The sequence below is a fragment of the Nocardioides caldifontis genome (assembly GCF_008087345.1).
In the GTDB taxonomy this organism is placed as follows: Bacteria; Actinomycetota; Actinomycetes; order Propionibacteriales; family Nocardioidaceae; genus Marmoricola_A; species Marmoricola_A caldifontis.
The window spans coordinates 478,988-536,291 of record NZ_ML701736.1; the positions used below are offsets into that span (position 1 = coordinate 478,988).

The window sequence follows — 57,304 nt, forward strand, 5'->3', positions numbered from 1 at the left end:
TATCTCACATATGAGATAGAGCCACCAACGACACGCGGTGGCCTTGCTCACCATACGTCTAGGGTGTGCGGATGCGTGTCACGACGATCCACGGGCCGCGGGACATCCGCCTCGAGGAGCACCCGGCCCCGACCGTCCGCCGTCCCACCGGAGCCGTCGTGCGCGTCGTCGCCGGCTGCATCTGCGGCTCCGACCTGTGGCCGTACCGCGGCGAGGACCCGGTCCGAGAGCCCCGCCGGATCGGTCACGAGGCGGTCGGCGTCGTGGAGGAGGTCGGCAGCGAGGTCACGCGGGTGCGCCCCGGCGACTTCGTCGTCGTCCCGTTCTGCCACTGCGACGGCACCTGCGACCTCTGCCGCAAGGGGATGCCGGCTGCCTGCCGCAACCTCGGGATCACCGAGGGCGGCCAGGGGGAGTACGTCGCGGTGGACCAGGCCGACGGCAGCCTGGTGACCGTGCCAGGTGAGCCCACGCGGGACGACCTCCCCTCGCTGCTCGCCCTCTCCGACGTGCTGCCGACGGGGTGGCACGCGGCGGTCAGCGCGCGCGTGGCCGAGGGCGACACCGTCGTCGTCGTGGGCGACGGGGCCGTCGGGCTCTGCGGTGTCCTCGCGGCCCGCGAGCTCGGCGCCGAGCGCATCGTCGCGATGTCCCGTCACGAGCCCCGCCAGGCGCTCGCGCGGAAGTTCGGCGCCACCGAGGTGGTCGCAGCGCGCGGCGACGAGGCGCAGGAGGCGGTCCTCGAGCTCACCGACGGGGTGGGCGCTGACGCGGTGCTCGAGTGCGTCGGGACCGACCAGTCCGTGCGCACCGCGCTCCGGGCCGTCCGGCCGGGCGGCAACGTCGGCGTCGTCGGCGTCCCGCACGGCGTCGAGCTGCCGGCCCGCGCGCTGTTCGGCCGCAACATCGGCGTCGCCGGCGGGATGGCGCCGGTCCGGACGTACCTCGACCACCTCCTCGGGCTCACGCTCGCCGGTCGCCTCGACGCCGGGCCGGTCTTCGACCTGACGCTGCCCCTGGAGCAGGTGGTCGAGGGCTACCGGGCGATGGACGAGCGGCGGGCCGTCAAGGTCCTCCTCGAGCCGTGAGCCGGCGATGACAGGGCTGCGGCTGGGGCCGCTCGTGCGCCACGTCGACACGACGACGGCGTCGGTGTGGGTGGAGACCGAGACCACGGCGACCGTCACGGTGACCGTGGGGGAGCGGAGCTGGTCCGCGAGGACCTTCGCGGTGCACGGCCACCACTTCGCGCTGGTCGAGTGCACCGGGCTCGAGCCGGGCACCACCACGCCGTACACCGTGGACGTGGACGGGGAGCGCGCCTGGCCGCAGCCGGTCGAGGGGCTCGACCTGCCCGACCCGGTGATCGCGACCCTCAAGCCCGGCAAGCCGCTGCGCCTCGCCTTCGGCTCCTGCCGCACCAGCGTCGGCCACGACGAGGCGGGCAACAAGGAGCACGGCGTCGACGCCCTCCGCGCCTACGCGCTCGCGATGGCCGGGGTGACCGCCGACGCCGACACGCTGCCCTGGCCGGACATGGTGCTGTTCCTCGGCGACCAGGTCTACGCCGACGAGACCACCGACGCGATGCAGGAGTTCATCGCCTCGCGGCGCAGCCTCGACGAGCCGCCCGGCACCGAGCTGAAGGACTTCGAGGAGTACGCCCACCTCTACCTGCTCGCGTGGAGCGACCCGGCCAACCGTTGGCTGCTCTCCACGCTGCCGAGCGCGATGATCTTCGACGACCACGACGTCCGCGACGACTGGAACACCTCCGCACGGTGGCGCGCGCAGATGAACGCCACCGACTGGTGGCACGGCCGCATCGTCGCGGGGCTGGCGTCGTACTGGGTCTACCAGCACCTCGGCAACCTCTCGCCCGACGAGCGGGCCGAGGACGAGCTCTGGCAGCAGGTCGTCGCCCACGAGGGCCCCGACGAGCTCGACCTCACCGAGGTGCTCGACGCCTTCGCCGACCGGGTCGACCGTGAGCCCGCGTCGTACCGGTGGAGCTTCTCCCGCGAGCTCGGCGGTTGCCGGCTCGTCGTGGTCGACTCGCGCGCCGCCCGCGTCCTGGACGAGGACCACCGCTCGATGCTCGACGACCACGAGCTCGCCTGGCTCGACGACCACATGCGCGGCGACTGCGAGCACCTCCTCGTCGGCACCTCGCTGCCGTTCCTCCTGCCCGAGGGGCTGCACCACCTCGAGTCGTTCAGCGAGGCGCTCGCCGGAGGGGCCTGGGGCAGGCGCGGGGCGCGTGTGGGCGAGTGGCTGCGGCAGACCGGGGACCTCGAGCACTGGGGCGCCTTCCAGCACGGCTTCCGCGAGGTGGCACAGATGGCCCTCGAGGTGGCCCGGGGAGAGCGGGGGAGGGCGCCACGGACCGTCACGTTCCTCTCCGGCGACGTCCACCACAGCTACGTGAGCCGCGTCCGCGACGTGGCACCCGGGTCCGCGATCGTGCAGGCGGTCTGCTCGCCGATCCGCAACCCGCTGCCACGCAAGGTGCGGTTCGCGACGGCGGTGCTCTCCTACGGGATCGCGGGGCCGATGGGCGCCATCGCCGCGCGCTCCGCGAAGCTGCCGCCGGCGCCGTTCCGCTGGTCCCGGGTCAGGGGACCGTGGTTCGACAACAACCTCGCGACCCTCGAGGTGGTCCCCGAGGGGCTCGAGATGTGGTGGAAGCGCGGCGTCGTGGCGGGGGACCGCCACGACCGGCCACAGCTCGAGGAGGTCGCCCGCCTCGTCGTCGGCCCGGCCTCCGGTGCCGACCGGGAGGGCACCGAGGGCACCGAGGACGCCGGCCTCACAGCCCGCTGAAGCCGGCCCCCACCGGGCGCGCCGACTCCGCGCGCTCGGTCAGCGCGTCGGTCAGCATCGACACCAGCGCCTCGAGCTGGACGTCGGCCGACGAGCCGACCTCGGCGTCGGAGCCGTCCAGCGCCCGCGCGGCGAGCCCGGCCTTGGAGTCGATGAGCTCGGCGATCTTGGTGTCCATCGTCTGCGCCGCGATGATCCGCCAGGCCGTGACCGGCTGGTCCTGGCCGATGCGGTGGATCCGGTCGATGGCCTGGGTCTGCTCGGCGTCGGTCCAGGAGAGCTCGGCGAGCACGACGTTGGAGGCGACCTGCAGGTTGATGCCGACGCCGGCGGCGGTCAGCGAGCAGACCGCGACGGCGACGTCGGGGTCGCTCACGAACGCGTCGATGTTGGCCTGCCGCACCTTCGTGGTCTGGTCGCCGCGGATGGAGGAGAACCGCATCCCACGCCGGGCGAAGGTCTCCTCGGCCTCGTCCATGACGTCGATGTGCTTGGCGAAGAAGACGACCTTGCCGACGCTGCGGGCCAGCTGGGCGGTGTAGTCCGCGGCGAGCCCGGCCTTGGCCTGGCCGATCCGCCGGATCATCGTGAAGACGTTCTCCTCGCCCTTCTGGGTCGTGGTGTCCTCGAGCTCCCAGCGGACCACCCGGCGCACGAGCTCGTGGTCGATGCCCTCGACGGCCGGGCCGGAGGTGCTGGCCTCGGCGCGCGCCTGGAGGGCGCTGTCGTAGCGCTTGAGCAGCCGGCGGGTGAGCGCCCGCTCGGACTCGCGGATCGAGCGGCCGAGCTCGCCGTCGAGCTCGACGGGGATGTCCGCGATGCGGCGGGCGGGGATGTCCGCGGCCACGTCGATCTTGCGGCGGCGCACGATGCCGAGGTCGATGACGGCCTGGCGGGCCGCCGGGTAGAACCCGGGGTCGGCGGGGGTGAGCCCGGTCTCCTCGAGCGCCTCCATCAGCGCGCCCAGCGGCTTCTTGTCGTCGATCCAGCCGAGGAACTGCCAGATCGCCTTGAAGTCCTCGATGTCGTTGATCAGCGGGGTGCCGGTGAGCGCCATCATCAGCGGCCGCACGGCGCGGGCCCGGATCTTGTCGGCGAGCTGGAGCACCAGCTGGGAGCGCTGGGAGCTCTTGTTCTTGATGTAGTGGGCCTCGTCGACGACCATGCCGCGGAACCCGAAGCGGCCGAGCCATCCGACGTGCCGGTCGAGGATCTCGTAGTTGACCACCACGATGTCGGCGAAGCCGTCGACGTCGTAGCCGTCACCGTGGATCACCGTCGCCGGCCGGCGAGGGGTCCACAGCCCGGCCTCGCGGGCCCAGTTGGTCTTGACGACGTTCGGCACCACGACGAGCAGCGGGTAGGCCTCGGCGCTCTCCGCGGCGAGGAGGGCCTGCGCGGTCTTGCCCAGGCCGGGCTCGTCGGCGAGCAGGAAGGTCCGGTGACCCGCGTGGGTGGCCGCGACCACCTGGGCCTGGTGGCGCATCAGGTCGCGTCCGGTGCGCGTGCGCAGCGACGAGGGGTCGGGGAGCTGCATCGACGCGGCCGCGCCGTCGGCGGCCTGCTCGAAGGAGCGCAGCAGCGGGCCGATGAGCTCCCAGGTGGCCAGCCGGCGCGGTCTCGGCTCACGGGCCTCGGCGAGCCGCGCGGCGTCGAAGTCCGGTGCCTGGAACGGGTTGGCGAGCTGGCGGGCGACGACCGAGCGCGGGACGACCTGGCGCTCGCTGAGGTCGGGGCCCTCGCCCTCGGTCGGGCTCTTCCGCTCGGGGCCGACCTCGACCCCGGCGGTCAGCAGCATGTCGCGCCGCAGCATCCGCGCGGCGTCGCTCACCGGCGTCTCCTCGGCGAGGAGCTGGAACAGCGAGGGGTCCATGGCGGCGGTCTTCGCGAGGATCGTCGCGACGCCGTCGAGCCGCTTCAGCTGCTCGGTGCGGTAGGCCTCGGTGGCCTCCTCGTCGGCCTTGACGCGGGCGCGCTCCTCGCGCACCAGCAACGCGACGACCTGGAACTTCGTGCGGGCAGAGGGGCGAAGGTGGCCGCGCTGGGCCTCGCCCTCCACCTCACGCACCGCTCGCGCGAGCACCGGGATGATGCCCTCGTTGTCGAGCACCCTCGCCTGGCGTCGCGAACGGGACGCGGTGCGTGTGGCGCCGGGTCGGCGCTGGGCTCGTCGAGCCACGGAGATCCTCCTCTGGGCGCCGTGCCCGAGCACGGCGTTACGGCGGCACCTCGTCCCGGCCCTTCCGCACCGCTGCACCGGTGACGGACGGGAACCGCCCCTGCGGACTGCCGGCCGGCGCCTCGGCGCCGGTCGACCGAGCGGGCCTCGCCCGTGTGCTCCCGCGTAGCTGGCGGGAGCGGCCGACCACCGCTCGACGGGGGTGCCGCCCGAGCGGGCAGCACCACGAGATGGATGCTGCCGCCATGCTACCCCCGTCACGACGCGGTGCGTGCCACGACCTCGGGGTGTCGGGGGAGTCATGGCCTTTCGTCCCCGGGTGCGCGCTTGACCTCCGGGGCCGCCGGGCAAGGTGGGGTCATGTCCATCCCCCGCATCCCCCTGCACGACGGCACCTCCGTGCCCCAACTCGGCTTCGGCGTGTTCCAGGTGCCGCCGGAGCACACCGAGGAGACCGTGAGCACGGCCTTCGAGGTCGGCTACCGCCACATCGACACCGCGCAGATGTACCAGAACGAGGCCGGCGTCGGTGCCGCGATCAAGCGCTCCGGCATCGCGCGCGACGAGCTGTACGTCACCACCAAGCTCAACAACAACAACCACCGGCCCGACGACGTCCGGCGCTCGTTCGCCGAGTCGCTGCAGCGGCTGCAGCTCGACCGGGTCGACCTCTTCCTGATCCACTGGCCGCTCCCGACCAGGTACGACGGCGACTTCGTCTCGACCTGGAAGGCGATGGCCGGGCTCGTGGAGGAGGGCGCGCTGACCTCGGTGGGCGTGTCCAACTTCGAGCCGGACCACCTGCAGCGGCTGGTCGACGAGACCGGCGTCGTGCCGGTCGTCAACCAGATCGAGGTGCACCCGTTCTTCGGCAACGAGGCCGCCCGCGCGGCGTCCCTCGAGCACGGCGCGAAGGTCGAGGCCTGGGCGCCCATCGCGAAGGGCAAGGTCGTCGACGACCCGGTCGTGAACGAGGTCGCGCAGGAGGTCGGGCGCACGCCGTCGCAGGTCACCCTGCGCTGGCACGTGCAGCGCGGCGACATCGTGTTCCCCAAGTCGATGCGCCGCGAGCGCATGGAGGAGAACTTCGCGATCTTCGACTTCGAGCTGACCGACGACCAGCTCCACCGGATCTCCTCGCTCGACCGTGGCGCGGAGGGGCGCACCGGACCCGACCCGAAGACGTTCGACTACGTCCCCGACTGACGCGATGGACGTCCGGCCGGCCAGGGCGACGGCGGTGACCGTCGCCCTGGCCGTTCTCGTGCTCCCGGGCTGCACGTCGTCATCGCCGCCGCCCTCATCCTCGCCGTCCTCATCCTCGCCGGCGCAGGAGGACCGTCCGTCAACCACCCCCGGCCCTGCGGAGACCCCGAGCGGTGACGCGGGGGACAGCGGGGCGTCCGGCGTACGGGAGAGGGCGGGGGTGCTGCCCGAGGCGCCGCCGCTGCGGCGCCCGGAGGCGCTCGCCCGCCACCTGCGCACGGCCGTCTCCGTCGTGCGCGACCCGTCGGCCGGCGCCGAGGAGCTGCGGCTAGCCGGCCGGTTCGAGCAGCGCGCCGCCCGCGGTCTCGCGCGTGGCCCCGAGGAGGTCCGCGACGAGGTGCTGGCTCGTCTCGGCGGGGCAGTGCGGTCACGGACGAGGGCACACGTCGAGGCCGCCGGGCTGCTCGACGCGCTGACCGAGCCGCAGCTGCGGCTGCCGCGGTGGCGGATCGTCGAGCCCCCACCGCCCGCCGAGCTGCTGCGCCACTACCGGTACGCCGCCCGCGAGGTCGGGGTGCCGTGGCAGCACCTCGCCGCGATCCACCTGGTCGAGACCCGCATGGGACGGATCCGCGGCGTGAGCAGCGCCGGCGCGCTGGGGCCGATGCAGTTCCTCCCCACCACCTGGGAGCTGTACGGCGAGGGCGGCGACATCCGGGACGTCCGCGACTCGATCCTGGCCGCGGCACGGCTGCTCCGGGCCAACGGGGCTCCCGGCGACATGGCCGGTGCGGTGTGGCACTACAACCCGTCCGACAACTACGTCGGGGCGGTGCTGCGGTACGCCGAGCAGCTCCGCCGGGCGCCGGAGAGCTATCGCGGCTACTGGCACTGGCAGGTGCTCTACGAGCACCGGCGGGGGACGTTCCTCCTCGACCACGGCTACCCACGGACCCGCGCCCGCCTGCTCGGCTGACTGCCGCTACTGCTACGTGCACCGGATGATCACCGACCACGGCTGCGCCACCAGCCTCGGCTGGGCCATCCGCTACCGCGACCTGCGGGCGCCGCGCGCGAAGGCCCTCGAGCAACGGCTCGGCCGGATGGGCGGCTTCTGCACCTGCGGGCTGTTCCTCAACGGGGTCACGCTCGACCGCCGCCTGCGCGTCCCCGGCACGGTGAGCGAGGGCGTGCGGACCGGCTCCACCCAGCGGTGCACCCACTGGGTGCGGCAGCGCCGTTGAGGGGCGCCACCCATCTCGACGCCACGGCATCGGCATCGACCGTTGACCGCGGACGCACGGCGGCAACTGACGACCTCCCGCTCGTTGTGGCACGATCCGACGCGTGAGCAGCAGAGGGGCGACCGAGCAGCGGCTCCGGGACCTCACCTTGCTGCGCCGGGTCCGCGACCGGATCGACCGGGAGTACGCCCAGCCGCTCGACGTCGAGGCGCTCGCCCGAGGGGTCGGGATGTCGGCGGGCCACCTGAGCCGGGAGTTCCGCAAGGCCTACGGCGAGTCGCCGTACTCCTACCTGATGACCCGCCGCATCGAGCGGGCCATGACGCTCCTGCGCCGCGGCGACCTCAGCGTCACCGAGGTGTGCTTCGCCGTCGGCTGCTCCTCGCTCGGCACCTTCAGCACCCGCTTCACCGAGCTGGTCGGAGTGCCGCCGAGCACCTACCGCCGCGACCACGCCGACGCGACCGAGGGGATGGCGCCCTGCGTCGCCAAGAGGGTCACGCGACCGGTCAGGAATCGAGAAGCACGGTCCGCCGGGCCCCACTAGCGTGCTCGTCATGGACACCATCACCATCCACTCGAGCTTCCTGCCCCACACCGACCCCGACGCGTCGCTCGCGTTCTACCGCGACGCGCTCGGCTTCGAGGTCCGCAAGGACGTCGGCTACGGCGGCATGCGGTGGTTGACGATCGGCCCGCCGGACCAGCCCGACACCAACATCGTGCTCTACCCGCCCACCGCCGATCCGGGCATCACCGAGGAGGAGGGCAGGACGATCGCCGAGATGATGGCCAAGGGCACCTTCGCCAGCATCATGCTGGCCGCGAAGGACGTCGACGCCGTCTTCGAGCGCGTCCAGGCCGCCGGCAGCGGCGAGGTCATGCAGGAGCCGACCGACCAGGACTGGGGCACCCGCGACTGCGCCTTCCGCGACCCGGCCGGCAACACCGTCCGCATCCAGCAGCTCCCCTGACCGGCGTGGTGGAGGGACCCCGCGAGAAGGAGAGCCGCAAGGCCGACTCCCTGGCACAGCTGTCCTCCCCGGCGGTCGACGTGTGGGTGGCCACCGCGTCGACCGCCGGGGAGCCCTACCTCGTCCCGTTGTCACTCTGCTGGGCCGACGGGCGGGCGGTGATCGCGATCGACCGCGGCTCGCGCACCGCACGCCACCTGGCCGCCACCGGCCGGGCCAGGCTCGGTGTCGGACCCACGCGCGACGTCGTGATGCTCGACGCCGTCGTCGAGCGCACCGTGGGCGTGGACGAGGACACCGAGCTCGGTGCGGCGTACGCAGCGCAGGCGGACTGGGACCCGCGGGGGAGCGAGGGCTACGTCTTCGTGGTGCTCCGCCCCGAGCGGGTGCAGGCATGGCGCGAGGTCGACGAGATCCCGGGGCGCACCCTGATGCGCGAGGGGCGCTGGCTGGTGTGACCGCCGATCTGCCATGGCGCCGACGTGCCGCGCGCTGTCGGCGCGGGATGGTTGGATCGACCGCACGAGGACAGACGGGGGAGGGCGCGCACCGACGGCGCCGCTCGGTCCCCAGGACCCACAGGGAGGCAGGATGACCACCGCCACTCGCGACCGCGCGGCCGGCATGCCGGCGCACGCCGCTGACACCCACGACCTGATCAGGGTGGTGGGGGCGAGGGTCAACAACCTCAGGGACGTCAGCGTCGAGATCCCCAAGAGACGGCTCACCGTCTTCACCGGAGTGTCGGGGTCGGGGAAGAGCTCGCTGGTCTTCGGCACGATCGCCGCGGAGTCCCAGCGGCTGATCAACGAGACCTACAGCGCCTTCGTGCAAGGGTTCATGCCGACGCTGGCCCGTCCCGAGGTCGACGTCCTCGAGGGGCTGACGACGGCGATCATCGTCGACCAGGAGCGGATGGGCGCCAACCCACGGTCGACGGTCGGCACCGCCACCGACGTCAACGCGATGCTCCGGATCCTCTTCAGCAGGCTCGGGAAGCCGCACATCGGGCCGCCCAACGCCTTCTCGTTCAACGTGCCGTCCGTGCGCGCCAGCGGGGCGATCACCGTCGAGCGGGGCGGGAAGACGAAGGCCGAGAAGGCGACGTTCAACCGGCTCGGCGGGATGTGCCCGCGGTGCGAGGGGATGGGCGCGGTCAACGACTTCGACCTGTCCGCGTTGTACGACGACTCGAAGTCGCTCAACGAGGGCGCGCTGACCATCCCGGGCTACAGCATGGAGGGGTGGTACGGCCGCATCTACCGCGGCTGCGGCTGGTTCGACCCCGACAAGCCGATCAAGAAGTACACCAAGAAGGAGCTCCACGACCTCCTCTACAAGGAGGCCACCAAGATCAAGGTCGACGGGATCAACCTGACCTACCTGGGGCTGATCCCGCAGATCCAGAAGTCGTTCCTGTCCAAGGACGTCGAGGCGATGCAGCCGCACATCAGGGCGTTCGTCGAGCGGGCGGTGACGTTCACGACCTGTCCGGACTGCGAGGGCACGCGGCTCGCTCCCGAGGCGCGGTCGTCCAAGATCGACGGGAAGAACATCGCCGACGTGTGCGCGATGCAGATCAGCGACCTCGCGGAGTGGGTGCGCAGCCTCGACGAGCCGACGGTCGCGCCGTTGCTGAAGGCGTTGGGGGAGACGCTCGACTCGTTCGTCGACATCGGGCTGGGGTACCTTTCGCTGGACCGGCCGGCCGGGACGCTCTCCGGGGGTGAGGCGCAGCGGGCGAAGATGATCCGTCACCTCGGCTCGTCGCTCACCGACGTGACCTACGTCTTCGACGAGCCGTCGATCGGGTTGCACCCGCACGACATCGCGCGGATGAACGCCCTGCTGCTGCAGCTGCGCGACAAGGGCAACACCGTGCTCGTCGTGGAGCACAAGCCGGAGACGATCGCGATCGCCGACCACGTCGTCGACCTCGGCCCGGGCGCCGGCACCGACGGCGGACAGGTGGTCTTCGAGGGGACGGTCGACGAGCTCCGCGCCAGTGACACGTTGACCGGCCGGCACCTCGACGACCGGGCGAGGCTGAAGGAGTCGGTGCGGTCGGCGACCGGTGCGCTCGAGGTGCGGGGCGCGTCCACCCACAACCTGCGCGACGTGGACGTCGACGTCCCGCTCGGCGTGCTCTGCGTGGTCACCGGCGTGGCCGGCTCCGGCAAGAGCTCGCTGATCCACGGCTCCGTCGCGGGTCGTGACGGCGTGGTGGCGATCGACCAGAGCGCCATCAAGGGGTCGAGGCGGAGCAACCCGGCGACGTACACCGGACTGCTGGAGCCGATCCGCAAGGCGTTCGCCAAGGCAAACGGCGTGAAGCCGGCGTTGTTCAGCGCCAACTCCGAGGGCGCCTGTCCGACCTGCAACGGCGCCGGCGTCATCTACACCGACCTCGCGACGATGGCCGGCGTCGCGACCACCTGCGAGGACTGCGAGGGCAAGCGGTTCCAGCCGGCAGTGCTGGAGTACGAGCTCGGCGGCCGCGACATCAGCGAGGTGCTCGGGATGTCGGTGGCCGAGGCCGAAGAGTTCTTCTCCGACGGCGAGGCGCGGCTGCCGGCGGCGCACAAGATCCTCGACCGGCTGGCCGACGTCGGGCTGGGCTACCTCACGCTGGGCCAGCCGCTGACGACGCTGTCCGGGGGCGAGCGGCAGCGGCTCAAGCTGGCCACCCAGATGGCGGACAAGGGCGAGGTCTACATCCTCGACGAGCCGACGACCGGGCTGCACCTCGCCGACGTCGAGCAGCTGCTGGGGCTGCTGGACCGGCTCGTCGAGTCGGGCAAGTCGGTGATCGTCATCGAGCACCACCAGGCGGTCATGGCGCACGCCGACTGGATCATCGACCTCGGCCCGGGCGCCGGTCACGACGGCGGCCAGGTGGTCTTCGAGGGCACGCCGGCGGACCTCGTCGCAGCACGCTCGACGCTGACCGGCCAGCACCTCGCGGAGTACGTCGGCGCGTGAGCGGATGATCCGGGCGCGACGCGACGAGGACCTCGAGGTGCTGGTGGCGGTCCTGAGGTCCTCGTCCCATCCGCCGACGGCTCCTGACGGGCTCGAGGGGTGGCTCACCGAGCACGACCCCCTGCAGTCCTGGGTCTACGACATGGCGCCGATGCACGTGACGCCGACACGGAACGTCGTGGGTCACGTGCAGCTATGTCAACCGGACGACGCCTTGGCCACCCTGGTGCACGACCGGACCGGCACGCCGGTCGGGCAGCAGGTGGCCGTCGAGAAGCTGTTCGTGAGGCCGGACCGGCACGAGGCGGGGTTCGCACGCCAGCTGCTCAAGGCGGCCATCGATCAGGTGACGGAGCTCGGCAAGGTGCCGGTCGTCGACCTCGGCGAGAACCCGTCGCTGACGGTGGAGGCGTGCACGCGGCGTGGTCTGAAGGTCGTCAGCGAGGGGACGACGACAGTGCTGACGGGAGCTCGAACGGGGTCGAGAGGGGCTGGTCCCGCTCCTGAGTAGTTCGCCGATAAGGCACATTATGTCAACTGGTAGAGAGGCTGGTGCGGGTCGAGGCCCCGAGGCCCCTCCCCGGCGTCAGAGCCTCTCGAGGTTGGCCCGGACGAACTCCCTCATGTACGGGATCGTGAAGTCGACGTAGCCGCGACGGGTCGGCTCGATGATCCCGGCGACGATCAGCCGGCTGCGGTACCGCGACACGTACCCGTGGTCGCGCCCGAGCCGCTCGGCGACCTGCGCGATCGAGGACTCGCCGACGTCCTCGGCCATCGCCTTCACGAAGTCGCGGTCGACCTCGGAGAGGTCGTTCAGCGCCGGCTCGTGCACCGAGAAGCCGACCTCGCGGCGCGCCGCCCGGATCCCGGCCCGGACGTGCTCGACGGTGATCGACCGCGAACCCGGGTCCTGGCGCCACATCTGGTCACCGACGAGCTGGATCAGGAACGGGTAGCCGTACGTCGCCTCGGCCGCCGTACGCAGCGCTTCCTCGCCGATCCGGCGACCCGCCTGGGTGACCGGCACCCGGAGCGCCTCCTCCGAGGCGACCTCGCTGAGCGGCTCCAGCACGAACCGCCGCGCCCGCCGCAGGAACGTCGAGACGTCGGAGGTCAGCAGGTCCTGGACCGCGGCCGGCAGCCCGGCGGCCGCGAAGGCCAGCGGCCGCTCCTCCCGGAACGCGTGCTGGACCACCGCGCAGAGCTGCGCGACGTCGTCCCTCCCCTGACGGCTGTGCACCTCGTCGAGGGTGAGCAGCAGCCCGGTGCCGTGCGGCTCGAGCTGCTCGGTGATCGCGTTGAGCTGGGAGCGCAGGCCTCCTGGCCCCTCCGCCGGCGGGAGGTCGAACTCGATGCCGCCGAGGTTCGCCGGCAGGCTCACCCCGGAGATCCGTCGCCGCCGCGCGGGCCCCTGGCGCAGCTGCGCGGCGAGCTCCGGGAGCGCCTCCGTGGTCAGCCGGTCCAGCAACCCTCGCGTGGCGGTCTCCGAGACGACGAGCCAGCTGCGCTCCCGGGCCTGCGCCTCGGCCTCGTTGAGCATCACGGTCTTGCCGATGCCCCGGTTGCCGGTGAAGAGCGCAGCCCGCCCGGGGGCGCCGGGCCCGGAGTCCAGCGCGTCCCCGATCTCGGCGACGATGGCGTCCCGGCCGGCGATCAGCGGCGGGTTGGTGCCGAACGACGGACGGAAGGGGCTGCGCTTCACGATGCGACACCCCCTTCATCAAGTTTCATCATGCTAGCACATGTTCATCATCTTTCATCATTCTGTGACGGGAAGCGCCGGCTCGCCGCTCGCGGGGGTGAAGATGCGACGGCTCGGCGGTCAGGCGTTCTCGCGGCGGAAGACGGAGACGCCCCACCAGACCGCGGCGCCGAACAGCAGCACCGTCCAGCCCACTCCCCAGCCGAGCGTCGAGACGTCGTAGTCGCCGAAGAACGCGCCGCGGACGGCGTCGACCACGTGCCGGATCGGCATGAAGTCCGAGAGCCGGTCGAGCCAGTCGGCGCCGAAGCTCATCGGCAGCAGGATCCCGGAGAGCAGCAGCACCGGCATCATCACGAGGTTGATCACCGGGGCCATCACGTCCTCGCTCTTCACCGTCAGGGCGAAGGCGTTCGACGCCGCGGCGCAAGCACCGCCGAGCAGCAGCGTGAGGACCACCCCGAGCAAGATGCCGGCGAGGTTGAAGTCCATTCCCAGGGCCAGCCCGAGCACCACCAGGATCACCGCCTGGACGAAGAGCTGGAGCAGGTCGCGGTAGAGCCGGCCGAACAGCAGCGCCGCCCGGCTGGCCGGCGTGACGCGTTCGGCTTCGATGACCCCTTCGCGCCACTCGCCGATCAGGCTGAAGCCGGCGAAGAACGCACCGAAGATGCCGAGCTGGACGAGCATGCCGGGGACGAACCAGGTGTACTTGTTGCCGCCCAGCTGGCTGATCACCGGCTCGAGCAGCGGCCCGAAGAGCAGCAGGTAGAGCACCGGCTGGAGCATCCCGATGATCACCCATGCGGGGTTGCGCAGGTTCATCCGCAGCTGGCGGTTGAAGACGATGAGACTCTCGCGCACGAAGGTGCTCACGCGGGCACTCCTTCCGGCTCGGGGGCAGCCTCGGCAGCGGCCTCCGCGTCACGCAGCGTCCGGCCGGTGAGCGAGAGGAACACGTCGTCGAGGGTGGGGCGGGCGACCTCGATCGACTCGAGGGTCACGCCGGACGCCTCGAGCTCCCGCAGGAGCCCCGGCACCGCGCGGCCCGCGCGCCCGACGCGGCCGCTGACGCTCCTCCCCTGCACCTCGAGGTCGGCCGAGATGGACCCGAGCTTGTCGCGCGCGGTCGCCACCTGGTCGTCGGTGGCCACCTCTAGCGTCACCAGGTCGCCGGCCACCTGCGCCTTCAAGTTGTCGGCGGTGTCGGAGGCGACGATCCGCCCCTTGTCGATGATCACGATCCGATCCGCCAGCGCGTCGGCCTCGTCGAGGTAGTGCGTGGTCAGGAAGACCGTCGCTCCCTGCTCGCCCCTCAGCCGCTGGATGTGGCCCCACAGGTTCGCACGCGCCTGCGGGTCCAGCCCGGTCGTCGGCTCGTCGAGGAAGATCAGCGACGGCCGGTGGATCAGCCCCATGACGATGTCGAGCCGTCTTTTTTGTCCGCCCGACATGTTCTTGGGCATCCGCCGCCAGAGGCCGTCTAGCTGCAGCTGCTCGAAGAGCCGCTGCCCCTCCCTGGTGGCGTCTTTGCGGGACATCCCGTAGAGCATCCCGTGGTCGACGACCTCGTCGCCGGCGTACGCACCGGAGAAGGTCGAACCGACCTGGGAGCAGTAGCCGATGCTCCGGCGCACCTGCACCGGCTGGGTCGCGACGTCGTACCCCGCGACCGTGGCGGTGCCCGCCGTCGGCTTCAGCAGCGTGGTGAGGATCCGCAGCGTGGTGGTCTTCCCGGCGCCGTTCGGGCCGAGGAACCCGACGATCTCGCCCTCGGCGACGTCGAGGTCGACGCCGTCGACGGCGGTCACGGAGGTCCTGGTCCTCCCCTGCCGGGTCTCGAAGGTCTGCACGAGTCCGCGTGCAGTGATCATGGGCGGCTCCCTGTGTCGCGCGTGCACCACCGGCGAGGATGGCCACGGCGGACCGCGAGGGTCAACCGGGTTTGCCGGCAGCAGGGAGTCTGACGCCGCCCACCGACAGAACTCATCGGCCGGGGCCGATGTGCCTCTCAGCCGGTGAAGATCATGCAGCTGCTGGTCGCGTGCGCCACGAGCTTCCCGGCCTCGTCCTTGACCTCCGCCTGCGCCAGCGCCGTGCGCCGGCCGCGCTGGATGACCGTGCCCTCGCAGGTGAGGAGACCGGAATCGAGGGTGACCGGGCGGAGGAACTTCACGTTGAGGTCCAGCGAGGTGTAGCCCTCCCCCGGCGCCAGCGTCGAGTGCACCGCGCAGGCCGCGGCCGTGTCGAGCAGCGACGACAGCACGCCTCCGTGCACCGACCCGAGCGGGTTGTAGTGGAACTCCTGCGCGCGCATCGTCACCACCACGCGCCCGGCCTCGGGGCGGAAGTCCTCGAAGTCGAGGGTGTCCATGATCGGCGGCCGCGGCAGCTCGCCCGCCACCGTCGCCTGCAGCTGCGCCAGCCCGTCGAGCCCGGCGATCTTCGACAGGTCGGTCTGGCCGGGCGAGACCCACTCCACCGTGCGGGAGCGCGTCGCGAACGTGGGGCTGTCGGACAACGGCTGGGTCTGGGTCATGGACGCAGCCTGCCACCGCTTGCTGGGTCTGTCAACGAGACCTAGCCTGGTGTCATGACCGCGACCGCCCCCGAGGCCCTCGACTACGCCGTCGACAACTGCACGATCGGCCGTGCCATGGCGGTCCTCGGCGAGCGGTGGACCCTGGTCGTCCTCCGCGAGGTCTTCAACGGCATCCGCCGGTTCGACGACATGCAGCAGCACGCCGGCATCCCTCGTCAGGTGCTCACCGACCGGCTGGCCCGGCTCGTCGAGCACGACGTGCTCCGGAGGGAGCCCTACCGGCTGCCGGGCGAGCGGACCCGCCACGAGTACCGGCTGACCCCCAAGGGGTTCGACCTCTACCCCGTCATGGTCGCCCTCGCGGCCTGGGGCGACCGCTACCTCGCCGACCCGGACGGCCCGCCGGTCACCTTCCACCACGTCGGGTGCGGCGCCCCCGTCCGGGTCCGGCTGCACTGCGACGACGACCACCACGTCGAGGAGGTGCGCCAGGTCGCCCCTCGACCGGGGCCCGGTGCGCACCGCCGCGGGCCGGCTCAGAGCTGACCGACGAGCTTGTCCGGGGTGACCGGGAGGTCGCGGACCCGCACCCCCGTCGCGTGGAAGACCGCGTTGACCACGGCCGCCGGCGAGCCGACGATGCCGATCTCGCCGATCCCGCGCGAACCCATCGGCGTGGCCACCGTGTCCGCCTCGTCGAGCCACTCGGCCTCGAGCCGCTGCACGTCCGCGTGCGCCGCGACGTGGTAGGTCGCGAGGTCCTGCGTGACGGTGTGGCCGAAGCGGGGGTCACGCCACCCTTCCTCGAAGAGCGCCGCCGAGAGCCCCATCGTGAGGCCACCGAGGAGCTGCGACCGCGCGGTCGTCGGGTTGACCACCCGCCCGACCGAGTAGACGCCGAGGAGCCGGGGCACGCGCACCTCGCCCGTCCAGCGGTGCACCCGCGCCTCGGCGAAGACCGCCCCGAAGGAGTGCATCGCGTAGCGCTCCTTCTCGGGGTTCTCCTCCGCCGCCGCGGTGGTGACCGCGCCCACCTCGGGCGCCTCGCCGTGCTCCTCCCGGAAGGCCTGCGCCGCGGCGACGATCGCCGACCCCCACGAGCTGGTCCCGGACGAACCGCCGGCAACCGAGGCGGACGGCAGGTCCGAGTCACCGATCCGCAGGACCACCGCCTCCGTCGGGCACCCCAGCGCGTCCGCGGCGATCTGGGTGAGCACGGTCCAGGCGCCGGTGCCGATGTCGACCGCCCCGATCGAGACCGCGAGGCGACCGCCGTGCAGGGCCTCGACCCGGCAGGTGTTCCCGGGCATCGCCATCATCGGGTAGCTCGACGCCGCGACCCCGGTGCCGACCCACCACTCCCCCTCCTGCCGGCTGCGTGGCTCCGACGGCCGGTCCGCCCAGCCGAACCGCTCGGCGCCGCGCCGCAGGCACTCGACGAGCCGGCGGTCGTGGAACGGCTTGCCGGTGTCCGGGTCGATCTCCGGCTCGTTCCGCTCGCGCAGCGTGACAGGGTCGAGGCCGCACCGCACGGCCAGGTCGTCGATGGCGACCTCCTGTGCGTAGGCCCCGGGCATCTCGCCCGGCGCACGCATCCAGGACGGCACCGCCACGTCGAGCATCGCGAGCCGGTGGGAGGTCCGCCGGTTCGGGCCGGCGTACATCATCCGGGTCGGCGACGCGGTCTGCTCGGCGTACTCCTTGAGCCTCGACGTCTGCTCGACCACCCGGTGCTCGAGCGCCTGCAGCCGCCCCTCGTCGTCGGCGCCGAGCCGGAAGTGGGAGAAGGTCGCGGTGCGGTAGCCGGTGAGCGAGAACATCTGCTGGCGGGTGACGGCGAGCTTCACCGCGCGGCCAGGAAGCGCGCGGGCGGTCAGCGCGACCGCCATCTCGGGCGCGTGCGGGACCCCCTTGCTGCCGAAGCCGCCGCCGACGTTCGGCGCGAGCACCCGCACCTGCTCCGGCTCCAGGCCGAGCATCGGCGCGAAGGCGGAGCGGACGCCGTGCACGCCCTGGGTGGAGTCGTACATGGTCAGCCGCGAGCCGCCGCCGGGGTCGTCCTCCCACACGGCCATCGCGGCGTGCGGCTCCATCGGGTTGTTGTGCTCGAAGGGGGTCCGGTAGGTCTCCTCGACCAGCACCTCCGCGGCGGCGATCGCCGCGTCGACGTCGCCCTCCTCGGTGTCGGTCGGCATCGACGGGTTCACCGAGTCCGGCTTGTACGTCGGGGTGGAGTCGGTGAGCTCGGCGGAGAACGGCTCCTCGGCGTACGTCACGTCGACGAGCGCGGCTCCCTCGCGGGCGGCCTCCAGGGACTCGGCGGCGACCACCGCGACGATCTCGTTGCGGAACGACACCCGCGGCGTCTGGAGCACCAGCAGCTCGGGCTCGTCGTCTCCCTGGAGCCGCGGCGCGTTGGTGTGGTCGACGACGTGCACGACGCCGGGGTGGGCCAGCGCCCGCGACGCGTCGACCGACTCGATCCGCCCCTTGGCGATCCGCGAGGTCACCAGCCACAGGTGGAGCAGCGGCAGCTCGCGGCCGAGGAGCTCGCCGAGGTCGTGCTCGACGGCGTACGGCGCGGTGCCGGTGACCTTCGCCCGGCCGTCGACGCGGACGTGCTCGCGACCCACGGACCGCACGTCGATCGGCCGGGTGGGCCGCTGCTGCGGCTCGTCGCTCATCGTCCACCTCCCGCGAGCCGGCCGAGCACCAGGGCGGTCGCGCCGCGGACCATCGGCACCTTGAACGCCGTGCCGGGCGACGTCTCGGCCTGCTCGAGCTCCGCGTCCGCGGCGGCGAGGACCGCCTCCTCGCTGAACCGCTCGCCGCGGAGCGCCTCCTCGGCCCGGAGCGCGCGCCACGGCTTGTGCGCGACACCGCCCCACACGATGCGCACGTCGCGCACGACGTCGCCGTCGAGCTCCAGCCCGGCGGCGACCGAGGCGAGCGCGAAGGCGTAGCTCGCGCGGTCCCGCGCCTTGTAGTACGTCGACCGCTGGGCCACCGGCGAGGCCGGGAGCTCGACCGCCGTGATCAGCTCGCCGTGCTCGAGGACGGTGTCCTTCTCGGGGGCGTCGCCGGGCAGCCGGTGGAGCTCGGCGACCGGGAGGCGCCGCTCGCCGGCCGGCCCGTCCGTGACCACCGAGGCGTCGACGGCGGCGAGGGCCACCGCCAGGTCCGAGGGGTGCACGGTGACGCACTCCGGTGAGGCGCCGAGGACCGCGTTGTAGCGGGCGAACCCCTCGACCGCCGAGCAGCCGGAGCCGGGCTCACGCTTGTTGCACGGGGTCGAGACGTCCTGGAAGTAGACGCACCGCGTCCGCTGCAGGAGGTTGCCGCCGGTCGTCGCCTGGTGGCGGATCTGCGCCGAGGCGGCGGAGACCAGCGCCCGGGCCACGGCGGGGAACTCGCGCCGCACGACCGGGTGCGCGGCCAGGTCGCTGTTGCGCACGTTGGCGCCGACCCTCAGGACGGTCCCGCCGCCGACGTCGGCCACCTCCACGTCGTGCAGCGGCAGACCGCGGACGTCGACGAGGAGCCCCGGCCGGGCGACCCCGAGCTTGAGGTGGTCGACGAGGTTGGTGCCGCCGGCGAGGAACCGCGCGTCCGGGTCGTCGGCGACCGCGCGGACGGCGGTGGCGACGTCGTCCGGGCGCAGGTAGTCGAAGGGCCTCACGCCTCGCCCCCGCTCGCGACGCACTCGCGGACCGCGGCGAGGATCCCGACGTAGGCGCCGCACCGGCAGAGGTTCCCGCTCATCCGCTCACGCAGCTCGTCGTCGTCCGGGTCGACCTCGGCGTCAAGGTCCTCGGTGACGTGGCTGGGGTGGCCCTCGCGGAGCTCGTCGAGCATCCCGACGGCCGAGCAGACCTGGCCCGGCGTGCAGTAGCCGCACTGGAAGGCGTCGTTGCGGAGGAACGCGTCGGCCACCGGGTGCAGCCCGTCGGCGTGCCCCTCCCCGAGCCCGGCGGCGGTGACGACCTCTGCCCCGTCGTACGACACGGCGAGGGCGAGGCAGGTCAGGTGGCGCCGACCGTCGAGCAGCACCGTGCAGGAACCGCACTGTCCGTGGTCGCACCCCTTCTTCGGCGCGGTGTTGCCGAGCCGCTCGCGCAGGAGGTCCAGCACGGTCGTGCGGACGTCGACGTCGAGGGTGTGGTCGACGCCGTCGACGCGGAACGACACGGTCGGCACGGGCGGCACCCTCCGTCGGCTGGTGGCTGGGGTTGGTGGCTGGGGTTGCTCCACCTATGACCGCGGTGTCCCGGGGTCAAACCCCGGCTAGGGCTGGCTGAGCCGCTCCGCCTCGGCGTGCGGGTCGTCCACCCCGCGGAAGGTCTTGATGCTCCACACGATCAGCCCGAGCGCGACCAGCCCCGACGCGACGAGGGTGACGCCGGTCGGCCAGCCGCCGATGAGCCACCACGAGTCCCTCACCGGCCACCACCCGGGAGCCTCGGGCCGCAGGATCCAGAGCACCCCCATGGCGACGAGCCCGAGCGCGAAGACCGTGGACATCACGATGCGGGGCACGGTCTGCACACCGTCCGCGGCCGCCTTCTTGGCCCGGATCTCGACGGGGCGCATCCGTCGCTCGGCCCACTCGTACTGCTGGGACAGGATCGCCAGCCCACCGGCGAGCATCAGCAGCCCCGGCCCCGGGAGGACCAGCGCGGCGATGCCCGCGACCACCAGCACCCAACCCGCGACCTCGACGGCGACCCGCTTCGCTGCGTTGCGCACGACCGGCCTCAGCGCTTCCGGTCGCGCCGCACACGGCGACGCAGCTGGAGGATCCGGAGGGTGCCGGCGGCCACGACGATCAGCGCCCCGGCGGCGGTGGCGATCAGCAGCGCGGCGGCCAGCGGCGCTCGGACGTCACCGCCGAAGAAGGAGATCGTCACCTCCTGGGTGTTCTGCAGCACGAAGACCGCGAGCAGCACGAGCAGCAGGGCGAGCGCCGCGACCGCGACCCAGATGCCGCTGGTGCGGGAGCCGCGGAGCGGGTCCTCGGCCGGGCGTCGCTGCTGCGGGGTCGTGGCCGGCTCCGCGGGCTCTGTGCCCTCTCCCGGGACGGCCGGCGTCTCCGGTCCGGGCGTGGTCTCGCTCATCGCTGCTCCTGTCGGTCCGGGGCCGAACCTACAGCGCACGAGGTGCCGGCGGTGGTCCCAGGACCCCGTGCCGTGCCGTTGGTCCGTCCCGTCAGCGGACCACCTCGACGGTGATCGGGGTCCCCACCGCGACCGTGCGGCCGACCGTGCAGATCCGGTCGCGCGAGCGGCGTACGGCCTCGGGGAGCGCCTCGCGGGCCTCGTCGCCGGACTCGCCCTCCGGGAACTCCGCGGTGATCCGCAGCGTGATGTCCACGAGGCGGTTGCCGTGCTCGTCGCGGATCTTCCGTGCGCTGACGTCGACGTCGAGCCGCTCCGCCTCGGCCCGCTTGGCGGTGATGTAGTCGACGTCGATCGCGTTGCACCCCGCGATCGCCGCGAGGAGCAGCTCCACGGGCGAGAACGCCTCGTCGTCCCCCTCGCCGAACTCCAGCTCGCCGCCGCGCGGGTTGCGCGCGACGTAGCGCGCCTTGCGGAGCCGCTCGAGGGAGATGGTGCGCAGGTCGTCGCTCATCCGGCCACTCTGGCACGGTGCCGGGAAGGGCCGGTGGGTGGCCGGTGACGCGCCGGGGTGTCCCCCACCGGCGAACTACGCTGGCACGGTGACCCTGTCCACCCGTCGGGCCCGGCGCCCGGGCCCCAGCGTCCGCGTCCGCGTCAAGGAGTACGCCGAGGGCCGGAGCCGTCGTCGCGAGGACCGGCTGGCCACGGAGGAGCCCCTCGAGGTGCGGCTCGCGTGGCCCGGCCACCCCGCGGAGCGCGTCGCGGTGACCATGCGGACACCCGGCCACGACTTCGAGCTGGCCGTCGGGCTGCTGCACGCGGAGGGGGTCGTCGTGCCCTCGGCGCTCGACACCGTCGCCTACTGCACCGACGTGCAGCTCGCGCCCGAGCAGGAGTTCAACGTCGTGACGGTGACGCTGGACGCGCCGCCGCCCCGGCTGCCGGGCGGCCGCGGCGCGACCGTGACGGCCGCGGCGTCGGCGTGCGGGGTCTGCGGTGCCGACAGCATCGACGAGGTGGTCGCGCTCGGCTCGGTGGTGACACCGGCGGGCGAGGCCGCGCCGCTGCCGCCCGAGCTGCTCACGGCGCTCCCCGCCCGGATGCGCGAGGCGCAGCGGGTCTTCGACTCCACGGGCGGGCTGCACGCCGCCGCGCTCTTCGACGGGTCGGGCGAGCTGCTCCTGCTGCGCGAGGACGTCGGTCGGCACAACGCCGTCGACAAGGTGGTCGGGGCCCGGGTCCTGGCCGGGAAGCCCCCCGCGGTGCCCCTGATGTGCGTCAGTGGGCGCATCGGCTTCGAGATCGTGCAGAAGGCCGTCGCCGCGGGCGTGGGGGTGGTCGCCGCGATCGGCGCCCCCTCGTCGCTCGCCGTGCAGCTCGCCGAGGGAGCCGGGCTCGGCGTGGTCGGCTTCCTGTCCGCGAAGCGCTTCGTCGTCTACGCGGGCGGGGACCGGATCGCCGGCTGAGCGGCTTCCCACACCCGTCCTCCGGCGTGTGCGACGAGAACTGTCGGCGCCCTTTCCTACGGTCCTGGTGTGCGCATCCTCCACACCTCCGACTGGCACCTCGGCCGCTCCTTCCACGGGGTCGGGCTGATCGAGGCGCAGGCGGCGTTCGTCGACCACCTGGTCGACACGGTCGTCGCCGAGCGCGTCGACCTGGTGCTGGTGGCCGGTGACGTCTTCGACCGGGCGCTGCCGCCGGTCGACGCGGTGGAGCTCGCCGGGGAGGCGCTGGCCCGGCTCGCCTCGACCGGTGTGCGCACCGTCGTCACCAGCGGCAACCACGACTCGCCCGTCCGGCTGGGCGCCAACGCCCGGCTGGCGGACGCCGCCGGCGTCCACCTGCGCACCCGCTGGCAGGAGGTGGGCACCCCCGTCCTCGTCGAGGACCGGCACGGCGTGGTCGCCGTCCACGGCCTCCCCTACCTCGAGCCCGACGCCGTGCGCCAGCCGTGGAGGCTGCCGGCGCGGACCCATGAGGCCGCCCTGGCCGCCGCGATGGCGCGGGTGGGTGCCGACGGCGAGCGGCGCGGGGGCCGCACGGTCGTGATGGCGCACGCCTTCGTCGCCGGCTCGCCCGAGGCCGCCTCGACGATGGCCTGCGACAGCGAGCGCGACATCTCCGTCGGCGGGCTCCAGATCGCGCCGACCTCGCTGTTCACCGGCGTCTCCTACGCCGCGCTCGGCCACCTGCACGGCGCCCGGGCGCTCACCGACACGGTTCGCTACAGCGGTTCGCCGCTCGCCTACTCGTTCTCCGAGGAGGGGCACATCAAGGGCTCCTGGCTGGTCGAGCTCGGCGCGGCCAGGGTCGAGGAGTGCACCTTCGTCCCCGCCCCGGTGCCCCGCCGTCCGCTCCGGCTGCGGGGCAGGCTCGACGACCTGCTGCACGACCCGGCCCACGCCGCGCACGAGGGGTGCTGGCTGGCGGTGACGCTGACCGACCCGGTGCGTCCGACGGCCGCGATGGAGCGGCTGCGCGCCCGGTTCCCCCACGTGCTCGCGCTCTACTTCGACCCTGAGGGCGCCCCGGTGAGCCGCGGCCCCGTGGCCCCCCACGTCACGGGCCGCAGCGACCTCGACGTCGCGCTCGGCTTCGTCGAGGAGGTGCGCTCGCTGGAGGCGACCACGGAGGAGGAGCTGCTCCTCCAGCTGGCCTGCGACTCCTGCCGGCTCGGCGAGGACCGCGACGCCGACGGAGGCTTCGACGTCCCGTCCCCCCGCGAGGCGGCCGGCTGATGCGGTTCCACCACCTCGCCGTCACCGCGTTCGGCCCGTTCGCGACCACCCAGACCGTCGACTTCGACGAGCTGGGCGAGGCCGGCATCTTCCTGCTCACCGGCCCCGCCGGCGCCGGCAAGACGAGCATCCTCGACGCCGTCTGCTTCGCCCTCTACGGCATCGTGCCCGGGGTCCGCGAGACCCGGTCGCTGCGCTCGCACCACGCCGCCGAGGGCGTCCGCCCCGAGGTGGTGCTCGAGGTGACGATCGGGGCGCGCCGGCTCCGGGTCCGGCGCTCGCCCGAGTGGCACCGCCCGAAGAAGCGGGGCACCGGGACGACCCGGGAGCACGCCTCGGCGACGCTGGTCGAGCTGGTCGACGGCGAGGAGCGGCTGCTCTCGTCCCGCATCGCCGAGGTCGGCCACGAGCTCGGCCTCGCGCTGGGCATGAGCTCGGAGCAGTTCATGCAGGTCGTGATGTTGCCGCAGGGGCAGTTCCAGACCTTCCTCCACGCCTCGTCCGACGAGCGCCAGGCGGTGCTCCAGCGGCTCTTCCGCACCGAGCGGTTCAGCCGGGTCGAGGAGTGGATGCGCGACCACAGCCGCGAGCTCGGACGGCGCGCGGAGGAGCTCGAGGACCAGGTGCGCCGGCTGCTCGCCGCGCTGCAGCACCGTGCGGGCTCGCCGCTGCCCGACCCCCTCTGCGGCTCCCGGCTGGGAGACTGCGCTCCGGTCGCCCGGCGGTGGGCCTCCTCCGAGGTCGAGCGCGCCACCACCGCGGCGACGCGAGCAGCACGGGTCCGGTCCGACGCCGAGCGCGCGCTGGAGGTCGCCGCGGTCGCCGAGCGGGAGGGCCACCAGGCGGTCGCCGCGCACGAGCGGCGGCTGGCCGCGAGCCGCCGGCTGGCCGAGCTCGAGGAGTCCGCCGCCGACGCCGAGCAGATCCGGCTCCGGCTCGATCGCCACGACCGCGCGGGGCGCGTCGAGCCGCTGCTCGCCCCTCTGGCCGCCGCCCGTCAGGCCGTCGCGTCGGCACGGCGCCACCACGCGGCTGCCGTCGACCGGGCGGCACGCGGCATCCCTCCAGCGCTCCTCCCACCCGGCTCCGACCACGAGTGGGACCGCGCAGCCGCCGCGGGGCTCCGCGACCGGTGGGACGACGACATCGACCGGCTCCGGGCGCTGGCCCCGCAGGAGGAGGCGCTCGTCGTCCTCGACGAGAGCACCACCCGGGCCCGCGCCGCGCTGGCCGAGATGGACGCCGAGCTGTGCCGTCGCACGGAACGCCTCGCCCGGCTCCCCGAGGAGGAGCGGCTCGTCGCCTCCGAGCTGCTGCGTGCCGAGGCCGACGCCGCCGACCACGACGGGGCCCGGTCGCGGCTCGCCGACGCCGAGGAGCAGCTCGCCGCTGCCGAACGGCTGGTGCCGGCACGCAGCTCTCACGAGCGGCTGCTCGAGCGCTGGCAGGCCGCACGAGGGGCCGCGCAGGACGCGCGCGCCCACCACCTCGACCTCGTCGACCGTCGGCTCAGCGGCATCGCTGCCGAGCTGGCGGGCCAGCTCGTCGACGGCTCGCCCTGCGCCGTCTGCGGCTCCGAGGAGCACCCCCGGCCAGCGCCCCCGCGCGAGGACGCGGTCACCCTCGCCGAGCAGCAGGCCGCGGAGGAGGAGCACCGCCGGCTGGCGCAGCGGGCCGACCAGCTCCACGACCAGCTCACGCGCGCCGCCGCCGAGGTGCAGCGGCTGGAGCTCGCCGCGCGCGGGCTCGCCGTCGAAGCGGCACGCGACCGGGTCGCCGAGGCCTGCGCCGCGGTGGAGCGTGCCGACGCCGCTGCGGAGCGGCTCCCCGCACTGCGGCAGCAGGGGGACGCCGTCGCCGCCGAGCGCCAGGAGCTCGAGGAGCGGCTCGCCGCGCTCCGGGCGGCCATCGGCGAGCGCGAGACCCGGCTCGCGGTCGAGGAGGAGCGTCGCGCGGTCGCCGCGGCGGCGGTCGAGGAGGCCCTGTCCGGCCGGGCCGCGACGATCGACGAGCTGGTCACCTCCATGGAGCGCGCGCGCTCGCTGCTGGACGCAGCCGTGGAGTCCGCCGACCGGCTGACGGCCGACGAGGAGCGGCTCGCCGCAGCCGCGGAGCAGGCCGACGCCCTCGCCACCTCGCTCGGGTTCGGCTCGGCACGGGAGGCGGAGGAAGCCCTGCTCCCCGACGACGAGCACCAGCACCTCTCCGCCCTCCTCCAGGAGCGCGAACAGGTCCGGGCCGCTGCGGACGCCGTCCTCGGCGAGGTCGACGACCCCGGCGCCGGCACCGTAGATCGCCACCGCGACCAGGTGGACGCGCTCGCCCGGGCACGGGCGGCCCACGATGCCGCCGCCGCCGAGGCAGCCACGGCGGCCGACCGTGCGGCCGCGGTCGCCCGGCTCGCCGACGCGTTGGAGTCCGCGCTCGCCACCTGGGAGCCGGTCCGCGCCGAGCACGCCACCGCCGACGGACTGGCCAGGCTGGTGCGCGGCACCGGCGGCGACAACCAGCTCCAGATGCGGCTGTCGTCCTACGTGCTCGCCACCCGGCTCGACCAGGTGCTCGACGCCGCCAACGAGCGGCTGGCCACGATGCGCGACCAGCGCTACACGTTGCGCCGCACCGGAAACGCCCGCGGCGGGAGCCGCGCCGGGCTCGGCCTCGAGGTGCTCGACGCGTGGACCGGCGAGCCCCGCGCGCCGCAGACGCTGTCGGGCGGCGAGACCTTCGTGGTCTCGCTCGCCCTCGCGCTCGGGCTCGCCGACGTGGTGGTGCACGAGTCCGGCGGGCTCCGCGTCGACACCCTCTTCATCGACGAAGGGTTCGGCATGCTCGACCCCGACACCCTCGACGAGGTGATGGACCGGATCGACGCGCTGCGCGCGGGCGGCCGGGTCGTCGGCGTCGTCAGCCACGTCCCCGAGCTGCGCAGCCGCATCCCAGCCCAGCTCCACGTCGAGAAGGGGCGCCACGGCTCCACGCTCGCGGTGCGTACGCTCGTCACATGAGCCCTCGCCGTGCCCGGGAGGACGCGGACGGTGCGGACGACGACCAGGTGCGCGCGCTCGCGGTGATCGACATCGACGGGGTCGTCGCCGACGTCCGCCACCGGCTGAAGCACCTCGAGAAGCGGCCCAAGGACTGGAAGGCGTTCTTCGGCGCCGCCCTGCAGGACCCGCCCCTGCGCACCGGGCTCGACACCGTCGCCCAGCTCGCCACCGTCTACGAGATCGTCTACCTCTCCGGCCGGCCCGAGCACTGCCGCCGCGACACGGTGGAGTGGTTCGCCCGCCACGGGCTCCCCGAGGGCGAGCTCCACCTCCGCCCGTCCAACGACTTCCGGCCGGCCCGCCAGTTCAAGGTCCAGGTGCTCCGCCGGCTGAGCCGCCGCGCCCCGGTGGCGGTGCTGGTCGACGACGACGAGGCCGTGCTCGCCTCCGCCCGGGAGGCCGGGTTCGACGTCCTCCCGGCGACGTGGATGGGCGACGCTCCCGTGCTCCAACAGGCGCAGGAGGACGAGGGGCGCACCTGACCGCCAACCTCGTGCCGGGAGGTTAGGGTCGCGACCGTGCACGACATCGACCCTGGCTTCACCGCTCTCCCCTACCGTGCGCTCGCCGACGCCGCCCTCGACCGGGCCCGGGCGTTGGGGGTCCAGCACGCCGACTTCCGGTTCGAACGGGTGCGTTACCAGGACGTGCGGGCGCGGGACGGCCGGTTGCAGGGGGCCGCGGAGAGCGAGGACCTCGGCTTCGCCGTACGCGTGGTGCACCGGGGGGCCTGGGGGTTCGCCGCCGGTGTGCTCCTCGACCCCGCCGAGGCGGTCCGGGTCGCCGAGACCGCCGTGGCCACCGCCGAGGTCGCCGCGGCGATGACCACCTCACCGGTGGAGCTCGCGCCGGAACCGGTGCACGCCGACGCGACCTGGGTCTCCGCCTACGACGTCGACCCGTTCACCGTGCCCCTCGACGACAAGGCCGCGCTGCTCACCGGCTGGACCGGCGACCTGCTCGGCGACGCCCGCGTCGACCACGCCGCGGCGACGGTGCAGGTGATCCTCGAGAACAAGTACTACGCCGACCTCGCCGGCACCTCGACCACCCAGCAGCGCGTGCGGCTCCACCCGGAGGTCGAGGTCTACGGCAGCGACGAGCGGCGCGGCACCATCGACTCGATGCGGACCGTCGCGCCGCCGGTCGGGCGCGGGTGGGAGTACCTCACCGGCTCCGTCCACGACTGGGCGGGCGAGCTCGCCGAGCTCGCCCCGCTGCTCGAGGAGAAGCTGGCGGCACCATCGGTGGAGGCCGGCCGCTACGACCTCGTGATCGACCCCAGCAACCTCTGGCTGACCATCCACGAGTCGATCGGCCACGCCACCGAGCTCGACCGCGCGCTCGGCTACGAGGCGAACTACGCAGGGACCTCCTTCGCGACGATCGACAAGCTCGGCGACCTGAAGTACGGCTCGCGGCTGATGCACGTCACCGGCGACCGCACCGTCGAGCACGGGCTCGCCACCATCGGGTACGACGACGAGGGCGTGGCCGGCCAGAGCTGGGACCTCGTCAAGGACGGCGTCCTCGTGGGCTACCAGCTCGACCGCTCGATGGCCGCGCTCCACCCCGAGCTCAACGGCGGCCGCTCCAACGGGTGCGCCTACGCCGACTCCCCCGGCCACATCCCGATCCAGCGGATGGCGAACGTCTCCCTGCAGCCCCTTGCCGACGGGCCGTCCACCGACGAGCTGATCGGCGGGGTCGACCGGGGCATCTACGTCGTCGGTGACCGGTCGTGGTCGATCGACATGCAGCGCTACAACTTCCAGTTCACCGGCCAGCGGTTCTACCGCATCGAGGGCGGCCGGCTCGCCGGCCAGCTCCGCGACGTCGCCTACCAGGCGACCACGACGGAGTTCTGGGGGTCGATGGTCGGCGTCGGCGGGCCGGACACCTACGTGCTCGGCGGCGCCTTCAACTGCGGCAAGGCCCAGCCCGGGCAGGTGGCCGCCGTCTCCCACGGCTGCCCGTCCGCCCTGTTCACCAATGTCAACGTGCTCAACACCGCGGCCGAGACCGCGCTCTGACCGGGAGCCCTGATGCCCGCACACACCCCCCAGGACCTCGTCGAGCACGCCCTCCGCAGCAGCCGCAGCGACCAGTGCGTCGCGGTGGTCACCGCCGGCCACAGCGCCAACCTGCGGTGGGCGGGCAACACCCTGACCACCAACGGCGTGATGCACCGCGTCGGCGTCACGGTCGTCGCCTTCCACCACCGCCCCGACGGCGTGGCCACCGCGTCGGTGTCCGGCGCCGCGACCACCCCCGAGCAGGTCGAGCAGCTGACCGCGGCCGCCGACGGGGCCGCCGCCCGGGCCCAGGTCGCCCCGGACGCGGCACCGCTGGTCGAGGGTGCGGCGGCCGCCGACTGGGACGAGCCGCCCGGGGAGACCTCCATCGCCGTCTACGCCGACCTTGCCCGGGGGCTCGGCGATGCCTTCCGCCGGGCTGACGCCTCGGGGCGGGTGCTCTACGGCTTCGTCGACCACGACGTGACCACGACCTACCTGGGCTCCACCACCGGCCTGCGGCTGCGCCACACCCAGCCGACCGGTCACTGGGGGTGCACCGGGAAGACCGCCGACCTCTCCGCGAGCGCCTGGGTCGGTGGCGCCACCCGCGACTTCGCCGACGTCGAGGCTGCGCGGATCGACGCCGAGCTCGAGCGACGGCTGGCCTGGTCCGCACGGACCGTCGAGCTCCCCGCCGGCCGTTACGACACCGTGCTGCCACCGGCCGCGGTCGCCGACCTGATGATCTACGCCTACTGGTCGGCGTCGGCCCGGCAGGCCCATGACGGCCAGTCGGTCTTCGGCCGGCCCGGCGGTGGCACCCGGATCGGCGACCAGCTGTCACGCCGCCCGGTGACGCTGTTCAGCGACCCGACCCCCGAGGGCTACCCGTCGATCGCGGCCGCCCCGTTCACCGTCGTCGGGTCGAGCGGCGACGCGGCCAGCGTCTTCGACAACGGGTACCCGCTGCGGCGTACCGACTGGGTGAGGGACGGCGTCCTCGAGGCGCTGGTGCAGACCCGCGAGACCGCGGGGATGACCGGCCAGCCCCTCACGCCGTACGTCGACAACCTGGTCGTCGAGGTGGACGGCGCCTCGGGCTCGGTCTACGACCTGGTGGCCGGCACCGAGCACGGGCTGCTCGTCACCTGCCTGTACTACATCCGCGAGGTCGACCCGCAGACGCTGCTGCTGACCGGGCTGACCCGGGACGGCGTCTACCTCGTCGAGGGCGGCGAGGTGACCGCGGCGGTCAACAACTTCCGGTTCAACGAGAGCCCGGTCGAGCTGCTCGACCGGTTCACCGAGGCGTCGGCGACCGTACCGTCGTTCTCGCGCGAGTGGGGCGACGAGTGGCCGCGGACCGCGACCCCGGCGCTGCGCGTGCCCGACTTCAACATGTCGACGGTCAGCCAGGCTCTCTGACGCCGCCGAACGGGAAGCGGCGCACGAGCCGCCACGGCCCGCCCTCGTAGCGCCAGACCGCGACCCCGGTCGCCGTCACGGTCGTCGGCGCGAACCGCTCGCGGAGCGTCGCGAGCGTGGTCAGCGCGAGCTCGCGGTCCGCCTTGTTCTGCACGGTGACGTGCGCCCGGAACGGTTGGGAGTCCTGCCGGGTCAGGTGCTCCGCCCACTCCACCGCGAGCTCGCCGCGCATCGCGTCCAGCTCCTCGGAACGCAGCCGGTAGGCGGCACCGCCGCCGAGGTCGAGGATCCCCTCGACCCGCACCGGGAACGGCTCCCGCGCGGCCACCTCCCCCACCCGGCGTACGACGTCGTCGAGCAACGCTCCCGGCAGCGCGTGGAAGAGCGTGACGTGCGCCCCCACCACCGTGCGTCCGGGCGGGAAGAGCTCCTCCCGCTCGCGGTCGAACCGCTGCTGGGCCTGGTCGTCAAGCAGCAGCGTCACCACGAGGGGCGGCTCGACGCGCCACGAGGGGCGGTTCAACACCGACTGACGCGCCACGAGGGGCGGCTCAACGGGGAGGTCCGCCGGGGACGGGGGCGTCGGGGTCATAGGGCACCCGGGTCATCACGAACGTCGAGGCGACCAGGTGGCTCACCGAGCCGTCCGCCCGCCGGACGACCTCGAGCTCCTCGCCGTGGTGGTAGCCGTCCGCCCCGACCAGCCGGCCGTCGACGAGCCGGAACCGTTCGGGCTCCCCGCCGTCGAGCTCCGACACGAGCAGCGCCGCGCCGTCCCAGGTCATCAGCCGCGGGGTGTTGCCCCAGTGCCAGACGCCCACGAGCTCGGCGACCGCCGGGGGCACCTCGTCGACAGGCTCCCAGGGAGCGACCAGCGACGGCTCGCACTCCTCCAGCGTCTCGAGCAGCCGCCGCGCGACGTCCGCCGTCGAGAGCCCGGTCGTGCAGTTCGCCAGCAGGACCGCGCCCGTGCCGCGCCCCGGGTCCACGAAGAGGCCGGCCTGGAACCCCGGCATCGAGCCGGTGTGGCCCACCAGCGTGCCCGAGCCGCCGGCCACCATCCGCACCCCGAGCCCGTAGCCGTCCCCGACGCCGTCGACGTGGGTCCCCGACTGCGGGGTGGCCATCTCCTCGAGCGTGGCCGGGGAGAGCACGTCGCGGTGGCCGGTGAGCAGGAAGTCGGCGAACGTCGCGAGGTCCATCACCGTGCTCCACAGCTGGCCGGCGGGCGCCATCGCGCCGGTGTCGCTGTGCGGCTCGCGCGCGAGCTCCGGGGTGTACGGCGCCACCGAGTAACCCTGCGCGTGCGGGGCGAACGGGTCGAACGTCGTCCGGGTCATCCCGAGCGGCTGGAGCACGCGCTCCGAGACGCACTCCCACCACGAGCGGCCGTGCAGCCGCGCGACGACCTCGCCGAGCAGCGCGAACCCGACGTTGCTGTAGTGGTGGGTGGCCCCGGGCTCGAACGGCGTCGGGTCCCGCGACAGCGAGGCGGCGAGGTCGGCGAACGAGCCCCCGTCCGTGCGCTCCCACCAGGGACCCGGCGGCTCGGCCGGGATCCCGGAGCCGTGGCAGAGCAGCGCCCGGAGGGTCCGGTCGCCGTGCGCCACCTCGGGCAGGTGCGCGGAGAGCGGGTCGGAGAGCGAGAGCCGGCCCTCGTCGCGGAGCTGCATCACCAGCACCGCGGTGAGCGTCTTGGTGATCGACCCGATGCGGTACTGCAGGTCGGTCGGCCGCACCTCGCTGCCGGTCGCGCTGCCGTAGCCGCCCCGCCACACCAGCGAGCCCTCCCGGGTGAGCGCGGCGGCCACGGACGGCACCCGCCCCCGTCGCTGCTCCGAGGCGAGGACCGCGGTGAGCCGGCGCGCGGTCAGGTCAGCGACGAGAGCCATGGGCTCATTGTCCCGCGAACGCCTCCGGGGCCGGGCAGGCACACACCAGGTTGCGGTCGCCGTACGCCTGGTCGATGCGGGCGACCACCGGCCAGTACTTGTCCGGGTCGTAGCCGGCCGGGAACACCCCGGTCCGCCGGTCGTAAGGCCGGTCCCACTCGTCGGCCGCGAGCACCCGCGCGGTGTGCGGGGCGTGGCGCAGCGGCGACTCCTCGGCGGTCCACTCCCCCGACGCCACCCGCTCGATCTCCTCGCGGATCGCGACCATCGCGGCGACGAACCGGTCGAGCTCGGCGAGGTCCTCCGACTCCGTCGGCTCCACCATCAGCGTCCCGGCGACCGGGAAGCTCATCGTCGGGGCGTGGAACCCGAAGTCGACGAGCCGCTTGGCGACGTCGTCGACCGTCACGCCGGTGCGCTTGGTCAGGTCGCGCAGGTCGAGGATGCACTCGTGGGCGACGAGCCCGCCGTGGCCGGTGTACAGGACCGGGAAGTGCTCCGCGAGCCGCTTGGCCACGTAGTTCGCGCTGAGCACCGCGACCGCGGTCGCCTCGGTGAGCCCCTCGGCGCCCATCATCCGCACGTAGGCCCACGAGATCGGCAGGATGCCGGCGGAGCCGAACGGCGCCGCGCTGACCGGCCCGGTGCCCTCGCGCCGCTCGGGGTCCGGGTGCGCCGGGTGCGTCGGGAGGTACGGCGCGAGGTGCGACCGCACCGCCACCGGACCGACCCCGGGACCACCCCCGCCGTGCGGGATGCAGAACGTCTTGTGCAGGTTGAGGTGCGACACGTCGCCGCCGAACTCACCGGGCTTGGCGAAGCCGAGCAGCGCGTTGAGGTTCGCCCCGTCGACGTACACCTGGCCGCCGTGCTCGTGCACGATGCGGCAGAGGTCGGTGATCGTGTCCTCGTAGGCGCCGTGGGTGGACGGGTAGGTCACCATGATCGCGGCGAGCGAGTCGGCGTGCTTCTCGCACTGCGCCTGCAGGTCGGCGAGGTCGACCGAGCCGTCCGCGTCCGCCTTCACCACGACCACCCGCATCCCGGCCATCACCGCGGAGGCGGCGTTGGTGCCGTGCGCGGACGACGGGATCAGGCAGACGTCGCGCTGCTCCTGACCGTTCGCCCGGTGGTAGCCGCGGATCGCCAGCAGCCCGGCGAGCTCCCCCTGCGACCCGGCGTTGGGCTGGATCGAGACCCGGTCGTAGCCGGTGACCTCCGCGAGCCACCCCTCGAGCTGGTCGACCAGCTCGGCGTACCCTTGCGCGTCCTCGGCGGGCGCGAACGGGTGGAGGTTCGCGAAGCCCGGGAGGCTGATCGGCTCCATCTCGGTCGTCGCGTTGAGCTTCATGGTGCAGGAGCCGAGCGGGATCATCCCGCGGTCCAGCGCGTAGTCGCGGCGCGAGAGTCGGGACAGGTAGCGGAGCATCGAGGTCTCCGACCGGTGGGTGGAGAAGACCTCGTGGGTGAGGTACTCCGTGGTCCGCCGGAGCGGGTCGGGGACGGCGAGGGCGTCGTCGCCGAGCGCGTCCAGGGCCTCCCCGCCGAACGCCTGGACGGCGGCGAGCAGGTGGTGCTCCTTCGTGGTTTCCGAGGTGGAGACGCCCACGGTGTCGGCGTCGACCTCGCGCAGGTGCACGCCGGCGTCCCGTGCGCGGCCGACCACCTCCGCGGCGCGCCCCGGCACCCGGACGGTGAGGGTGTCGAAGAACGCGTCGTGCACCACCTCGACCCCTGCGGCGCGGAGCGCGGCAGCGAGCCGGAGCGCCTTGAGGTGGGTGGCCCGGGCGATCTCTCGGATCCCCTCGGGGCCGTGGTACACGGCGTACATCGCGGCGACGACGGCCAGCAGCACCTGTGCGGTGCAGATGTTCGAGGTCGCCTTGTCCCGGCGGATGTGCTGCTCGCGGGTCTGCAGCGCGAGCCGGTACGCCGAGCGCCCCTCCGCGTCGACCGAGACCCCGACGAGCCGGCCGGGCAGGTGGCGCTCGAGCCCGGAGGCGACCGCCATGTACCCGGCGTGCGGCCCGCCGTAGAACAGCGGCACTCCGAACCGCTGGGTGTTTCCCACCGCGACGTCCGCGCCGAGGGTGCCGGGCGACTCCAGGAGCGCGAGGCCGAGCAGGTCGGCGGCGACCACGGCGAGCGCGTTGCGCTCGTGCGCAGCCTCGATCACCGACCGCGGGTCCCAGACCCGGCCGGACGCGCCGGGGTACTGCACCAGCACGCCGGAGAGCTCGCCGTCCGGGAGCCCGTCGGTCGCGAGGTCTGCGACGACCACGTCGATCCCCATCGCGGCCGCGCGGGTGCGGACCACGGCGATGGTCTGCGGAAGCGCGTCGGCGTCGACGACGAACGCGCCGCTGGCCTTGCGGTTGGCGCGACGGACGAGCGTCATCGCCTCGGCCGCGGCAGTGCCCTCGTCGAGCAGGGAGGCGTTCGCGGTCGGCAGCCCGGTCAGGTCACCGACCATCGTCTGGAAGTTCAGCAGCGCCTCGAGCCGCCCCTGCGAGATCTCCGGCTGGTACGGCGTGTAGGCGGTGTACCAGGCCGGGTCCTCCAGCACGTTGCGGCGTACGACGGCGGGCGTGACCGTGCCGGAGTAGCCGAGCCCGATCATCGGTTCGAGCGGGTTGTTGCGGCCGGCCAGCGCACGGAGCTCGGCGGCGGCGGCCTCCTCGTCGACGGGCTCGGGGAGACCGAGCTCGTCGGCGGTGCGGATGCCACCGGGGACCGCGGCGGCCATCAGCTGCTCGAGCGAGTCGAAGCCGAGGGCCTTGAGCATCGCGGTCTGCTCGGCCTGGTCCGGGCCGACGTGGCGGTCGGCGAAGGCGTGGGCCCCGTCGGTGGTGCGGCGGGCGGACGGTTCCGAGATCGGCACTGAGGCTCCCAACGAGGATGACGGTCGGTCGCCTCCCCTTCTGTCGACCGCGGCCCACGCGTGGGCCGGTCTCCAGAGGTGCCTCAGCTGTGCGGTCCTGGTGCCTGAGAGGTTCCGGGGAGGAAGTTGCCCCTTCGGCGCCCGCGAGGTGGGTCCAGCGGACTCTCCCGCACAGGTCGACGGCGCGGCCACATTACCAGCCGCGTCGGACGGGGATCAGCCGGTGAGCTTCGCCCGGCGCCGCGCGGAGAGCTCGTCCTCCGCGGAGGACTCGACCGCCTCGGGCTGGCCGGCCTTCTCGCTGGGGAGCTCGGCGAGCGACCCCTCGATCTCGCGCCAGACCCCGCCGATCGCGATCCCGAAGACGCCCTGCCCGCCCTGGAGCAGGTCGATGACCTCGTCGTTGGAGGTGCACTCGTAGACCGACGCCCCGTCGCTCATCAGCGTCACGCGGGTCAGGTCGTCGGTGCCGCGGTCGCGCAGGTGCTGCACGGCGGTGCGGATCTGCTGGAGGGAGATCCCGGCGTCGAGGAGCCGCTTGATGACCTTGAGCAGCAGGATGTCGCGGAAGGAGTAGAGCCGCTGGGTGCCCGAGCCGGTCGCGCCCCGGACGCTCGGCTCGACGAGCCCGGTGCGGGCCCAGTAGTCGAGCTGCCGGTAGGTGATGCCGGCGGCGTTGCACGCGGTGGGGCCGCGGTAGCCGACGTCCGAGGGGAGCGGCGAGACGTCGTCGTCGAAGAGCAGCCCCTGCTCCCCGGCGACCGCCTCGGCCTGCAACGCCGCGGACGGATCACTCTGCGGCGCCGTCTTGTCGCCCTTACCAGTCACGGTGACCTCCACCAGAGTCTCTTCGTGAGCTGCAGCTCCGGGGAAGCCGGACCGTGACCTGGGAGGAGCACACCGGTGGAACTACAACGAAGACAGTTCACCGTATTCCCCCGGAAGTGGCCGGTCAAAGATCCGGCGACCTCGAGGCCGGCGTGTCGCGACCTTCAACCTCTGCTTGAAGGTGAGCCTTCTCGAGGCCCGGACGGCGACGATCAGGGCGGCTCAGGGCTCCTCGAAGTCCTCCGGCGACACCGAGTCGAGGAACTCGCGGAACTTCTCCACCTCGTCCTCCTCCTCCTCGGGCACCTCGAGGCCGGCCTCGTCGAGGACGTCCTCGGCGCAGACGATCCGGGAGCCGGTGCGCAGGGCCAGCGCGATGCTGTCCGAGGGTCGGGCGCTCACCTCGGCGCCGGAGGAGAGCACGAGCACGGCGTAGAACACCCCGTCGCGCATCTCGGTGATCCGGACCTCGCTCAGCTCGTTGCCGGTGGCCCCGATCAGGTCCTTCATCAGGTCGTGGGTGAGCGGGCGCGGCGGGACGACGCCCTGCTGGGCGAACGCGATCGCGGTGGCCTCGACGGCGCCGATCCAGATCGGGAGGTACCGGTCGCCGGTCACCTCGCGCAGCAGCACGATCGGCTGGTTCGACGGCATCTCCACCCGGACACCCACCACATCGACTTCGCGCACGGCTCCACCCTACTCCCGGCCGGTCACGCCGTCGGGGCGCCGGACCACGACCTCGCGGCAGCGGGGAACCGGTCAGCGGAGGCTGCGCAGCCCGACCTTGACGAGAACGGCGTGCAGCCGCACCGACAGCGCGGCGATCTGGCTCATGACCTCCTGGGCCCGCCCCTCGGCGCCCTCGTCCCGGCTCCGCCGGATCGGGGCGGCGACCTGCTCGACGAGCCCGACCTCGCGGTCGGCGGCGGTCTTGAAGGCCCGGAGGTGGCGCGGCTCGATCCCGAACTCGGCCAGCTGGGCGACGGTGCGGGCGATCACGATCGCCTCGTTGTCGTACGGCGCGGAGCCGGGCCTCGGCACGACCAGCCCGAAGCTCTCGAGCTCGGAGAGGAGCCGCTCGTCGATCTCGGCCGCGGCGAGCAGCTCGCGGCGGGTCAGCCGGAGCCGCGAGCTCTCGGGGTCGAAGCTCTCCTTGGTCGGGTAGCCGTCGGGCGCGAGCGCCAGCCGGGGCACCTGGGGGCCCGGGGTGAGCGGCGGCGGCTCGAGCCCGCGGTCGAGGGCGTCGAGGTGCTCGCGGATCACCTTCAGCGGCAGGTGGTGGTCGCGCTGCAGGGTGAGGGCGTAGCGCAGCCGCGCGACGTCGTCCTCGGAGTACTTCCGGTAGCCCGCGGGGGTCCGCGTCGGCCGCACGAGGTCCATCGACTCGAAGTAGCGGAGCTTGCTCAGCTCGAGCGAGGGGAAGTCCTCACGCAGCCGCGCGTGGACCTCGCCGATGTTCATCCGCCCGACGGCGGTCGACGCCTCGGTCACGTCGCGGCTCACCGGGCGGCGGCACCTGCGTGGCTGGCGAAGAACACCAGGCGGAACTTGCCGATCTGGACCTCGTCACCGCCCTGGAGCACGACCTGGTCGATGCGGTCGCGGTTGACGTAGGTGCCGTTGAGGCTGCCGACGTCGCACACCGTGAACCCCTCCGGCCCGCGGCGGAACTCCGCGTGGCGCCGCGAGACGGTGACGTCGTCGAGGAAGATCTCGCTGTCGGGGTGGCGCCCCACCGTCACCACGTCGGTGTCGAGGAGGAACCGGCTGCCGGCGCTCGGTCCGCGCTGCACGACGAGCAGGGCGCTGCCGGCCGGGAGCGCATCCACGGCAGCGGCGTCTGCGTCGTTGAGCGGCCGGTCCTCGGCCGCCTCGCTCTTCGCGGGCGCGCCGAACGTCATGGTCGCGGTCGTGTCCGTCGGCTCCGCGGCCGCGCCACCGGCGTCGTCGGCGGTGAGCAGACGGGTGCCGCACTGGGCGCAGAACCGGGCGTCGTCAGGGTTCCGGCGACCGCACGCGGTGCAGAACGGCATGTCATCCTCCCTGGTTCCGGGGGGGACCTCGGGCACGGGTCGACGGGCGGTCGCCCGACTCCCCGGAGAGGCCGTGGGAAACCTTCAACCGCAAGTCGAGGTTGATGGTTCCCGCAACCTACCAGGGCGCGACGGCCCCACCAACCGGGTCGGCGGCACCCCGTCCCTCCGGGGGTCAGTCCAGCGTGGCCTGGTACTCCGAGGCGGACATCAACCCGTCGACCGCGGCCGCGTCCGTCGGCTCCAGATCGAAGAGCCACCCCTCGCCGTACGGATCGCTGTTGACCAGCTCCGGTGAGCTGTCGAGCTGCTCGTTGCGCGCGACGACCTTCCCCGACACCGGGACGTAGACGTCGCTGACGGACTTGGTCGACTCGAGCTCGCCGACCGCGCTGCCCGCCTCGACCTCGTCACCGACCTCCGGCAACGAGACGAAGACGATGTCGCCGAGCGCCTCCTGGGCGTAGTGGGTGATCCCGACCCGGACCGAGCCCTCGGCGCCGCCGGGGGTGCGCACCCACTCGTGCTCTGACGTGTACTTCAGCTCCTCGGGGTACAACGGCTCTCCTCAGGGTCGCGCGGCGGGGCGGCGCCACCTTACTGCGCGGGCGCCGGTAAGGCGTGCTCCCTACTCCTCGTCGACCGGCTCGGAGAACTCGGTGGGGACCGGCTCGCGGGTGGTGCCCACCTCGACCTGGTCGAGCTGCTCGACCGAGACCCCGCCCCCGACCTGCTCGACCTCGTCGGTGAAGCCGCTGTCGAAGCCGAGCGCGCTCTCCAGCGTCCCCGGGTCGCCGATCACGTCGAGGACGTACGGCGGTGCGAGCGCCACCCCGTCGACGACGAGCCCGCCCTCGGCGTCGTCGCTCATCCCGGTCTGGGCGACCACCCGCACGGCGTCGTTGATCTCGACCGCCTCCGCGCCGGCGTTGCGGAGCTCCTGCAGCCCGTTGAGGAGCTGGTCGGTGCCCACGGTGCCCGGCCGGGCCTCGACGGTGATCCGGATCCCGGGTCCCACGGCCGGCAACGTGCCGCTCAGGATCCCGAGCTGCTCGGCCTGCTGACGTGCCACGGCCAGCGCGGTGCGGGTCGCCTCGGCGTCGGTGCGGAGCGAGTCACGGGTGGCGCGGAGCTCGGTCAGCTCGGCCTCGGCGCGGTCGGTGGCCAGTGAGAGCGTGTTGATCAGCGCGATGAGGTCGGCCTGGCGGGCGCCCTGGAAGACGTCGTCCTGGTCGGTGGCGTTGACCTGCGCCACGGCGGCGAACCCGAGCACGCCGAGCAGCACCGCGGCCACGGCCTGCCCGCGGCTCCACCGCCAGCGGAAGGCATGGCGGAGCCGCTCACGACCGGTGGGGGCGCCGTCGGCACCCGTCGGCGGGCGCACCGGCGCCACCGCCTCGGGCGGGTGCTCCTCCGGGTGGGGCTGGGGTCGCGACGTCATGCCTGTCGGTCCTCGGCCGGCTCAGGCGTGGAACAGGTGGCGCCGGATGGCGGCCACGTTGGAGAAGATGCGGATCCCGAGCACGACGATCACGCCGGTCGAGAGCTGGCCGCCGACGCCGAGCTGGTCGCCGAGGTAGACGATCACCGCCGCGATCAGCACGTTGCTGACGAACGAGACCACGAAGACCTTGTCGTCGAAGATCCCGTCGAGGTAGGCCCGGAGGGCGCCGAAGACCGCGTCGAGCGCGGCGACGACGGCGATCGGGAGGTAGGGCTCGAGCCAGAACGGGACGTCGGGACGCAGGAAGAGCCCCAGCAGCACGCCGGCGAGCAGCCCGAGGACGCCGATCACGGTGCGGTCCTCATCGGGTGGTCCTCATCGGGCGCTCCTCGGCGTGCGGGCGTGGCGCAGGGTCACGGGCGGTGCGGCCGGCACGGTCAGGGACTCCTCCGTCGTCATGTCGAACCTCAGGCGGTAGACCGACCTCAGATTCAACCACCACGATCCACCCGCGGAGTCCACGAACCGCGCGGCGAGCTGGTCGGGATCGCCGAGCGCGGTCACGACGTACGGGCGGCTCAGCGACCGCAGGTTGACGGTGATCGCGCCGCCCGCGACCCGGATCGAGCTCAGGGCGGTCATCCGCTGCCCGTTGACCGCCACCGCCTCGGCCCCGGAGAGCCAGAGCCCGTTGACGAGCTTCTGCAGGTCGGTGTCGAGCACGGTCCCGCCGGCGGTCTCGCCCGCCGCGGCGCCGTCGGAGCCCGGGCTGTCGTCGACGACGATGCGCAGCCCCGGGCCGGACGCGGCTTCGGTGCCGGCGCCGACCCCGAGCTCGGTGAGCTGGGCGCGGAGGTTGCGCCCCTCCTCGGAGGCGGCGAGCGCGTCGTCCTGGACCCGCTCGACCGCCCGGCGCAGGGTCACGACCTCGCGGCGCGCGGCGTTCAGCTCCTGGCGCCGCTCCTGCGCCTCGGCCCGCAGCGACTCCTGCGACTCCTGGCGGATCGGCTCGGTGCGGGCGGTCTGCACGGCCGCGGTCGTGAGCAGCGCGCCGAACGCGGCGGTGACGGCGATGGTGAGGAGGCGCCGCGAGCTGCGCCCGCCGGTCCTCCCGTCGTCGTCGCCCGTGCTTCGCCGCTTGCGCTCGGAGACCAGCTGGTAGTCCTCGTCGAGCGAGCCGGCGGTGATGCGGTCGAGGAGCCCGGTCGTGTGCAGTGCCGGCACCCGACGGGGACGCGGCTCCTCCTCGTCGGCGGTCACGGCGCTCCCCCTCCTCTCCGTGCCGGGGTTCGCCGCGACCCGCGGGGCCGTCGGGGCAGCGGCGGAGTCGTGGTCAGCAGCCGGCGCACCTGCCAGGCATAGAGGACACCCGCCCACCAGTACATCCCGATACCCCAGACCGCGAACGCCCAGCCGAACACGCGGGCGACCAGCGCGACCGTGCTGTCGCCGTCGCCGAGCAGCAGCAGCGGGAAGGCGTAGATCAGCGCGGCGGTAGCCGCCTTGCCGAGGAAGTGGACCGGGAGCGCGCTGTAGCCGCGGGTGCGGAGGAACGGCACGAGCAGCCACAGGAAGACGTCGCGCGCGGGGAGCCCGACGACGAGCCAGAGCGGGATGATCTCGCGCACGCCGAGGGCCACGACCGCCGCGAGGATGTAGAGCCGGTCGGCGACCGGGTCGAGCAGCGCGCCGAGCTTCGAGGTCTGGTCGAGCCGGCGGGCGAGGTAGCCGTCGAGGTAGTCGCTGAGCCCGATGGCGACGAGCACGCCGACCGCCGCGGCGTCCGCCTCGGGCCCGAGGACCAGCCACACGAAGAGCGGGAGCAGCGCGAGCCGCACCGCGCTCAGCGCGTTCGGGATCGTGAGGATGCGGTCCGAGGTCCCGCGGGCCCGGACGCCCTGCGTCTCGTGGTGCGCCGCCACCCTCGTGTCGCTCCTCTTCCCGCCCCGTCGTCCGCGGGCGCAGGGCGACCGCTCCTCCGTCCGCCGTCGCGGCTCCGAGGTCACCTTAGTCGCCCGATCGGCCCGGCCCCGGACATGGGGAGAGGCCGCACACTTGGGGGACGTGCGGCCTCTCGTGCCGGTGCACCGGCATGGGGGGTGGTGGCACCGACGAGCGCCCAGGGCGGGGGCCCCCGGGCACCCTCCCATGCTAGGACGACGCCATTACAAAAGCGACGAAACGGACGAGATGTCGTTCAGGCGAGGCTGCGCCCGCAGCGCGGGCAGTGCTGCCGCGTCCAGACGTCGAGCTGCTGCCCGCAGCGGCAGGCGGCCGCTCGCGTGCCCCGGGGCGGCTGGGGCTTCCGGGTGTCGCGTACCGGTGCCACGCTCTTCTCACCCACGTCACTGACCTCCCAGTATCAGCTCGTGACCGAGGTCCCAGGGAACCAGCGAGGTGGTCCCGAAGACCACGATTCCCGACCCAATGACCCGAAGGTGCGCCTTCCCGCCCGCCGGATCAACCCGCCACGCGGCAGGCCGGCCAGATCGCCGTAGTCATTCGGGCCCATGGTCCCCCGCGCCTGTGCCCTCCGGGCGCGACCACCCGGGCCGTCCGGCGGGAATTCGTCCTTATCTCCCGATTGGGGGTTACTTCTGACCTTGCGCCCCACCGATACTGGCGAGGCGCTCACGTGGGGACGGGAACGCAGCCCGGCGGGCGGCCATGGGGAGCCGCCCCGGGCAACGAGAGGGGTTGGGGAACCAGATGGGGACGACGACGCTGCACCGTCGCGACGTGATGCGCGCGGTCATCGAGAGCTCGCGGTCGACGGGTGACCGGGTCGCGCCGTGGGCCGGGCTGGCCGGGCTCGCCGAGCACTTCGACGGCGAGGACGACCTGCTCGTCGAGATGCACCGCGAGTGGCTGCGGGTGCTCGTCGGCCGGCTCCACCGCGGCGAGGTCGTCGCCCAGCGCACCCCCGCCAACGTCCGCGACCTCTACGACGAGATGTGCGCCGCCCACCCGACCCTGCGCGGGATCCTCGACGCCCACGAGCTCAACCCGGCCCTCTGGGAGCCGACCGAGCGCGAGCACGCCCTGCTCGCCCGCATCGCCGGGCTCGCGCCGGAGGGCACCCCGGCGGAGAACGCCGCCGCGCTGGGCCGTTCGCTGGTCAAGCAGCGCATCCCGGTGCAGCGCAGCACCCTGCGCTGATCCTCATGACCCTGCGCTGAGCGTCAGGCGAGGTCCCGGCGGAACCGCGCCGGGGTCACCCCGCGCCACCGCTTGAAGGCGTGCACGAAGCTCGACGCCTCGGCGTAGCCGAGCCGCTGGGCGACGTCCTCGACGTCGAGCACGCCGGTGCCGAGCATCTCCTCGGCCAGCGACCGGCGGACTTCGTCCAGGAGTGCCTGGTAGGAGGTGCCGGCCTCGGTCAGCCTCCGCCGCAACGTGCGCGTGCTCATCGCGTGGGCCGCTGCCGCGGTGGCCATCGTGACGTCGTGCGCGACGTTGCGGGTCAGCCAGAGCCGCAGCTCCTCAACGAGCCCGCCGCTCCCCCGGCGCCCAGCCACCACCTGCCGGCACAACTCCTCGGCCAGCGCCTGGCTGTGGGGGTTGCCCTGCGGCAGCCGCCGGTGGAGCTGGTCGACCCCGATCCGCAGGAGCGTGGCCGGCCGGTCGAACCGCACGCGTGACCCCAGCAAGGCTTCGTGACGCGCCGCGTCCCGCGGTGCCGGGAACGCGAGTTCGACCGAGGCGAGCGGCGTGCCGCCGGGCACGAGCTCGGCGAGCACCGTGGCGACGGCGGCGGCGTCGCGCTCCACCAGGAGCCGGGCGAGGTCGGGCGGGAGCGCCGCCGCGTCGAGCTCCACGACGACCTCCTCCCCCACCACCCGTGCTGCGGGGGAGCTGAAGGCGTAGCTGAGGTCGAGGAACCGCAGCGCGAGGTTCATCGCGTCGAGGAGCGTGCGGCTGCTGAGCAGTGCGAAGCCGAGGATGCCGAACGAGGTGACGTGGTAGCGGGCGCCGAGCTCGACGCCGAGCGCCACTCGCCCGGGCATCGCGGACCGGAGGTTCCGCAGCGCCGCGAGCTCGGCCGACGCGGGCACCAGGGCCGCGGGGTCGGCCAGCGCCGCCTCCCCCACGCCGGTCCCGTCGAGCACCGTCCCGGCCGCCACGCCGTGCGCCGCGGCGAAGTCGACGACCACGGTCAGCGCGGCGACGCTGCGCGGGAAGTCCCAGTGCCGGGCGGCCGGCGGCTCGAGCCGGAGGGAGCGAGCGCGGGCCATGGCCGGAATTATCAATCCGATGGCCGCGCCTGTCTCCCTCGGGGCGCCGCGGCTCCCTAGCCTGACCCGCGTGACGGCGACCAGGACCACCCCCGACCGAGCCCCCACCGCCCCCGCGACCGGGGGCCGGCCGTCCGGGGGCCCGCGGCGCACCCTGAGGGCGGTCGTCGTCGGAGCGGGGTTCGGCGGGCTCGCCGCGGCACGCGAGCTGCGCCGACGCGGTGTCGCGGAGGTGACGGTGCTCGAGAAGGGCGACCGCGTCGGCGGGGTCTGGCGCGACAACACCTATCCCGGCGCCGCCTGTGACGTCCCGTCGTCGCTCTACTCCTACTCCTTCGCCCCGAAGCCGGACTGGTCGCGGAGGTACGGCGAGCAGGACGAGATCCTCCGCTACATCGAGGAGGTCGCCGCGCGCGAAGAGCTGCTCGACCTGGTCCGCACCCGCACGGAGGTCACCTCGGCGACGTACGACGAGGAGCGGTGCCGCTGGACCGTCGCGACCCGGACCGCCGACGGCACCACCGAGGAGCTCGACGTCGACCTCGTGGTCTTCGCCGTCGGCCAGCTGTCGCGTCCCCACGTCCCGCCGCTGCCGGGGATCGCGTCGTTCCGCGGCCCCGCCTTCCACTCCGCGGAGTGGGACCACGACCTCGAGCTGGCCGGGAAGCGCGTCGCGGTCGTGGGCACCGGCGCCAGCGCGATCCAGTTCGTCCCCCACCTGGCCCGGGCCGCCGGCCACGTCACCGTCTTCCAGCGCTCGGCGCCGTACGTCGTGCCGAAGCCGGACCGTGCGTACACCCGGCTGCACCACCACGCCTTCCGCCGCTTCCCCCGCACCCAGGGGTTCGGTCGTGAGCTGACCCGCACCCTGAGCGAGCTGCTGAACCGCACTCTCGGCGAGGACACCGTGCTCACCAAGGCGTTCGTGGCGGCGTTCCGGCTCCACCTCCGCCACCAGGTCGCCGACCCGGCGCTGCGCGCGAAGCTGCTCCCGGACTACGCGGTCGGCTGCAAGCGGCTGCTGTTCTCCAACGACTGGTACCCCGCGCTCACCCGCGACGACGTCGAGGTGGTCACCCACGCGGTCGTCGAGGTCACCCCCGACGGGGTTCGGGCCTCCGACGGCACGTTCCACCCCGCGGACGTCATCGTCTACGGGACCGGGTTCAAGGCGACCGAGTTCCTGACGCCCGTCGAGGTGACCGGTCGGGGCACCACCCTGGCCGAGAGCTGGGCCGACGAGGCCCACGCCTACCTCGGCATGACGGTCCCGCAGTTCCCCAACCTCTTCGTGGTCTACGGCCCGAACACGAACCTCGGCGGCAGCTCGATCCTGTCGATGATCGAGTGCCAGACCGGCTACCTCGGCCAGCTTGTCGACCGGCTGCTCACCGGGGAGCTCGAAGTCGCCGAGGTCCGCGAGGACGTCGCGGCCGGGTTCGACCGCGAGGTGCAGGAGCGGCTCTCCCGCAGCGTCTGGGCCTCCGGGTGCTCGAGCTGGTACCAGGAGGCCGACGGCCGGATCACCACCAACTGGCCCGGCACCGTGCAGGAGTACCGCGAGCGGACCGCGGTCCTCCAGCCGTCCGACTTCGTGAGGACGGCCGCTCCGCTCCGCGTCTCCCGCTCGGCTTAGACGCCGCCCGGACGGGTACGACTCGTCCGACGGAAGCGAAGGAGAAGTGTGATGGACGCTGCACCGATGGTGGTGCTGGTGATCGTCCTCGCGGTCATCCTGGTCGGAGGGTTCCTCGTCCTCTGGAAACGTGACAAGGACCGTTCCCACGAGGTGGCCGAGGACTCCGGCCGGTTCAACAGCGACCCGGCCCAGCACTACGACGACCGAGGGAACCCCGGCCGCTGACCGCGGCACGACACGGGGAGGAAGAGGGAGAAATGACGTTCATCCTGTGGCTGATCGCCGTCGTGCTGGTGATCGCCGGAATCGTGCAGATCATCCGTGGCGGTGTGCTGCCCGGCATCGTCCTCATCGTCGTCGGGCTGCTGGTCGGCCCCGGCGGAGTCAGCATCTTCGGCTAGCCGGGGCACCGGCGTCGCGAGGGGGAAGAGGAGGGAGGGATGCCGCGGCTCCGCACGGTCTCGACACGGGACCCTGGCTGGCGCCGCGTCCACCACGGACGCGGCTTCCGTTACCTCGACACGGACGGCAACCCGCTGGACAAGGCGGACGTCGAGCGGGTCAAGTCGCTGGTCATCCCGCCCGCCTGGCGGGACGTGTGGATCTCGCCGTACCCCAACGCGCACCTGCTCGCGGTCGGCACCGACGACGCCGGACGGCGGCAGTACCTCTACCACCCCGCCTGGCGGGCGAAGCGTGACGAGGCGAAGTTCGACCGGGTGATCGAGATGGCCACCCACCTGCCGGACGTACGTCGTCGGCTGCGTGCCGACCTCGCCCGCGACCGGACGACCGGGCTGCCCCGCGACACCGTCCTCGCGGCGGCGGTGCGCCTCGTCGACCTCGGCTGCTTCCGGCTCGGCTCCGACACCTACACCGAGCAGAACGGCAGCTACGGGCTGACGACGCTGGAGCGGCGTCACGTCCGGCGCCGCAACGGCTGCTGCGTCTTCTCGTTCGTCGGCAAGGCCGGGGTCGAGCACGAGATCACCGTCGACGAGCCGGACCTGTGCCAGGTGCTCGACCGGATGACACGACGCCGGAAGCCCGAGGCCCGGCTGCTCTCCCTGAAGGACGGCCGGCAGTGGGTGCCGCTTCAGCCGGTGGACATCAACGAGTACATCCGCGAGCTGTTCGGGCTCGAGGTGACCGCGAAGGACTTCCGCACCTGGCACGCGACCGTCCACGTCGCGAACGCGTTGGGCGAGGCCGCCCTGGGCCGCAACCCCGAGGGCAAGCCTCCCTCCAGCAAGAAGGCCCGGCAGCGCGCGGTGCGCCAGGCGGTGGTCAGTGCCTCCGAGCTGCTCGGCAACACTCCCACGGTCTGCCGCTCGTCGTACGTCGACCCGCGGGTCATCGACCTCTTCGAGTCCGACGTGACGATCGCGAAGGACCTCGAGCGGCTCCCGGACGACCAGGACGAGGCCCGCGACCGGTTGGACGAGGCCGTCGTCCGGCTCCTCACCGACTGACCCGGGTGTCGAGCCGCCCCTCGTGGCGGGCCAGAACCGGCTCAGAGCCGGCGGAGCTTGAGCACGTCCATGAGGTAGCGGGCCGCCTCACGCCCCTCGGCGCGCGCGACCTCCACCGCCCGGGGCACGTCGAGCTCGGCGGCCAGCGCCTCGAGCACCGCGTCGTGGCGCTCGCTGTGCACACCCGGCCCGCCGGCCAGCTCGTCGAGCTCCGCGAGCAGCCGGGCGGCGTCCTCGAAGACCCGCTCCTCGCACTCCCAGGGCTCCGACCACGGCCGGTGCAGCAGCGCGAGCCGCAGCGCGGCGCCGGAGTACCGCTCCAGAAGCTCCGAGACCAGCACGAGGTTCCCGGTCGACTTCGCCATCTTGCGCCCCTCGCGGCGCACCTCGCCGACGTGCACCGTGGTCCGCGCGAACGGCGCGGAGCCGGTCGCCGCCTCCACCATCGCGGCCTGGTAGGCGTGGTGCGGGAAGGCCAGGTCGACGCCGCCGAGGAGCACGTCCACGGTGCTGCCCAGGGCGCTCACCGCCATCGCGGCGCACTCGGCGTGCCACCCCGGACGGCCCCAGCCCCACGGGCTGGGCCACGCCGGGTCGCTCTCGCCGGAGGGCCGCCAGACCGGCACGTCGAAGGGCGACTCGCGGCCCGGGACGCCGGCCTGGTCGCCGTACTCCTGGGAGGCGGTGAGCGCGGCCTCCTCCGAGAGCCCGGCGGCAGCCGGGAGGTCGCCGCCGCGGAAGTAGACGAACCCCTCGGACTCGTACGCCGCGCCCACGTCGAGCAGCGCGGCGGCGAGCCGGGCGACGGCGGCCACGTGGGCGCGGGCCCGCGGGGTGAGCGCCGGGGTCGCGACCGACAGCGCGCGCATGTCGCGGTCGAAGAGGAACTCCTGGGTCAGCGCGAGCTCGTCGTAGGGACGGCCGCGGGTGCGCGCCGCCGTGGTGAGCACGTCGTCGACGTCGGTGACGTTGCGCGCGACCAGCGCCTCGCCGCCGGTCGCGTGGGCGAGGGTCGCCACCAGGTCCGCCCACACGAAGGTCGCGGCGTGGCCCACGTGGGTCACGTCGTACGGCGTGATGCCGCAGGTGTACATCCGCAGCGGACCGACCGGGAGCAGCCGGCGGCCGGCCACCACGAGAGGGACGGCCGGACGCTCGCGGAGCCGGTAGCGTCCCTCGACGCCGACGACGCCCGAGGAGGTGGGAGGGGGGTTCGCGCCGGGAGCAGCCACCCCTCGATCATGCCTCAGCCGGGGCCGGGTGCCGTGAGGTGGCCCCGGAGGTCGCCGAGGATCCGGCTGAGGATCCGCGAGACCTGCATCTGGCTGACGCCGATCGCCTTGCCGACCTCGGTCTGGGTGAGCCCCTCGACGAAGCGCAGCTCGAGCACCCGCCGGTCGCGGTCGGACAGCTCGCGGATCAGCGGGCCGAGCACCGTCCGGTGCTCGCTGAGCACGAAGGCCGGGTCCTCCTCGCCGATGCAGCCGCCGAGGGTCGCGCTTCCGGACCCGTCGACGTCCATCGGCCGGTCGAGCGAGTCGGGGCTGTAGCAGGAGTCGACCGCGAGCGCCTCGATCACCGTCTCCTCGCCGACGCCGATCGCGGCCGCCATCTCGGGGACGGTGGGCTCGCGGCCGAGCCGCTGCACGAGCTCGGGGCGGCAGGAGTTCATCAGCAGCTGGGCCTCCTGCACCCGCCGCGGGGGCCGCACGGTCCAGCCGGCGTCGCGGAAGTGCCGCTTGAGGGCGCCGCGGATGCTGGGGACCGCGTAGGCGAGGAAGTCGCACTCCCGGTCGAGGCGGAAGTCGCGCACGACGCGGACGAGGGCGAGCCGCGCGACCTGCTGGAGGTCGTCCTGCGGGACGCCACGGTTGGAGTAGCGGGACGCGATGCCGTCGGCCACCGAGAGGTTCAGCGTGACGAGCTCGTCGCGCAGCCGGGACCGCTCCTCCTCGTCCGAGCTCTCCTCCAGGGCCAGGAAGAGGTCGTGGGTGCGTCGCGCCCGCTCCCGCTCGCCGTGCGAGTCCTGGAAGCTGCTGCGTTCGAGGATGGCGGTCATACGTCCGACCTCCTGGTGGGGCGGGAACGCACGCGGCCGCTTCCTGACCTGCGCTCCCACGAGCAAGGTCCCCGTGGCTACTCCAGGTAAACACCTGGGACGCGGAACCGCTAGATCACACCGGGGTCGAGCGGGGCACCGTCCTCCGGGGCGTCGTCGAGCGCGTCGTCGGAGACGACCGGCACGGTCAGCGCCTCCTCGGGCTTCTGGGTGAGGACCGTGTCGATGTAGTCGCGTGCCGTGTCGAAGATGTCCACCTCGTGGCCCGCGCGCTCCGAGAGGTACCACCGGTGCACCAGCACCTCGTGGAACAGCTCGGGCGGCTCGAGCCGGCCGCGCAGCTGCCGCGGCACCATCCGGACCAGTGGCTCGTACACCTCGGTGAGCCAGCGGTGCGCAGCCACCTCGCGGCTCTCGTCCTGCAGCCCGTGGTGGGCGATGAACCGGGCGATGTCGTTGAGCATCCGCCGGGCCTGCGCCTCCTCGACGTCGAGCCCGGTGAGGGTGCGGAGCTCGCGCCGGTGGTGGCCGGCCTCGACGACCCGCGGGCTGAGCCGGATCCGGGTGCCGTCGGCCTCGGTCCGGATGTCCATCTCCTCCACGTCGAAGCCGAGGTCGTGGAGCGACTCCATCCAGCGGTCCAGCGACGCCGGCTCGTTGATGCCGATCTCGGTCTCGCCGGTGAGGGTGTTCCACAGCGCCCGGTAGCGGTCGTCGATGCGGTCCACGACGTCGGACGGGTCGATGTCGGACTCGAGGAGCTCGGCGGCCTGGAGGTCGAGGAGCTCGCCGAAGACGTTCTCCCGGCCGACGAGGAGGTCGTGCTCGCGCTGCTGCGCGGAGAGCTCGGGGTGCAGCTCGCCGGTCTCCGCGTCGACGAGGTATGCCGCGAATTCCCCCGCGCTGCGTCGGAACAACGCGTTGGAGAGCGACACGTCGCCCCAGTAGAAGCCGGCGAGGTGGAGCCGCACGAGCAGCACGACGAGGGCGTCCATCAGCTGCGGGAGGCTGTCGGCGCGCATCCCGCGGGCGAACAGCGACCGGTAGGGCAGGGAGTACCTCAGGTGTCGGGTCACGAGCGCCGAGGGCAGCCACTCCCCGTCCTTGTCCTTGCGCCCGGTGACGACGGCGCGCGGCGCGACCGTCGGCAGCCCGAGCTTCTTGAGGTCGCGGAGCAGGTGGTACTCGCGCCGGGCGATGAGCTCGTCGGTCTCCTTGACCGCACAGGTCGTGTCGCCCACGCGCACGAAGCGGACCACGTGCCGGGAGAGGCCGCGCGGAAGCATGATCACGTGCCGCTCCGTCCACGACTCGAGCGGCTGGTCCCACGGCAGGAGGAAGAGCTCCGGCGTGGGCTGCGTCGCCAGGATCCGCAGCGTCATGCAGCCCAGGGTAGGCGCAGGGCCCGTCCCACCCGGTCAGCCGATGACGAGCACCAGGTCGCCGCCGTCTACCTGCTGGGTGCCGCCGAGCGCCACCCGCTCGACCGTCCCGCCGACCGGGGCGGTGATGGAGGCCTCCATCTTCATCGCCTCGATCGTCGCCACCGTCGCGCCCGCCTCGACCTGGTCGCCCTCGGAGACCACGGGGGTGACGACCCCGCCGAACGGCGCGGCGACGTGCCCCTTGTTCGTGGGATCGGCCTTCTCCGCGGTGGGGGCGTCCGAGGCGACCGACCGGTCGCGGACGTTGATCGGCCGGAGCTGCCCGTTGATCGTGCACATCACGGTGCGGATGCCGCGCTCGTCGGGCTCGCTGACCGCCTCGAGCCCGAGGAGCAGCGTCTTGCCCTCCTCGATCTCGACGGTGTGCTCGTCGCCGCCCCGCAGCCCGTAGAGGTAGTCGCGGGTGTCGAGCACCGAGACGTCGCCGTACTTCTCGCGCGCCTCGGCGAAGTCGGTCGTCGGGCCGGGGAAGAGCAGCGCGTTGAGCGTGGTGCGCCGGTCCGTCCCGAGCCCGGCGCGCTGGTCGTCGGTGAGCTCCTCGAGGTGCTTCTTCGGCTCGCGGCCCTCCAGCGCCTTGGTGCGGAACGGTTCGGGCCAGCCACCGGGCGGGTCGCCGAGCTCGCCGGAGAGGAAGCCGACCACCGAGTCGGGCACGTCGAAGCGGCCCGGGTCCTCGGAGAACTCGACGGGGTCGACGCCGGCGCCCACCAGGTGCAGCGCCAGGTCGCCGACGACCTTCGAGCTCGGGGTCACCTTGACGATGTTGCCGAGGATGTCGTTGGCCGCGGCGTACATGTCCTCGACCTGCTCGAACCGCTCCCCCAGCCCGAGCGCGACGGCCTGCTGGCGCAGGTTCGACAGCTGCCCGCCGGGGATCTCGTGGCGGTAGACCCGCCCCGTCGGGGAGGCGAGCCCCGACTCGAACGGCGCGTAGACGCGGCGCACCGCCTCCCAGTAGGGCTCCAGGTCGTTGACCGCCCGGAGGCTCAGCCCGGTCTCGCGGTCGGTGTGGTCGGTCGAGGCGACCAGCGACGAGAGCGCGGGCTGGCTGGTGTTGCCGGCCATCGAGGCGACCGCCGCATCGACCGCGTCCACGCCGGCGTCGATCGCCGCGAGCAGCGTCGCGAGCTGGCCGCCAGGCGTGTCGTGGGTGTGCAGGTGCACGGGCAGGTCGAACCGCTCCCGCAGCGCGGTGACCAGCGTCCGTGCCGCAGGCGCCCGCAGCAGCCCGGCCATGTCCTTGATCGCCAGGACGTGCGCGCCGCCCTCGACGATCCGCTCGGCCAGCGCCAGGTAGTAGTCGAGGGTGTAGAGCTTCTCGCCGGGGTCGGAGAGGTCGCCGGTGTAGCAGAGGGCGACCTCCGCGACCGCGGTGCCGGTGGCGCGGACCGCCTCGATCGCCGGCCGCATCTGCTCGACGTCGTTGAGCGCGTCGAAGATCCGGAAGACGTCGAGCCCGGTGTCGACGGCCTCGGCCACGAACGCGTCGGTGACCTCGGTGGGGTACGGCGTGTAGCCGACCGTGTTGCGGCCGCGGAGCAGCATCTGCAGGCAGATGTTCGGGACGGCCTCCCGCAGCTTGGCGAGCCGCTCCCACGGGTCCTCGGAGAGGAACCGCAGCGCCACGTCGTACGTCGCCCCGCCCCATGCCTCCAACGACCACAGCTCCGGTGTCAGCCGGCTGACGTGGCCACCGACCGCCACCAGGTCCTTGGTGCGGACCCTGGTGGCGAGCAGCGACTGGTGCGCGTCGCGGAAGGTGGTGTCCGTGACCGCCACCCGGGTCTGCTCGCGCAGCCGCCGGGCGAACTCCTCCGGCCCCACCTCGCGGAGCAGGTCCCGGCTCCCCTTCGGCACCTCGCCGCCGTCCAGCGCCGGCAGCTTGGTCACCGGGTCGACGTCGACCGGGCAGGGGCCGTGCGGCTGGTTGACGGTGACGTCGGCGAGGTAGGTCAGCAGCTTGGTGCCGCGGTCCGCGCTCGACCGGGCGGTGAGCAGCGCCGGGTGGGTCTCGATGAACGCCGTCGTCACCCGGCCCGCGGCGAAGTCGGGGTCGTCGAGGACCGCCTGGAGGAACGGGATGTTCGTCGCCACGCCGCGGATCCGGAACTCCGCCACCGCCCGCCGGGCCCGTTCGACCGCGGTGGTGAAGTCGCGACCCCGGCAGGTCAGCTTGGTGAGCATCGAGTCGAAGTGCGCCGACACCTCGGCCCCGGTGTAGGTCGTGCCGCCGTCGAGCCGGATCCCCGCGCCGCCCGGGGAGCGGTACGTCGTGATCACGCCGGTGTCGGGGCGGAACCCGTTGGCGGGGTCCTCGGTGGTGATGCGGCACTGGAGGGCGGCGCCGCGGAGCACGACGCGGTCCTGCGCGAGCCCGAGGTCGGCGAGGGTCTCGCCGGACGCGATCCGCATCTGGGCCCGGACCAGGTCGACGTCGGTGACTTCCTCGGTGACCGTGTGCTCGACCTGGATCCGCGGGTTCATCTCGATGAAGACGTAACGGCCCTGCGGGTCGAGGAGGAACTCGACGGTGCCGGCGTTGACGTAGCCGATCTCCCGGGCGAACCGGACGGCGTCGGCGCAGATCCGCTCGCGGAGCCCGGGGTCGAGGTTCGGCGCCGGGGCGATCTCGACGACCTTCTGGTGGCGCCGCTGGACCGAGCAGTCGCGCTCGTAGAGGTGGATGACGTCGCCGGTCGCGTCGGCAAGCACCTGCACCTCGATGTGCCGCGGGTCGACCACCGCCTGCTCGATGAACACCGTCGGGTCGCCGAAGGCGCCCTCGGCCTCGCGCATGCAGGTCTCGACGGCCTCACGCAGCTTGTCGCGCTCCTCGACCCGCCGCATCCCCCGGCCGCCGCCGCCGGCGACCGCCTTGACGAAGAGCGGGAGCTCCATGTCCTGGGCCGCCTCGACGAGCGCGTCCGCGTCGGTGGAGGGCTCGACGCTGTCGAGCGTCGGCACCCCGGCGGCGCGGGCCGCGGCGATGGCGCGGGCCTTGTTGCCGGTCAGCTCGAGCACCTCGGCGCTCGGCCCCACGAAGGTGATCCCCGCCCGGGCGCAGGCCTCGGCGAGCTGCGGGTTCTCCGACAGGAAGCCGTAACCCGGGTAGACCGCGTCGGCGCCCGCGCGGACCGCGGTCGCGACGATCCCCTCCGGGTCGAGGTACGCGCGGACCGGGTGGCCGCGCTCCCCGATCTCGTAGGCCTCGTCCGCCTTCAGCCGGTGCTCCGACCCGCGGTCCTCCCAGGGGAACACCGCGACCGTCTGCGCCCCGAGCTCGTAGGCCGCACGGAACGCACGGATCGCGATCTCGCCGCGGTTGGCCACCAGCACCTTCGAGAACATCGGATCCCCTCGTCGTCCTCGGGCCGCTCCGCCCCCGTGCACGGTCGACCCCCTGCGAGGCCACACCCTCTCACGCGGGTGCGCCGGCCCTGGAGGTGTCTCACGAGCCGTCGGCGTCCCACCCGTCCGGGTCGTAGGCACAGCTGTCGGCGACGTCGACGGCGGCGCCCGGGTCGGCCTCGTCGTCGTCGGGGTCCTCGGTGAGGTCGTCGTCGGGGTCCTCGGTCGGGTCGTCCGTCGCCTCGTCGGCCGGCCGGTCGGTGGGCTCGGTGGCCGGCTCGCCCCGTTCCCGGCGTACGGGCGGCTCCAGCGCGCGGTCGACCTGCGCGCGGACCCACTCGAGGTCCGGCGCCTCGGGGTGGAACTCCTCGGAGCGGACGAACGCGACCGACCGCACCTGCGCGCCCTTGACCTTGAGCGCGAGGTCCGCGAAGGCCGGGAGCAGGTCGGCGGGGATGTCCGTGCGCACGATCTGCTTGCCGGCCGCGACGAGCGACTGGTACCGGCGCAGCACGGTCAGCGGGTCGGCCTCGTCGATGATCGCCTGCACCATGCACCGCTGCCGGAGCATCCGCTCGTAGTCGTCGGAGCCCCAGCGGCCGCGGGCGAACCACAGCGCCTGGAAGCCGTTGAGCCGCTGGTCCGGCCCCGGGTCGAGGTAGTCGGTCGGCGGGATGCCGCGGTCGGTGCTGCCGTTGATCGCCACCGGCTCGTTGATGTTCACGGTGACCCCGCCGAGGGCGTCGACGATCTCCTGGAACCCCTGCAGGTTGGCCAGCACGTAGTAGTGCACCGGGATGCCGAGCGTCCCCTCGACGGCCTGCTTGACCGCGTCGGCCCCCTCGTTGTCGGAGCGGCCGAGCACCCCGGGGTGGAGGGCGGGCACCTGGCCGTAGACGGCGTTGAGCATCGCGGCCGCCGGGTCGTAGCTGTTGGTGAACCCCTCGGGGTACAGCTCGTGCAGCGGGCTGCCGGGCGGGAACTCCGCGCCGACCAGGTTGCGCGGCAGCCCGAACATCACCGCGTCGCCGCTGCGGGTGTCGACGCTCACCAGGATCACCGAGTCGGTCCTCAGCCCGTCGCGGGTGACCGACCCGTCACCGCCGAGCAGCAGGACGTTGACCCGCCGTTGGCCGTCCCACGGGTCGTCGGCGGTGACGTGCTGGGGCGCGGTGGCGGTGCGGTTGTCGCGGAAGACGTCGTCGACGAGGTCGGCCTGCACCATGGCGTAGCGCGCCCCCAGGGCGACCGGTGAGGCGAGCAGCAGGCAGAGCACGACGAGCGCGACGACCCCGGTGGCGCTGCGGGTCCGGTCGAGGTCGCGGGGACGCAGCACGAGGTAGGTGGAGACCACGACGGTCAGCCAGAGCAGCAGCGCGACCAGCGCGACGGCGGCCGCCACCCGGAGCCGGGCCGGGTCGAAGACGAGGTCGAGCGCCCGGTGGAGGTCGCCGACGTAGAGCGCGGATGCGGCGAGCCCGCCGACGGTGAGGAGCAGCACCACCCACCCCCACCACCGGCCGCTGCGCACGTGGCCGGCGCCGGGGAGCAGGGCCGAGAGCACCGTCCAGCCGAGCGCCCTCGGGAGCGACGGTGCCCGCCGGTGGTCGGAGGCGGGCGTCATGGGCGTCATCGAAGCATGGACCGCGCCTGGCGCTCGGCAACCCAGGCGGCGACCTGCGTGCGCGAGGTGAACCCGAGCTTCCGGAGGATGTGCTCGACGTGGCCCTGTGCGGTGCGGTGGGAGATCACCAGCGCCTCGGCGATCTCGCGGTTCGACATCCCCTGCCCGACCAGCCGCGCCACCTCGGCCTCCCGCGGTGTCAGCGGCACGTCGTCGTCGCGCTGCGGAGCGGGTGCGGCGGTCACGCTCTCCACGGGCTCACCGTCGCGGGCGAACCGGATCGACTGCTCCCGACCGAGCTCGCGCCCCCGCCGCGCGTGGGCGTCGAAGCGCCGCGCGCCGAGCCCTTCGCGGGCCCTCTCCCAGCCACGCTGGCGCAGCTCGTCCCACCCGGGTGAGGCCTGCGGAGCGAGCCCGACCGCGCGGCGCCACGTCTCGGCGGACCCGAACAGCACGGCCGCCCGTTCGGGGTCCCCGTGCTCGGCGGCGGCGGCGGCGAGCACCTCGAGCGCGAAGGCCACCCCCAGGTCGTCCCCGAGCGCCGCGCGCATCCCGAGGCTCTCGCGCGCCGCCTCCTCGGCCCCGTGCCACTCCCCTGCGGACGCCGCGGCGAGAGCGGTGAGCCCGAGCGCGTAGGAGCGGACGTGCACGTCGCCGACCGACTCCCCGACGCGCGCCGCGGAGCCGAGGGCCGCGTCGGCACCGGCCCGGTCCCCGGCCAGCAGCAGGCACATCCCGAGCGCCAGGTGGCCGAGCGCCTCGCCGTACCGGTCCCCCGCCGAGGCCGACCGTGCCGCGGCGTCCTCGAGCAGGCGACGCCCGCCGGCGACGTCCCCCGCCCAGCACCGGGCCGTCCCCTGTGCCCTCCGGAGCGTGGTCAGCGGCGCCACGCCGTCGAGGTGGTCGAGGTCGTCGAGGTCGTGCGCCGTCAGCAGGCGCTCCGCGGTCTCGACGAGCGCACCCACCCCGTGGAGGTCGCCGCGCACCACGGCGAGCCCGGCACCGACCCCGAGCGCCCGGACCTCGAGGAGCGGGTCGAGCCCGGCACCCTCGGCACCCGCGGCCGCGGTGGCGCGCTCGATCCACCGCCGCTCCTCGCCGACGCGACCGGTCACGATCCAGTAGGGCTCGAGGTCGCAGACCAGCCGGAGCGCGAGCCCGGCGGTCGCAGGAGCGCGGGTGCCGCGCTCGAGCGCGGCCTGCAGGTTCGCGGTCTCACGCCGCATCCGGCGGGCCCACGCCGGCTGCCGGTCGCCGAACCACTCGGCCCGGAACCGCGCGGCCAGGTCGACGCACCACTCCAGGTGCCGTTCCTGCCAGCGCTCACGCTCTCCCGCCTCCAGCCGCTGCTCGCCGTAGGCGCGGATCGTCTCGAGCATCCGGTAGCGAACCGTCGACCCGTCGTCCTCGTCGCGGAGCAGCACCGAGCGCTCGAGCAGCGAGTCGATGAGGTCGAGGACCTCCCACTCGTCGATGCCGTCACCGGAGCACACCGTCTCGGCGGCCTCGAGGTCGAAGCTCCCGGCGAAGACCGACAGCCGGGCCCAGAGCGTCTGCTCGCCCGGCTCGCACAGCTCGTGGCTGGCGTCGACCGACGCGCGCAGCGACTGCTGGGCCGCCGGCGCACCGCGGGCACCCTTCGTCAGCAGCCGGTAGCGGTCCTGCAGCCGTTCTGCGATCCCCTGCGGCGACAGCACCAGCACCCTCGCGGCCGCCAGCTCGACGGCGAGCGGCACCCCGCCGAGCGTCGCGCAGATCTCCGCGACCGCCGCGACGTTCTCCTCGGTCAACGTGAACGTCGGGACCGCGCCCCGCGCGCGCTCGACGAACAGCGCCACCGCGTCGTACGACGGAGCGGTGGCGGCGTCCACCGGGTCGCCGGTCCCGGGGTGGGACAGCGGGCCGACCGGTTGCACCACCTCGCCGGCCACCCGCAGCGGTTGGCGGCCGGTGGCGAGCACCCGCACCCGGGGGCACGCCGAGAGCAGGCCGGTGACCAGCGCGGCGCAGGGCTCGAGCACCCGGTCGAACCCGTCGAGGACGAGCAGCACCTCGTGGTCGCCGAGCACCTCGGTGAGGTGGCGGAGCTCCCACTCGTCGCCCTGCAGGTGCACCCCGAGCGCCCGCGAGACGGCGGCGCCGAGCAGCGCGGGCTCGGCGACCTCGTCGAGGTCGAGGACCGCGGTGCCGTGCTCGAACCCCCGCTCCAGCTCGGCGGCGGCGGTCCGCGCGAGGCAGCTCTTCCCGATGCCCCCGGGGCCGGTGAGGGTGAGCAACCGGGCGTCGCCGGTCAACCGCTTGCGCAGCGCGGTGAGCTCCTGGCGCCGCCCGATCACCGGCGCATCCTCGCACGACCCGCGGCCGGAGCCGCTGAACTCGAGCGCGTCACAGCCCG

The 57,304-nt window shown here is 73.5% G+C and carries 53 protein-coding genes and 1 riboswitch (1 of these 54 only partly in view); of the genes, 22 read left to right on the forward strand and 31 right to left on the reverse strand.

The annotated features are described in order from the left end of the window. Positions 1-71 precede the first annotated feature (71 nt). Both FIP57_RS05110 and FIP57_RS05115 read left to right on the forward strand, forming a co-directional pair. Positions 72-1,088: a zinc-binding dehydrogenase gene (locus FIP57_RS05110; protein ID WP_148572412.1), complete on the forward strand. Its 1,017-nt coding sequence runs from the start codon at positions 72-74 to the stop codon at positions 1,086-1,088. A 7-nt stretch (positions 1,089-1,095) separates the two neighbouring features. Then, positions 1,096-2,823: an alkaline phosphatase D family protein gene (locus FIP57_RS05115; protein ID WP_148572413.1), complete on the forward strand. Its 1,728-nt coding sequence runs from the start codon at positions 1,096-1,098 to the stop codon at positions 2,821-2,823. Here the strand turns inward: FIP57_RS05115 and FIP57_RS05120 are convergent. Continuing rightward, positions 2,810-5,002, reverse strand: coding sequence for a DEAD/DEAH box helicase (locus FIP57_RS05120; RefSeq protein ID WP_148572414.1), 2,193 nt, complete (start codon positions 5,000-5,002; stop codon positions 2,810-2,812). The two genes, FIP57_RS05115 and FIP57_RS05120, sit on opposite strands and share 14 nt — an antisense overlap. 360 nt (positions 5,003-5,362) lie before the next feature. Between FIP57_RS05120 and FIP57_RS05125 the strand changes: the two genes are divergently transcribed. From FIP57_RS05125 to FIP57_RS05160, 8 genes are all read left to right on the forward strand, one after another. Continuing rightward, the gene (locus FIP57_RS05125; RefSeq protein WP_148572415.1) at positions 5,363-6,208 is read left to right on the forward strand and encodes an aldo/keto reductase; all 846 of its coding nucleotides are present in this window, start codon (positions 5,363-5,365) and stop codon (positions 6,206-6,208) included. Between the two features lie 220 nt (positions 6,209-6,428). Beyond that, on the forward strand, positions 6,429-7,184 hold the full coding sequence (locus FIP57_RS05130) for a lytic transglycosylase domain-containing protein (RefSeq protein ID WP_148572416.1): 756 nt from the start codon (positions 6,429-6,431) through the stop codon (positions 7,182-7,184). A 16-nt stretch (positions 7,185-7,200) separates the two neighbouring features. Next, entirely contained in the window at positions 7,201-7,452 is a 252-nt protein-coding gene (locus FIP57_RS05135) for a DUF2695 domain-containing protein (RefSeq protein ID WP_275266132.1), read from the forward strand. 103 nt (positions 7,453-7,555) lie between these two features. Further along, on the forward strand, positions 7,556-7,999 hold the full coding sequence (locus FIP57_RS05140) for a helix-turn-helix transcriptional regulator (RefSeq protein ID WP_148572418.1): 444 nt from the start codon (positions 7,556-7,558) through the stop codon (positions 7,997-7,999). A 10-nt stretch (positions 8,000-8,009) separates the two neighbouring features. Further along, positions 8,010-8,426 (forward strand): VOC family protein, encoded by a 417-nt coding sequence (locus FIP57_RS05145; RefSeq protein WP_148572419.1) that lies wholly within the window; start codon positions 8,010-8,012, stop codon positions 8,424-8,426. Positions 8,427-8,431: 5 nt separating this feature from the next. Next, positions 8,432-8,884 (forward strand): pyridoxamine 5'-phosphate oxidase family protein, encoded by a 453-nt coding sequence (locus tag FIP57_RS05150; protein ID WP_203231062.1) that lies wholly within the window; start codon positions 8,432-8,434, stop codon positions 8,882-8,884. Between the two features lie 133 nt (positions 8,885-9,017). Continuing rightward, positions 9,018-11,408, forward strand: a complete 2,391-nt coding sequence (locus tag FIP57_RS05155; protein WP_148572420.1) for an ATP-binding cassette domain-containing protein — start codon at positions 9,018-9,020, stop codon at positions 11,406-11,408. Positions 11,409-11,412: 4 nt separating this feature from the next. Next, on the forward strand, positions 11,413-11,919 hold the full coding sequence (locus FIP57_RS05160; RefSeq protein ID WP_148572421.1) for a GNAT family N-acetyltransferase: 507 nt from the start codon (positions 11,413-11,415) through the stop codon (positions 11,917-11,919). 75 nt (positions 11,920-11,994) lie between these two features. Here FIP57_RS05160 and FIP57_RS05165 read toward each other — a convergent pair whose 3' ends face one another. The 4 genes from FIP57_RS05165 to FIP57_RS05180 form a co-directional block, all read right to left on the reverse strand. Next, on the reverse strand, positions 11,995-13,113 hold the full coding sequence (locus FIP57_RS05165; protein WP_148572422.1) for an ATP-binding protein: 1,119 nt from the start codon (positions 13,111-13,113) through the stop codon (positions 11,995-11,997). A gap of 120 nt (positions 13,114-13,233) precedes the next feature. Beyond that, positions 13,234-13,989, reverse strand: coding sequence for an ABC transporter permease (locus FIP57_RS05170; protein ID WP_148572423.1), 756 nt, complete (start codon positions 13,987-13,989; stop codon positions 13,234-13,236). Further along, complete coding sequence (locus tag FIP57_RS05175; RefSeq protein WP_148572424.1) at positions 13,986-14,987, reverse strand: ATP-binding cassette domain-containing protein; 1,002 nt, start codon at positions 14,985-14,987, stop codon at positions 13,986-13,988. The genes FIP57_RS05170 and FIP57_RS05175 overlap by 4 nt, the downstream gene beginning before the upstream one ends. Positions 14,988-15,124: 137 nt before the next feature. Then, positions 15,125-15,652: a PaaI family thioesterase gene (locus FIP57_RS05180; protein WP_148572425.1), complete on the reverse strand. Its 528-nt coding sequence runs from the start codon at positions 15,650-15,652 to the stop codon at positions 15,125-15,127. Positions 15,653-15,706: 54 nt separating this feature from the next. Between FIP57_RS05180 and FIP57_RS05185 the strand changes: the two genes are divergently transcribed. Then, positions 15,707-16,201 (forward strand): winged helix-turn-helix transcriptional regulator, encoded by a 495-nt coding sequence (locus FIP57_RS05185; RefSeq protein WP_148572426.1) that lies wholly within the window; start codon positions 15,707-15,709, stop codon positions 16,199-16,201. On the opposite strand, the gene FIP57_RS05190 is transcribed toward FIP57_RS05185, so the two are convergent. The 6 genes from FIP57_RS05190 to FIP57_RS05215 form a co-directional block, all read right to left on the reverse strand. After that, positions 16,192-18,339 carry a xanthine dehydrogenase family protein molybdopterin-binding subunit gene (locus FIP57_RS05190; RefSeq protein WP_148572427.1) on the reverse strand — a complete coding sequence of 716 codons (2,148 nt, stop codon included), beginning with the start codon at positions 18,337-18,339 and terminating at the stop codon, positions 16,192-16,194. The two genes, FIP57_RS05185 and FIP57_RS05190, sit on opposite strands and share 10 nt — an antisense overlap. Next, entirely contained in the window at positions 18,336-19,334 is a 999-nt protein-coding gene (locus tag FIP57_RS05195; RefSeq protein WP_148572428.1) for an FAD binding domain-containing protein, read from the reverse strand. Before FIP57_RS05195 ends, FIP57_RS05190 begins: the two co-directional genes overlap by 4 nt. Continuing rightward, the gene (locus FIP57_RS05200) at positions 19,331-19,852 is read right to left on the reverse strand and encodes a 2Fe-2S iron-sulfur cluster-binding protein (RefSeq protein WP_148572429.1); all 522 of its coding nucleotides are present in this window, start codon (positions 19,850-19,852) and stop codon (positions 19,331-19,333) included. Before FIP57_RS05200 ends, FIP57_RS05195 begins: the two co-directional genes overlap by 4 nt. 87 nt (positions 19,853-19,939) lie before the next feature. Beyond that, positions 19,940-20,401, reverse strand: a complete 462-nt coding sequence (locus tag FIP57_RS05205; protein WP_148572430.1) for a PGPGW domain-containing protein — start codon at positions 20,399-20,401, stop codon at positions 19,940-19,942. Between the two features lie 8 nt (positions 20,402-20,409). Then, positions 20,410-20,769, reverse strand: coding sequence for a lipopolysaccharide assembly protein LapA domain-containing protein (locus FIP57_RS05210; RefSeq protein ID WP_148572431.1), 360 nt, complete (start codon positions 20,767-20,769; stop codon positions 20,410-20,412). A gap of 91 nt (positions 20,770-20,860) precedes the next feature. Continuing rightward, a complete protein-coding gene (locus FIP57_RS05215) occupies positions 20,861-21,283 on the reverse strand; it encodes an OsmC family protein (RefSeq protein WP_148572432.1) in 423 nt (140 codons plus the stop codon). Between the two features lie 88 nt (positions 21,284-21,371). On the opposite strand from FIP57_RS05215, the gene FIP57_RS05220 reads away from it, so the two are divergent. The 6 genes from FIP57_RS05220 to FIP57_RS05245 all read left to right on the forward strand — a co-directional run bounded on the left by FIP57_RS05220 (position 21,372) and on the right by FIP57_RS05245 (position 30,006). Continuing rightward, entirely contained in the window at positions 21,372-22,238 is an 867-nt protein-coding gene (locus FIP57_RS05220) for a formate dehydrogenase accessory sulfurtransferase FdhD (protein WP_238993291.1), read from the forward strand. 69 nt (positions 22,239-22,307) lie between these two features. Continuing rightward, complete coding sequence (locus tag FIP57_RS05225; RefSeq protein ID WP_148572434.1) at positions 22,308-23,513, forward strand: exonuclease SbcCD subunit D; 1,206 nt, start codon at positions 22,308-22,310, stop codon at positions 23,511-23,513. Next, positions 23,513-26,521, forward strand: coding sequence for an AAA family ATPase (locus tag FIP57_RS05230; protein WP_148572435.1), 3,009 nt, complete (start codon positions 23,513-23,515; stop codon positions 26,519-26,521). The genes FIP57_RS05225 and FIP57_RS05230 overlap by 1 nt, the downstream gene beginning before the upstream one ends. After that, a complete protein-coding gene (locus FIP57_RS05235; RefSeq protein ID WP_148572436.1) occupies positions 26,518-27,045 on the forward strand; it encodes a phosphatase domain-containing protein in 528 nt (175 codons plus the stop codon). Before FIP57_RS05230 ends, FIP57_RS05235 begins: the two co-directional genes overlap by 4 nt. Before the next feature lie 36 nt (positions 27,046-27,081). After that, positions 27,082-28,596, forward strand: coding sequence for a TldD/PmbA family protein (locus FIP57_RS05240; RefSeq protein ID WP_148572437.1), 1,515 nt, complete (start codon positions 27,082-27,084; stop codon positions 28,594-28,596). 12 nt (positions 28,597-28,608) lie between these two features. Beyond that, positions 28,609-30,006: a metallopeptidase TldD-related protein gene (locus FIP57_RS05245; protein WP_148572438.1), complete on the forward strand. Its 1,398-nt coding sequence runs from the start codon at positions 28,609-28,611 to the stop codon at positions 30,004-30,006. Here the strand turns inward: FIP57_RS05245 and FIP57_RS05250 are convergent. The 12 genes from FIP57_RS05250 to clsA all read right to left on the reverse strand — a co-directional run bounded on the left by FIP57_RS05250 (position 29,990) and on the right by clsA (position 41,009). After that, positions 29,990-30,532: a 2'-5' RNA ligase family protein gene (locus FIP57_RS05250; protein ID WP_203231063.1), complete on the reverse strand. Its 543-nt coding sequence runs from the start codon at positions 30,530-30,532 to the stop codon at positions 29,990-29,992. The genes FIP57_RS05245 and FIP57_RS05250 overlap by 17 nt on opposite strands. Before the next feature lie 25 nt (positions 30,533-30,557). Next, the gene (locus FIP57_RS05255; RefSeq protein WP_148572440.1) at positions 30,558-31,898 is read right to left on the reverse strand and encodes a serine hydrolase domain-containing protein; all 1,341 of its coding nucleotides are present in this window, start codon (positions 31,896-31,898) and stop codon (positions 30,558-30,560) included. 4 nt (positions 31,899-31,902) lie between these two features. Further along, positions 31,903-34,683, reverse strand: coding sequence for an aminomethyl-transferring glycine dehydrogenase (gene gcvP / locus FIP57_RS05260; RefSeq protein ID WP_238993308.1), 2,781 nt, complete (start codon positions 34,681-34,683; stop codon positions 31,903-31,905). Between the two features lie 178 nt (positions 34,684-34,861). Further along, a riboswitch (glycine riboswitch) is annotated at positions 34,862-34,959 on the reverse strand. Positions 34,960-34,995: 36 nt separating this feature from the next. Continuing rightward, entirely contained in the window at positions 34,996-35,619 is a 624-nt protein-coding gene (locus tag FIP57_RS05265) for a MerR family transcriptional regulator (RefSeq protein WP_148572441.1), read from the reverse strand. A gap of 210 nt (positions 35,620-35,829) precedes the next feature. Continuing rightward, positions 35,830-36,297: a bifunctional nuclease family protein gene (locus FIP57_RS05270; RefSeq protein ID WP_148572442.1), complete on the reverse strand. Its 468-nt coding sequence runs from the start codon at positions 36,295-36,297 to the stop codon at positions 35,830-35,832. A gap of 72 nt (positions 36,298-36,369) precedes the next feature. After that, entirely contained in the window at positions 36,370-37,113 is a 744-nt protein-coding gene (gene ftsR / locus FIP57_RS05275; RefSeq protein WP_238993292.1) for a transcriptional regulator FtsR, read from the reverse strand. Further along, positions 37,110-37,643 (reverse strand): FHA domain-containing protein, encoded by a 534-nt coding sequence (locus tag FIP57_RS05280; protein ID WP_148572443.1) that lies wholly within the window; start codon positions 37,641-37,643, stop codon positions 37,110-37,112. Before FIP57_RS05280 ends, ftsR begins: the two co-directional genes overlap by 4 nt. 175 nt (positions 37,644-37,818) lie before the next feature. Then, positions 37,819-38,202 (reverse strand): glycine cleavage system protein GcvH, encoded by a 384-nt coding sequence (gcvH, locus tag FIP57_RS05285; RefSeq protein WP_148572444.1) that lies wholly within the window; start codon positions 38,200-38,202, stop codon positions 37,819-37,821. Between the two features lie 69 nt (positions 38,203-38,271). Continuing rightward, positions 38,272-39,084: a DUF881 domain-containing protein gene (locus tag FIP57_RS05290; RefSeq protein WP_148572445.1), complete on the reverse strand. Its 813-nt coding sequence runs from the start codon at positions 39,082-39,084 to the stop codon at positions 38,272-38,274. Between the two features lie 21 nt (positions 39,085-39,105). Further along, complete coding sequence (locus FIP57_RS05295) at positions 39,106-39,438, reverse strand: small basic family protein (RefSeq protein ID WP_148572446.1); 333 nt, start codon at positions 39,436-39,438, stop codon at positions 39,106-39,108. A 24-nt stretch (positions 39,439-39,462) separates the two neighbouring features. Next, positions 39,463-40,347 (reverse strand): DUF881 domain-containing protein, encoded by an 885-nt coding sequence (locus FIP57_RS05300; RefSeq protein WP_148572447.1) that lies wholly within the window; start codon positions 40,345-40,347, stop codon positions 39,463-39,465. After that, positions 40,344-41,009 carry a cardiolipin synthase ClsA gene (gene clsA / locus FIP57_RS05305; protein WP_238993293.1) on the reverse strand — a complete coding sequence of 222 codons (666 nt, stop codon included), beginning with the start codon at positions 41,007-41,009 and terminating at the stop codon, positions 40,344-40,346. The genes FIP57_RS05300 and clsA overlap by 4 nt, the downstream gene beginning before the upstream one ends. 775 nt (positions 41,010-41,784) lie before the next feature. Between clsA and FIP57_RS05310 the strand changes: the two genes are divergently transcribed. Beyond that, complete coding sequence (locus tag FIP57_RS05310) at positions 41,785-42,246, forward strand: hypothetical protein (RefSeq protein WP_148572449.1); 462 nt, start codon at positions 41,785-41,787, stop codon at positions 42,244-42,246. Between the two features lie 23 nt (positions 42,247-42,269). On the opposite strand, the gene FIP57_RS05315 is transcribed toward FIP57_RS05310, so the two are convergent. After that, positions 42,270-43,322, reverse strand: coding sequence for an AraC family transcriptional regulator (locus FIP57_RS05315; protein ID WP_148572450.1), 1,053 nt, complete (start codon positions 43,320-43,322; stop codon positions 42,270-42,272). A gap of 70 nt (positions 43,323-43,392) precedes the next feature. Here FIP57_RS05315 and FIP57_RS05320 point away from each other — a divergent pair, with 70 nt between their 5' ends. The 4 genes from FIP57_RS05320 to FIP57_RS05325 are packed head-to-tail and all read left to right on the forward strand — an operon-like array spanning position 43,393 to position 46,433. Next, entirely contained in the window at positions 43,393-44,958 is a 1,566-nt protein-coding gene (locus FIP57_RS05320; RefSeq protein ID WP_238993294.1) for a flavin-containing monooxygenase, read from the forward strand. 51 nt (positions 44,959-45,009) lie between these two features. Then, entirely contained in the window at positions 45,010-45,186 is a 177-nt protein-coding gene (locus FIP57_RS23100; RefSeq protein ID WP_162529687.1) for a hypothetical protein, read from the forward strand. Positions 45,187-45,218: 32 nt separating this feature from the next. After that, positions 45,219-45,362 (forward strand): GPGG-motif small membrane protein, encoded by a 144-nt coding sequence (locus FIP57_RS23560; RefSeq protein ID WP_203231064.1) that lies wholly within the window; start codon positions 45,219-45,221, stop codon positions 45,360-45,362. A 39-nt stretch (positions 45,363-45,401) separates the two neighbouring features. Beyond that, complete coding sequence (locus FIP57_RS05325) at positions 45,402-46,433, forward strand: DNA topoisomerase IB (protein WP_148572452.1); 1,032 nt, start codon at positions 45,402-45,404, stop codon at positions 46,431-46,433. A 41-nt stretch (positions 46,434-46,474) separates the two neighbouring features. On the opposite strand, the gene FIP57_RS05330 is transcribed toward FIP57_RS05325, so the two are convergent. The 7 genes from FIP57_RS05330 to FIP57_RS05360 all read right to left on the reverse strand — a co-directional run. After that, positions 46,475-47,665 carry a class I tRNA ligase family protein gene (locus FIP57_RS05330; protein ID WP_203231065.1) on the reverse strand — a complete coding sequence of 397 codons (1,191 nt, stop codon included), beginning with the start codon at positions 47,663-47,665 and terminating at the stop codon, positions 46,475-46,477. 14 nt (positions 47,666-47,679) lie between these two features. Further along, positions 47,680-48,492, reverse strand: a complete 813-nt coding sequence (locus FIP57_RS05335) for a sigma-70 family RNA polymerase sigma factor (RefSeq protein WP_148572453.1) — start codon at positions 48,490-48,492, stop codon at positions 47,680-47,682. 110 nt (positions 48,493-48,602) lie between these two features. Next, positions 48,603-49,874, reverse strand: a complete 1,272-nt coding sequence (locus FIP57_RS05340; protein WP_148572454.1) for a DUF4032 domain-containing protein — start codon at positions 49,872-49,874, stop codon at positions 48,603-48,605. A 36-nt stretch (positions 49,875-49,910) separates the two neighbouring features. Then, positions 49,911-53,285 (reverse strand): pyruvate carboxylase, encoded by a 3,375-nt coding sequence (locus FIP57_RS05345; protein WP_148572455.1) that lies wholly within the window; start codon positions 53,283-53,285, stop codon positions 49,911-49,913. 100 nt (positions 53,286-53,385) lie between these two features. After that, a complete protein-coding gene (locus tag FIP57_RS05350) occupies positions 53,386-54,909 on the reverse strand; it encodes an LCP family protein (RefSeq protein ID WP_162529688.1) in 1,524 nt (507 codons plus the stop codon). Positions 54,910-54,914: 5 nt separating this feature from the next. Continuing rightward, on the reverse strand, positions 54,915-57,245 hold the full coding sequence (locus tag FIP57_RS05355; protein WP_148572457.1) for an ATP-binding protein: 2,331 nt from the start codon (positions 57,243-57,245) through the stop codon (positions 54,915-54,917). Between the two features lie 49 nt (positions 57,246-57,294). After that, on the reverse strand, positions 57,295-57,304 hold the final stretch of the coding sequence (locus FIP57_RS05360; protein WP_148572458.1) for a DUF5995 family protein. 1,004 nt of this gene lie beyond the right edge of the window; only the last 10 of its 1,014 coding nucleotides appear in the window; its start codon lies off the right edge, out of view; the stop codon is at positions 57,295-57,297.

Coding starts and splice junctions, on each gene's coding strand:
- FIP57_RS23100 (WP_162529687.1), top strand. CDS start 45,010: ATGGACGCTGCACCGATGGTGGTGCTGGTGATCGTCCTCGCGGTCATC.
- FIP57_RS05290 (WP_148572445.1), bottom strand. CDS start 39,084: ATGACGTCGCGACCCCAGCCCCACCCGGAGGAGCACCCGCCCGAGGCG.
- FIP57_RS05345 (WP_148572455.1), bottom strand. CDS start 53,285: ATGTTCTCGAAGGTGCTGGTGGCCAACCGCGGCGAGATCGCGATCCGT.
- FIP57_RS05190 (WP_148572427.1), bottom strand. CDS start 18,339: ATGAGCGACGAGCCGCAGCAGCGGCCCACCCGGCCGATCGACGTGCGG.
- gcvP (WP_238993308.1), bottom strand. CDS start 34,683: ATGCTCAAGGCCCTCGGCTTCGACTCGCTCGAGCAGCTGATGGCCGCC.
- FIP57_RS05185 (WP_148572426.1), top strand. CDS start 15,707: ATGACCGCGACCGCCCCCGAGGCCCTCGACTACGCCGTCGACAACTGC.
- FIP57_RS05115 (WP_148572413.1), top strand. CDS start 1,096: ATGACAGGGCTGCGGCTGGGGCCGCTCGTGCGCCACGTCGACACGACG.
- FIP57_RS05340 (WP_148572454.1), bottom strand. CDS start 49,874: ATGACGCTGCGGATCCTGGCGACGCAGCCCACGCCGGAGCTCTTCCTC.
- FIP57_RS05255 (WP_148572440.1), bottom strand. CDS start 31,898: ATGGCTCTCGTCGCTGACCTGACCGCGCGCCGGCTCACCGCGGTCCTC.
- FIP57_RS05210 (WP_148572431.1), bottom strand. CDS start 20,769: ATGAGCGAGACCACGCCCGGACCGGAGACGCCGGCCGTCCCGGGAGAG.
- FIP57_RS05335 (WP_148572453.1), bottom strand. CDS start 48,492: ATGACCGCCATCCTCGAACGCAGCAGCTTCCAGGACTCGCACGGCGAG.
- FIP57_RS23560 (WP_203231064.1), top strand. CDS start 45,219: ATGACGTTCATCCTGTGGCTGATCGCCGTCGTGCTGGTGATCGCCGGA.
- FIP57_RS05325 (WP_148572452.1), top strand. CDS start 45,402: ATGCCGCGGCTCCGCACGGTCTCGACACGGGACCCTGGCTGGCGCCGC.
- FIP57_RS05110 (WP_148572412.1), top strand. CDS start 72: ATGCGTGTCACGACGATCCACGGGCCGCGGGACATCCGCCTCGAGGAG.
- FIP57_RS05350 (WP_162529688.1), bottom strand. CDS start 54,909: ATGACGCCCGCCTCCGACCACCGGCGGGCACCGTCGCTCCCGAGGGCG.
- FIP57_RS05160 (WP_148572421.1), top strand. CDS start 11,413: ATGATCCGGGCGCGACGCGACGAGGACCTCGAGGTGCTGGTGGCGGTC.
- FIP57_RS05175 (WP_148572424.1), bottom strand. CDS start 14,987: ATGATCACTGCACGCGGACTCGTGCAGACCTTCGAGACCCGGCAGGGG.
- FIP57_RS05125 (WP_148572415.1), top strand. CDS start 5,363: ATGTCCATCCCCCGCATCCCCCTGCACGACGGCACCTCCGTGCCCCAA.
- FIP57_RS05155 (WP_148572420.1), top strand. CDS start 9,018: ATGACCACCGCCACTCGCGACCGCGCGGCCGGCATGCCGGCGCACGCC.
- FIP57_RS05230 (WP_148572435.1), top strand. CDS start 23,513: ATGCGGTTCCACCACCTCGCCGTCACCGCGTTCGGCCCGTTCGCGACC.
- FIP57_RS05245 (WP_148572438.1), top strand. CDS start 28,609: ATGCCCGCACACACCCCCCAGGACCTCGTCGAGCACGCCCTCCGCAGC.
- FIP57_RS05180 (WP_148572425.1), bottom strand. CDS start 15,652: ATGACCCAGACCCAGCCGTTGTCCGACAGCCCCACGTTCGCGACGCGC.
- FIP57_RS05145 (WP_148572419.1), top strand. CDS start 8,010: ATGGACACCATCACCATCCACTCGAGCTTCCTGCCCCACACCGACCCC.
- FIP57_RS05235 (WP_148572436.1), top strand. CDS start 26,518: ATGAGCCCTCGCCGTGCCCGGGAGGACGCGGACGGTGCGGACGACGAC.
- FIP57_RS05280 (WP_148572443.1), bottom strand. CDS start 37,643: ATGCCGTTCTGCACCGCGTGCGGTCGCCGGAACCCTGACGACGCCCGG.
- FIP57_RS05215 (WP_148572432.1), bottom strand. CDS start 21,283: ATGAGCGACGACCTGCGCACCATCTCCCTCGAGCGGCTCCGCAAGGCG.
- FIP57_RS05315 (WP_148572450.1), bottom strand. CDS start 43,322: ATGGCCCGCGCTCGCTCCCTCCGGCTCGAGCCGCCGGCCGCCCGGCAC.